The 57004-nt window shown below is 64.9% G+C and carries 54 protein-coding genes (2 of these 54 running past the window's edge); 25 read left to right on the forward strand and 29 right to left on the reverse strand.

Annotated features, from left to right (window positions below; genetic code table 11):
- The 5 genes from ACTXG5_RS26135 to ACTXG5_RS26155 all read right to left on the reverse strand — a co-directional run.
- On the reverse strand, nt 1–723 hold the 5' portion of the coding sequence (locus ACTXG5_RS26135) for an AAA family ATPase (protein WP_445164600.1). 240 nt of this gene lie to the left of the window's left edge; the window shows 723 of its 963 coding nt (coding positions 1–723); the start codon lies at nt 721–723; its stop codon lies off the left edge, out of view.
- 26 nt (nt 724–749) lie between these two features.
- A complete protein-coding gene (locus ACTXG5_RS26140) occupies nt 750–1232 on the reverse strand; it encodes a hypothetical protein (protein WP_445161542.1) in 483 nt (160 codons plus the stop codon).
- Nucleotides 1229–2161 (reverse strand): DUF4129 domain-containing protein, encoded by a 933-nt coding sequence (locus ACTXG5_RS26145; RefSeq protein ID WP_445161543.1) that lies wholly within the window; start codon nt 2159–2161, stop codon nt 1229–1231. Before ACTXG5_RS26145 ends, ACTXG5_RS26140 begins: the two co-directional genes overlap by 4 nt.
- 114 nt (nt 2162–2275) lie before the next feature.
- On the reverse strand, nt 2276–3145 hold the full coding sequence (locus tag ACTXG5_RS26150; RefSeq protein ID WP_445161544.1) for an SDR family NAD(P)-dependent oxidoreductase: 870 nt from the start codon (nt 3143–3145) through the stop codon (nt 2276–2278).
- On the reverse strand, nt 3142–3744 hold the full coding sequence (locus tag ACTXG5_RS26155) for a TetR/AcrR family transcriptional regulator (protein ID WP_445161545.1): 603 nt from the start codon (nt 3742–3744) through the stop codon (nt 3142–3144). Before ACTXG5_RS26155 ends, ACTXG5_RS26150 begins: the two co-directional genes overlap by 4 nt.
- Before the next feature lie 58 nt (nt 3745–3802).
- Between ACTXG5_RS26155 and ACTXG5_RS26160 the strand changes: the two genes are divergently transcribed.
- Both ACTXG5_RS26160 and ACTXG5_RS26165 read left to right on the forward strand, forming a co-directional pair.
- Nucleotides 3803–4936 carry a phosphotransferase family protein gene (locus tag ACTXG5_RS26160; RefSeq protein ID WP_445161546.1) on the forward strand — a complete coding sequence of 378 codons (1134 nt, stop codon included), beginning with the start codon at nt 3803–3805 and terminating at the stop codon, nt 4934–4936.
- The gene (locus ACTXG5_RS26165) at nt 4936–6051 is read left to right on the forward strand and encodes a hypothetical protein (RefSeq protein ID WP_445161547.1); all 1116 of its coding nucleotides are present in this window, start codon (nt 4936–4938) and stop codon (nt 6049–6051) included. The genes ACTXG5_RS26160 and ACTXG5_RS26165 overlap by 1 nt, the downstream gene beginning before the upstream one ends.
- On the opposite strand, the gene ACTXG5_RS26170 is transcribed toward ACTXG5_RS26165, so the two are convergent.
- A complete protein-coding gene (locus tag ACTXG5_RS26170; RefSeq protein WP_445161548.1) occupies nt 6034–7404 on the reverse strand; it encodes an LLM class flavin-dependent oxidoreductase in 1371 nt (456 codons plus the stop codon). The genes ACTXG5_RS26165 and ACTXG5_RS26170 overlap by 18 nt on opposite strands.
- Nucleotides 7405–7409: 5 nt before the next feature.
- Entirely contained in the window at nt 7410–8648 is a 1239-nt protein-coding gene (locus tag ACTXG5_RS26175; RefSeq protein ID WP_445164601.1) for an MFS transporter, read from the reverse strand.
- A 185-nt stretch (nt 8649–8833) separates the two neighbouring features.
- On the opposite strand from ACTXG5_RS26175, the gene ACTXG5_RS26180 reads away from it, so the two are divergent.
- Nucleotides 8834–10180, forward strand: a complete 1347-nt coding sequence (locus tag ACTXG5_RS26180; RefSeq protein ID WP_445161549.1) for a flavin monoamine oxidase family protein — start codon at nt 8834–8836, stop codon at nt 10178–10180.
- Here ACTXG5_RS26180 and ACTXG5_RS26185 read toward each other — a convergent pair.
- Nucleotides 10175–11134, reverse strand: coding sequence for an alpha/beta fold hydrolase (locus tag ACTXG5_RS26185; RefSeq protein WP_445161550.1), 960 nt, complete (start codon nt 11132–11134; stop codon nt 10175–10177). The genes ACTXG5_RS26180 and ACTXG5_RS26185 overlap by 6 nt on opposite strands.
- Before the next feature lie 217 nt (nt 11135–11351).
- On the opposite strand from ACTXG5_RS26185, the gene ACTXG5_RS26190 reads away from it, so the two are divergent.
- On the forward strand, nt 11352–12695 hold the full coding sequence (locus tag ACTXG5_RS26190; protein WP_445161551.1) for a flavin monoamine oxidase family protein: 1344 nt from the start codon (nt 11352–11354) through the stop codon (nt 12693–12695).
- A 2-nt stretch (nt 12696–12697) separates the two neighbouring features.
- Here ACTXG5_RS26190 and ACTXG5_RS26195 read toward each other — a convergent pair whose 3' ends face one another.
- Nucleotides 12698–13564 (reverse strand): helix-turn-helix domain-containing protein, encoded by an 867-nt coding sequence (locus ACTXG5_RS26195; RefSeq protein WP_445161552.1) that lies wholly within the window; start codon nt 13562–13564, stop codon nt 12698–12700.
- Between the two features lie 114 nt (nt 13565–13678).
- Here ACTXG5_RS26195 and ACTXG5_RS26200 point away from each other — a divergent pair, with 114 nt between their 5' ends.
- The 3 genes from ACTXG5_RS26200 to ACTXG5_RS26210 are packed head-to-tail and all read left to right on the forward strand — an operon-like array spanning nt 13679 to nt 15192.
- Nucleotides 13679–14131 carry a hypothetical protein gene (locus tag ACTXG5_RS26200; RefSeq protein WP_445161553.1) on the forward strand — a complete coding sequence of 151 codons (453 nt, stop codon included), beginning with the start codon at nt 13679–13681 and terminating at the stop codon, nt 14129–14131.
- Complete coding sequence (locus ACTXG5_RS26205) at nt 14115–14819, forward strand: TetR/AcrR family transcriptional regulator (RefSeq protein WP_445161554.1); 705 nt, start codon at nt 14115–14117, stop codon at nt 14817–14819. The genes ACTXG5_RS26200 and ACTXG5_RS26205 overlap by 17 nt, the downstream gene beginning before the upstream one ends.
- Before the next feature lie 25 nt (nt 14820–14844).
- Entirely contained in the window at nt 14845–15192 is a 348-nt protein-coding gene (locus tag ACTXG5_RS26210) for a hypothetical protein (protein WP_445161555.1), read from the forward strand.
- 28 nt (nt 15193–15220) lie between these two features.
- On the opposite strand, the gene ACTXG5_RS26215 is transcribed toward ACTXG5_RS26210, so the two are convergent.
- Complete coding sequence (locus ACTXG5_RS26215) at nt 15221–15655, reverse strand: SRPBCC family protein (protein ID WP_445161556.1); 435 nt, start codon at nt 15653–15655, stop codon at nt 15221–15223.
- A 364-nt stretch (nt 15656–16019) separates the two neighbouring features.
- Between ACTXG5_RS26215 and ACTXG5_RS26220 the strand changes: the two genes are divergently transcribed.
- The 7 genes from ACTXG5_RS26220 (at nt 16020) to ACTXG5_RS26250 (ending at nt 21226) form a co-directional block, all read left to right on the forward strand.
- Nucleotides 16020–16418 carry a heme-binding protein gene (locus ACTXG5_RS26220; protein WP_445161557.1) on the forward strand — a complete coding sequence of 133 codons (399 nt, stop codon included), beginning with the start codon at nt 16020–16022 and terminating at the stop codon, nt 16416–16418.
- 129 nt (nt 16419–16547) lie between these two features.
- Nucleotides 16548–17597, forward strand: a complete 1050-nt coding sequence (locus ACTXG5_RS26225) for a DNA topoisomerase IB (RefSeq protein ID WP_445161558.1) — start codon at nt 16548–16550, stop codon at nt 17595–17597.
- Between the two features lie 88 nt (nt 17598–17685).
- Nucleotides 17686–17943 carry a DUF7218 family protein gene (locus ACTXG5_RS26230; RefSeq protein ID WP_445164602.1) on the forward strand — a complete coding sequence of 86 codons (258 nt, stop codon included), beginning with the start codon at nt 17686–17688 and terminating at the stop codon, nt 17941–17943.
- A 217-nt stretch (nt 17944–18160) separates the two neighbouring features.
- Entirely contained in the window at nt 18161–18883 is a 723-nt protein-coding gene (locus tag ACTXG5_RS26235; RefSeq protein WP_445161559.1) for a glycosyltransferase, read from the forward strand.
- Nucleotides 18880–19836 (forward strand): acyl-CoA dehydrogenase, encoded by a 957-nt coding sequence (locus ACTXG5_RS26240; RefSeq protein WP_445161560.1) that lies wholly within the window; start codon nt 18880–18882, stop codon nt 19834–19836. Before ACTXG5_RS26235 ends, ACTXG5_RS26240 begins: the two co-directional genes overlap by 4 nt.
- Nucleotides 19833–20603: a PIG-L deacetylase family protein gene (locus ACTXG5_RS26245; RefSeq protein WP_445161561.1), complete on the forward strand. Its 771-nt coding sequence runs from the start codon at nt 19833–19835 to the stop codon at nt 20601–20603. Before ACTXG5_RS26240 ends, ACTXG5_RS26245 begins: the two co-directional genes overlap by 4 nt.
- Nucleotides 20600–21226, forward strand: coding sequence for an SAM-dependent methyltransferase (locus tag ACTXG5_RS26250; protein ID WP_445161562.1), 627 nt, complete (start codon nt 20600–20602; stop codon nt 21224–21226). Before ACTXG5_RS26245 ends, ACTXG5_RS26250 begins: the two co-directional genes overlap by 4 nt.
- Nucleotides 21227–21239: 13 nt before the next feature.
- Here ACTXG5_RS26250 and ACTXG5_RS26255 read toward each other — a convergent pair whose 3' ends face one another.
- The gene (locus tag ACTXG5_RS26255; protein ID WP_445161563.1) at nt 21240–21554 is read right to left on the reverse strand and encodes a DUF3349 domain-containing protein; all 315 of its coding nucleotides are present in this window, start codon (nt 21552–21554) and stop codon (nt 21240–21242) included.
- A gap of 201 nt (nt 21555–21755) precedes the next feature.
- Here ACTXG5_RS26255 and ACTXG5_RS26260 point away from each other — a divergent pair, with 201 nt between their 5' ends.
- Complete coding sequence (locus tag ACTXG5_RS26260) at nt 21756–22574, forward strand: SDR family oxidoreductase (protein ID WP_445161564.1); 819 nt, start codon at nt 21756–21758, stop codon at nt 22572–22574.
- A gap of 46 nt (nt 22575–22620) precedes the next feature.
- On the opposite strand, the gene ACTXG5_RS26265 is transcribed toward ACTXG5_RS26260, so the two are convergent.
- Together ACTXG5_RS26265 and ACTXG5_RS26270 are read right to left on the reverse strand one after the other, a co-directional pair.
- Nucleotides 22621–23847 carry a CaiB/BaiF CoA transferase family protein gene (locus tag ACTXG5_RS26265; RefSeq protein WP_445161565.1) on the reverse strand — a complete coding sequence of 409 codons (1227 nt, stop codon included), beginning with the start codon at nt 23845–23847 and terminating at the stop codon, nt 22621–22623.
- A 2-nt stretch (nt 23848–23849) separates the two neighbouring features.
- Nucleotides 23850–24683 carry an enoyl-CoA hydratase/isomerase family protein gene (locus tag ACTXG5_RS26270; RefSeq protein WP_445161566.1) on the reverse strand — a complete coding sequence of 278 codons (834 nt, stop codon included), beginning with the start codon at nt 24681–24683 and terminating at the stop codon, nt 23850–23852.
- Between the two features lie 105 nt (nt 24684–24788).
- Between ACTXG5_RS26270 and ACTXG5_RS26275 the strand changes: the two genes are divergently transcribed.
- The gene (locus ACTXG5_RS26275; RefSeq protein ID WP_445161567.1) at nt 24789–25379 is read left to right on the forward strand and encodes a TetR/AcrR family transcriptional regulator; all 591 of its coding nucleotides are present in this window, start codon (nt 24789–24791) and stop codon (nt 25377–25379) included.
- The gene (locus tag ACTXG5_RS26280; protein ID WP_445161568.1) at nt 25376–25843 is read left to right on the forward strand and encodes a lipocalin-like domain-containing protein; all 468 of its coding nucleotides are present in this window, start codon (nt 25376–25378) and stop codon (nt 25841–25843) included. The genes ACTXG5_RS26275 and ACTXG5_RS26280 overlap by 4 nt, the downstream gene beginning before the upstream one ends.
- Here ACTXG5_RS26280 and ACTXG5_RS26285 read toward each other — a convergent pair.
- The 3 genes from ACTXG5_RS26285 to ACTXG5_RS26295 all read right to left on the reverse strand — a co-directional run bounded on the left by ACTXG5_RS26285 (nt 25833) and on the right by ACTXG5_RS26295 (nt 31627).
- The gene (locus tag ACTXG5_RS26285; RefSeq protein ID WP_445161569.1) at nt 25833–27980 is read right to left on the reverse strand and encodes an ATP-binding protein; all 2148 of its coding nucleotides are present in this window, start codon (nt 27978–27980) and stop codon (nt 25833–25835) included. The two genes, ACTXG5_RS26280 and ACTXG5_RS26285, sit on opposite strands and share 11 nt — an antisense overlap.
- Entirely contained in the window at nt 27980–29773 is a 1794-nt protein-coding gene (locus ACTXG5_RS26290) for an NAD(P)-binding domain-containing protein (RefSeq protein ID WP_445161570.1), read from the reverse strand. The genes ACTXG5_RS26285 and ACTXG5_RS26290 overlap by 1 nt, the downstream gene beginning before the upstream one ends.
- Before the next feature lie 330 nt (nt 29774–30103).
- Entirely contained in the window at nt 30104–31627 is a 1524-nt protein-coding gene (locus ACTXG5_RS26295) for a GMC family oxidoreductase (RefSeq protein WP_445161571.1), read from the reverse strand.
- A 90-nt stretch (nt 31628–31717) separates the two neighbouring features.
- Between ACTXG5_RS26295 and ACTXG5_RS26300 the strand changes: the two genes are divergently transcribed.
- The 3 genes from ACTXG5_RS26300 (at nt 31718) to ACTXG5_RS26310 (ending at nt 35138) form a co-directional block, all read left to right on the forward strand.
- A complete protein-coding gene (locus ACTXG5_RS26300) occupies nt 31718–32473 on the forward strand; it encodes a TetR/AcrR family transcriptional regulator (protein ID WP_445161572.1) in 756 nt (251 codons plus the stop codon).
- 622 nt (nt 32474–33095) lie between these two features.
- The gene (locus ACTXG5_RS26305) at nt 33096–34142 is read left to right on the forward strand and encodes a sensor domain-containing protein (protein ID WP_445161573.1); all 1047 of its coding nucleotides are present in this window, start codon (nt 33096–33098) and stop codon (nt 34140–34142) included.
- Nucleotides 34143–34166: 24 nt separating this feature from the next.
- Nucleotides 34167–35138, forward strand: coding sequence for an aldo/keto reductase (locus ACTXG5_RS26310; protein WP_445161574.1), 972 nt, complete (start codon nt 34167–34169; stop codon nt 35136–35138).
- Here ACTXG5_RS26310 and ACTXG5_RS26315 read toward each other — a convergent pair.
- From ACTXG5_RS26315 to ACTXG5_RS26330, 4 genes are all read right to left on the reverse strand, one after another.
- Nucleotides 35124–35894, reverse strand: coding sequence for an SDR family oxidoreductase (locus ACTXG5_RS26315; RefSeq protein ID WP_445164603.1), 771 nt, complete (start codon nt 35892–35894; stop codon nt 35124–35126). The genes ACTXG5_RS26310 and ACTXG5_RS26315 overlap by 15 nt on opposite strands.
- 139 nt (nt 35895–36033) lie before the next feature.
- Entirely contained in the window at nt 36034–37836 is a 1803-nt protein-coding gene (locus ACTXG5_RS26320) for a diguanylate cyclase domain-containing protein (protein ID WP_445161575.1), read from the reverse strand.
- A gap of 124 nt (nt 37837–37960) precedes the next feature.
- Nucleotides 37961–40114 carry a glycogen debranching protein GlgX gene (glgX, locus tag ACTXG5_RS26325; RefSeq protein WP_445161576.1) on the reverse strand — a complete coding sequence of 718 codons (2154 nt, stop codon included), beginning with the start codon at nt 40112–40114 and terminating at the stop codon, nt 37961–37963.
- Between the two features lie 90 nt (nt 40115–40204).
- Nucleotides 40205–41386: a zinc-dependent alcohol dehydrogenase gene (locus ACTXG5_RS26330; RefSeq protein ID WP_445161577.1), complete on the reverse strand. Its 1182-nt coding sequence runs from the start codon at nt 41384–41386 to the stop codon at nt 40205–40207.
- A gap of 106 nt (nt 41387–41492) precedes the next feature.
- Between ACTXG5_RS26330 and ACTXG5_RS26335 the strand changes: the two genes are divergently transcribed.
- The 3 genes from ACTXG5_RS26335 to ACTXG5_RS26345 are packed head-to-tail and all read left to right on the forward strand — an operon-like array spanning nt 41493 to nt 44368.
- Entirely contained in the window at nt 41493–42632 is a 1140-nt protein-coding gene (locus ACTXG5_RS26335; RefSeq protein ID WP_445161578.1) for an NAD(P)/FAD-dependent oxidoreductase, read from the forward strand.
- A gap of 45 nt (nt 42633–42677) precedes the next feature.
- On the forward strand, nt 42678–43988 hold the full coding sequence (locus tag ACTXG5_RS26340) for an NAD(P)/FAD-dependent oxidoreductase (protein ID WP_445161579.1): 1311 nt from the start codon (nt 42678–42680) through the stop codon (nt 43986–43988).
- A gap of 41 nt (nt 43989–44029) precedes the next feature.
- A complete protein-coding gene (locus tag ACTXG5_RS26345; protein ID WP_445161580.1) occupies nt 44030–44368 on the forward strand; it encodes a hypothetical protein in 339 nt (112 codons plus the stop codon).
- A gap of 60 nt (nt 44369–44428) precedes the next feature.
- Here ACTXG5_RS26345 and ACTXG5_RS26350 read toward each other — a convergent pair whose 3' ends face one another.
- Nucleotides 44429–44761, reverse strand: a complete 333-nt coding sequence (locus ACTXG5_RS26350; protein WP_445161581.1) for a MerR family transcriptional regulator — start codon at nt 44759–44761, stop codon at nt 44429–44431.
- A gap of 140 nt (nt 44762–44901) precedes the next feature.
- Between ACTXG5_RS26350 and ACTXG5_RS26355 the strand changes: the two genes are divergently transcribed.
- Nucleotides 44902–45351, forward strand: a complete 450-nt coding sequence (locus tag ACTXG5_RS26355) for an Hsp20/alpha crystallin family protein (protein ID WP_445164604.1) — start codon at nt 44902–44904, stop codon at nt 45349–45351.
- A 238-nt stretch (nt 45352–45589) separates the two neighbouring features.
- Nucleotides 45590–46276 carry a PAS and ANTAR domain-containing protein gene (locus ACTXG5_RS26360; RefSeq protein ID WP_445161582.1) on the forward strand — a complete coding sequence of 229 codons (687 nt, stop codon included), beginning with the start codon at nt 45590–45592 and terminating at the stop codon, nt 46274–46276.
- 36 nt (nt 46277–46312) lie between these two features.
- On the opposite strand, the gene ACTXG5_RS26365 is transcribed toward ACTXG5_RS26360, so the two are convergent.
- The 8 genes from ACTXG5_RS26365 to ACTXG5_RS26400 form a co-directional block, all read right to left on the reverse strand.
- Nucleotides 46313–46537, reverse strand: a complete 225-nt coding sequence (locus ACTXG5_RS26365; protein ID WP_445161583.1) for a deoxyribodipyrimidine photolyase — start codon at nt 46535–46537, stop codon at nt 46313–46315.
- A gap of 158 nt (nt 46538–46695) precedes the next feature.
- Nucleotides 46696–47124: a pyridoxamine 5'-phosphate oxidase family protein gene (locus tag ACTXG5_RS26370; protein ID WP_445161584.1), complete on the reverse strand. Its 429-nt coding sequence runs from the start codon at nt 47122–47124 to the stop codon at nt 46696–46698.
- 73 nt (nt 47125–47197) lie between these two features.
- Nucleotides 47198–47659, reverse strand: a complete 462-nt coding sequence (locus ACTXG5_RS26375) for a tautomerase family protein (protein WP_445161585.1) — start codon at nt 47657–47659, stop codon at nt 47198–47200.
- A 22-nt stretch (nt 47660–47681) separates the two neighbouring features.
- A complete protein-coding gene (locus ACTXG5_RS26380; protein ID WP_445161586.1) occupies nt 47682–47819 on the reverse strand; it encodes an MFS transporter small subunit in 138 nt (45 codons plus the stop codon).
- Entirely contained in the window at nt 47816–49075 is a 1260-nt protein-coding gene (locus tag ACTXG5_RS26385; protein ID WP_445161587.1) for an OFA family MFS transporter, read from the reverse strand. The genes ACTXG5_RS26380 and ACTXG5_RS26385 overlap by 4 nt, the downstream gene beginning before the upstream one ends.
- Before the next feature lie 339 nt (nt 49076–49414).
- Nucleotides 49415–50077 (reverse strand): class I SAM-dependent methyltransferase, encoded by a 663-nt coding sequence (locus ACTXG5_RS26390; protein ID WP_445161588.1) that lies wholly within the window; start codon nt 50075–50077, stop codon nt 49415–49417.
- 80 nt (nt 50078–50157) lie between these two features.
- Nucleotides 50158–51201 (reverse strand): alpha/beta fold hydrolase, encoded by a 1044-nt coding sequence (locus ACTXG5_RS26395; protein ID WP_445161589.1) that lies wholly within the window; start codon nt 51199–51201, stop codon nt 50158–50160.
- Nucleotides 51202–51251: 50 nt separating this feature from the next.
- A protein-coding gene (locus ACTXG5_RS26400; protein WP_445161590.1) for an amino acid adenylation domain-containing protein crosses the window boundary here: on the reverse strand, nt 51252–57004 show its 3' portion. Its footprint extends 3121 nt past the window's final position; 5753 of the gene's 8874 nt are visible here — the last part of the coding sequence; its start codon lies beyond the right edge, outside the window; it ends in the stop codon at nt 51252–51254.

Genomic DNA, 57004 nt, shown 5'->3' on the forward strand with positions numbered 1-57004 from the left:
AACCTGTGGATGGCGCCGGGTGGCAGTGGCCAGCGACACCACGTAGTGCAGAACGTCCTCGTGCACCGTCACCTGCTCGACCGATTCGCGCATTGCCAGCAGATCATGGGCGTCCACAACCTGATTGACCGTCGGCTCGGCCGAACCGCGTTCGAGGCGCCGGCGCAGCATCGAGGTCTCGTCGATCTCGGACAGGTACCGCAATTCCAGCCGCATCGCGAATCGGTCCAGCTGCGCCTCCGGTAACGGGTAGGTGCCCTCGTACTCGATCGGGTTGTCGGTCGCCAAAACGATGAATGGCGTGGGCAGTTTGTGGGTTTCGCCGTCGATGCTGACCTGGCCTTCGGCCATCGCCTCGAGCAGCGCCGCCTGGGTCTTGGGCGGAGTGCGGTTGATTTCGTCGGCGAGCAGCAGGTTGGTGAAGACGGGCCCGGCCCGGAACGCGAAGTGGCCCGACTGCATGTCGTAGATCGTCGAACCGAGCAGGTCGGCCGGCAGTAGGTCCGGCGTGAACTGCACCCGGGTGAATCGCAGGCCCAACGCGGCGGCGAAGGATCTCGCGATCAGTGTCTTACCCAGTCCGGGGAGATCTTCGATGAGTACGTGGCCGCGCGCCAGCACCGCAGTCAGGATGAGGGTCAGCGCGGAGCGCTTTCCCACCACCACGCGTTCGATTTCGTCGAGCACCGCCTCGCAGTGTTCGGTCGTCTTACCAGCCGGCATAGCCGCTGGCATCGTGGCGCCCCCTGTCATACCTGCTCCAACCTCCGGAGGATCTCTTCGAACACCGCCCGGCCGGGACCGGGTTGGCGATCACCAGTGCGCGTGACGTTGTTGGGATTGACCCATTCCCACAGTTCGGCGCCGAACAACATCCGGCCGGTCGACTGAAATGCCACCGGGTCCTTGAGTTGTCTTTGGCCGGTGGCGATTTCGTACCGGCGCGCGAGCATCGGACGCAAATGCCGATCCCAATCCGCCCGGGTGGACCCAGACCACCGGATCGTCGTCTCCGTGGTGGCTAGCCAGCGGCGTAGCGAATCCCCGATATCATCGGGGTCCGAGTCGGCCGCGGGATCGCTCGCGTGTCCCAGGAGCCGACGGAAGTCGAGCAGAACCAGAGCCAGGGCAACACCGGACGCCACCAACACGAACCGGCGATCGTGCACGACCAGCACTAGTAGCTCTGCCCCAACGATGAAGCAAACGCCCAGGGATATCAGCCTTTTCATACCAGGCTCCGAAGCTCGGCGAGAACCAGCCGAAGCACGTCTACTGCCACGTCGCGATGTCCCTCATTCATCACATGTGGACTGAACCGCGCTTCCTCGAACAGGCGCACCAACTGCACAGCGTTATCAATATGCAGCGCACGGAGTTCGACGGCGCGGGCCAACACCTCGGTCGGAGTGTCGAACGCCTGGGGAGCAGCTCCGGGAACATTCGCGAGCTCACGTTCCATCGCGGCATAGCACGCGATGATCGCCTCGCGCGGTTCACGACTCAGGTCCGCCATTTCGGCCAGCCCGAGTTCGGCTGCTCGCACCAGGGATTCCGAATGCCGCGTCGGCGGCCGATATCCGGTGTCGTCATCGGCGAGGGTGTGCAGGGTCGCGGCGCGGAAACGTCGCCGCGACATGATGACCGTGCCCACGACGATGAGCAGCAGCATCGGCACGGTGGCGGCCAACAGAATTCCCAGCATGTCGCCGCTGCCGTTGTGCGGAGGCCGGTGTTGTGGCGGCGCCGCTCCGTGCGAACTCGCGCCGGTATCCGCTGTGTGCTCGACGGGAGCGACACCGAAAGGCAGCGATAATCGGGACAGCAGCAGCACAATCAACAGCCACGCGGCGATCACCGCGAAGCCGATCAACACCACGCGCCAGCTCGGTCGCCCCCTGCCGGTCCCGAGCATTTCGGAGAGATCCGCCGTCTTCGGCGCCACCGCACGTGGATCCCGTAACCGCGCGATGACCGCAACCGCCAGCAATGCGAGCGCCGCACTGAGGGCGACGACGACGAATAGCAGCGCCGCCCGACCGCTGCCCGACTCCGCGTGCACCGCGCGATCGCGAACCGGCAGATATCCGCGCAGGGCAGCGGCAACGACGATCAACAGCACGATGAGCGCAACGACGCGCCCCGTCGGCTTATCGGGCATTTGGCACACCACTCGCCGGTTTTCCTGTTGCCGTTGCGGCACAGGCTCGACTCATACTTGCATGTCAGGTGCCCATTCCGCCAGGAAGAGACGCTCCGACCGCAGCGAGAACCGCTAGGCAGGAGTAAAGGGCCGGAAGCTGCCGTCGAGAACCTCGTGGTGACCGATCGTGCGTCCGGTCACGGTGGCGGGGTCCACCAGCGCCAACTGCACTGCCGCCCGAGCGAATTCATCTTCCGACGCGGTGTCATCGAACGCTGTTGCGTAGTAGGACAGGCCGGGCGTCATGATCGGCTTCGACGGTGACAGTGCGTTGACGGCGATGTTGTGATCGGCCAGATCGAACGCCGCACACTGGGTGAGATGCTCGAGCGCTGCCTTGGATCCGCCATAGCCGGGCAGGACGCCGCCGCTTCGCTCGGGGTAGGGTCCGTCGCCGGGCAGCCGCGACGCCACCGAGGTGATGTTGATGATCGAGCCGCCGCCGGCTTCGATCATGTCCGGGGACACCAGCTGCATCAACTCGTAGGCCGCGAACACCACGATGTCGAAGTGGCGGCGAAATGCGCCCAAGGGCGTACTGACGAACCCCGGCCAGCCGGGTTTGGCGGCCCCGGCGGGCCGGGCGGGCTTTGCGCGCGGCTCGGCACCAGCCACCGGCGGCCGGCCCGGCGCGGTGAAGGCCGCATTGTTGACCAGAACGGTGATGGGGCCCAACGCGTCTCGGGCCTCACCCACCAACCGGGCGACATCGTCTCGGTCGGTCAGGTCGGCCCGGACCGCAACCGCGCGCCCGCCCGCCGCCTCGATAGCGGCGACGGTCTCACCGATGGTTCCCGGCAGCCGGTCATCCCACACTTGCTCGGTGCGCCCGACCACCGCCACGGCCGCGCCCTCGGCGGCAAGCGCCAGCGCGATCGCCCGGCCCAGGCCGCGGCTGCCGCCGGTGACAACCGCGACCCGCCCCGAAAGGCGCTGCGTCATCGCGTCACCCCATGCACGACGATCGCGGTGGTCTGATCCACCCAAGCGTCATCCAGCTTGTCGTCCGGGCGCAGCAGCATCCGGAGCATCGTCGCTCCCCCAATCAACTCGATCAATCGGTCCGGGTCCACATCGGGATGCGCTTCACCTCGATCGACGGCCTCGCGCAGCCGCACCCGTACCGCGGTGAACAGGTCGCTGAAGCGCGACATCACCCTTGCGTTGAGTTCGGGATCGGCCGTCATATCGGCCACCAGTCCGGTCAACGCGGCCCGCACCACCGGGGTGGTGAACACATCGCGCGTCGCCTCGATCATCATCCGCAGATCGGCGGAAAAGTCGCCGGCCGGGGCTTCCAGCGCGCTGGGCGCGGTCGGAAACGCCGCTTCGTGCACCAATTCCGCCTTGCTCGACCATCGGCGATACAGCGCCGATTTCGTGGTGCCGGCCCGCTCGGCAACGGCGGCCAGGGTGAGGTTCGAATAGCCGATTTCCACCAGCAGTTCCGCGGTCGCCGAAAGGATGGCAGAGTCAATGCGCGGATCCCTGGGGCGCCCAGCACCTGGGGCCTTGTCAAGGTCGGACGGGTCTGCTTTCATAACGCTACCTACCGTATCGTAATTGCCGCGCATAAGTCTCAAAGAATGGGGGCACCTCGTGGCCAATGAACCCGTGCTCGATAACGTCGACCGACTGCAGCGCTCCAGCCGCGATGTGACGACGTTGCCGGCGGTGCTGTCGAAATGGCTGTCCACCGTCCTCCCCGCCGGCGCGACGCCAGATGTCACCGTCGAAAGCGGCGTGGACTCGACGGGCATGTCCTCAGAGACCATCATCCTGACCGCGCGTTGGCGCGACGGCGGACAGTCGATCGAGCAGAAGCTGGTGACGCGGGTCGCGCCCAGCGCCGAGGATGTGCAGGTCTTCCCCACCTATCGGCTTGATCACCAATTCGAAGTGATACGCAAGGTCGGCGAAATCACCGACGTTCCCGTTCCGTCGGTGCGCTGGCTCGAGCCCAGCGGGGACGTCCTGGGCACACCCTTCTTCGTGATGGACTACGTCGACGGTGTGGTACCGCCCGATGTCATGCCCTATACGTTCGGCGACAACTGGTTCGCCGATGCACCCGTCGAGCGGCAGCGCGAGCTTCAGGACGCCACCGTCGGGGTGTTGGCGAAGCTGCATTCAATTCCCGATGCGCAGAGCACGTTTGGATACCTGTCCGACGGCCACGGCGATACCGCGCTGCGCCGGCACTACAACTGGGTACGGAGTTGGTACGACTTCGCCGTACCGGACATCGGCCAATCACCGCTGCTGGAACGAACATTTGAGTGGCTGGAAGACAACTGGCCGACGGAGGTGGCCGCGCGCGAACCGGTGCTGCTGTGGGGTGACGCTCGCGTGGGCAACGTCTTATACCGCGACTTCCAGCCGGTGGCGGTCCTGGACTGGGAGATGGTGACCCTTGGTCCGCGCGAGCTCGATGTCGCATGGATGATCTACGCGCACATGGTGTTTCAGGAGCTCACCGGCCTTGCAGGGCTTCCCGGGCTGCCCGAGGTGATGCGCGAGGACGACGTCCGCGCCACCTACGAGCGACTCACCGGCGCCGAAGTTGGCGACCTGCGCTGGTTCTATGTGTACTCGGGTGTGATGTGGGCCTGCGTGTTCATGCGCACGGGTGCACGGCGCGTGCACTTCGGAGAAACCGAAAAGCCCGACGACGTCGAGTCGCTGTTCTACCACGCCGGATTGATGAAACGCCTTATCGGAGAGGATCAGTAATGCTCGGACCGCTCGACGAGTTCCCGGTACATCAGATTCCCCAGCCGATCGCATGGCCCGGCTCCTCGGACCGCAACTTTTACGATCGGTCCTACTTCAACGCCCACGACCGTACCGGAAACATCTTTTTGATCAGCGGTATTGGCTACTACCCCAACCTCGGCGTGAAGGACGCGTTCGTGCTCATCAGGCGCGGGGATACCCAGACCGCGGTGCACGTTTCGGACGCCATCGATCAAGACCGGCTCAACCAGCACGTCAACGGCTACCGCCTCGAGGTCATCGAACCACTGCACAAGCTTCGGGTAGTTCTCGACGAAACCGAAGGCATTGCAGCCGATCTCACCTGGCAGGGGCTGTTCGACGTCGTCCAGGAACAGCCGCACATCCTTCGGTCCGGCAACCGTGTCACGCTGAACGCGCAGCGGTTCGCCCAGCTCGGTACCTGGAGCGGCCACCTCGTCGTCGACGGCGAAGAAATCGTGGTCGACCCCAACACCTGGCTCGGCAGCCGCGACCGGTCGTGGGGCATCCGGCCGATCGGTGAGACCGAGCCGGCCGGACGGCCGGCCGATCCGCCCTTTGAGGGCATGTGGTGGCTATACGTGCCAATGGCTTTCGACGATTTCGCCATCGTGTTGATCATCCAGGAGGAGCCCGACGGGTTTCGCTCGCTCAACGACTGCACCCGGATCTGGCGCGACGGCCGGGTCGAGCAGCTGGGCTGGCCACGGGTCAAAATCCACTACCGTTCCGGTACCCGCATTCCAACCGCCGCCACGATCGACGCCACCACTCCTGACGGCACGCCCATCCACTTCGACGTCGAGTCCAAACTCCCGGTACCCATCCACGTCGGCGGCGGCTACGGCGGCGACGTGGACTGGGTGCACGGCGTGTGGAAAGGCGAGAAGTTCGCCGAACGCCTGACGTACAACATGACGGACCCGGCGGTCATCGGACGATCCGGCTTCGGGGTGATCGACCATGTCGGCCGCGCGGTCTGCCGCGAGGGCGACAAGGAGCCGGTCGAGGGCTGGGGCCTCTACGAGCATGGGGCGCTGGGCCGCCACGACCCTTCCGGGTTCGCCGACTGGTTAACGGTTGCGCCGTAGTCGATTTCGGTAACTCGCCCCGGGATGATCGTTGGGCAATAGCGGCCCGGAGCCACCCAGCCGTTCACGCAACGTGGACCGCGGGACGTGTTCTGGCACCCGTCCGCGGCGACGCAGTTCGGGCACAACCAGTCTCGCGAAGTCCACGAAGGTGCCCGGGGTCGTCACGTAGGCGAGGTTGAAGCCGTCGACATCGGCTTCGTCGACCCAGCGCTCGAGTTCGTCGGCGACCTCGGTGGCCGAACCCACCAGCACCGGGCCGCGACCGCCGATACCGATCTCTTCGGCCAGTTCCCGCGCCGTCCAGGTCCGCTCGTCGGTGGTGAAGGAGGCAAGCGCGGACCGGTTGGCGTCGGTCTCGCTGTAGCGCAGTGGATCATCGTCACCAAGCTCGGCCAGGTCCACCCCAGTCCAGCCGCCGAAGAGAGCCAACGCACCTGTGGTGCTGACGAACTGGCGGTATTCGGCCAGCTTGGCGACGGCCTGCTCGTGGGTTTCCGCGACGATGGGAGTGACCATCGTGAACACCTTGATAGAGCGAGGGTCTCGGCCCAACTCGGCAGCGGCCTCCCGCAGCGCCCGGACCGGGCCGCGCACGATCTGCGGAGTCGGGCCGGAGATGAACGCAGCCTCGGCGTTGGCGGCGGCGAATCTGACACCCCGCGGCGAAGCGCCGGCCTGGAACAGTACCGGCGTGCGCTGCGGCGACGGTTCGCATAAATGTGGCCCCGGGACGGAGAAATACCGGCCCTTGTGTTCGATGTCGTGCACCTTCGCCGGGTCGGTGAAGACGCCGCGCTCGGCGTCGCGCACGACAGCACCGGATTCCCACGACGCTTCCCAGAGCTTGTAGCAGACCTCGAGATACTCGTCGGCGATCTCGTAGCGCTGGTCGTGCGGGATCTGGGCGTCCAGGCCGAGGTTACGTGCGGCACTGTCCAGGTAGGAGGTGACGATGTTCCACGCCACCCGTCCGCCGGTGAGGTGATCCAGCGTCGACAGCCTGCGCGCCAGCGCATAAGGCTGCTCGTAGGTCAGCGACAGGGTGCTCCCGAAGCCGAGGGTCTCGGTCACCGCAGCCATCGCCGAAACGGCCGCGGTCGGGTCGTTGACCGGGAACTGGGCAGCGTCGAGGACTGCGGCGTCGCGAGAGGCGCCGTACACGTCGTAGACGCCGAGCACGTCGGCGAGGAACAGCGCATCGAAGCCGCCCGCTTCCAGGATTCGGGCCAATTCCGTCCAATAGCCGAGTTCGCGATACCGATAACCCTGATCCTCAGGGTGACGCCACAGCCCCGCCGACTGGTGCCCGACGCAGGCCATGTCGAAGGCATTGAGATAGATCCTGCTCATCGCACTCATTCGATCTGATCGGCATATGTTTCCCGTGCCGCGTAGGCCGCGGCGACTGTGATTGCAGTCAGCACCGCGAAGTACCCCACGATCAACCACGGCCTACCGCCACCGGCGACCAGCAGAGCCGCCGCGATCAACGGCGCGAACCCGCCCGACAGCACGGCTCCAATCTGATAACCCAGCGACGACCCACTGTAACGCACCCGGGTGTCGAAGAGCTCCGCGAACCAGGCGGCCTGCGGACCATACATCGCGTCGTGAACAACGTTGACGCCGAACACAATCGCGAGCATCACCGCAATCGCCGACCCGCTTGCCGCGGCCACGAAGAACAACACCAGAGCCACGACCCCGGCCAGCGCGCCGAACATATACGGTGGCCGTCGGCCGAACCGATCGGACAGCAGCGCCCAGCCCGGGGTGCTGACCAATCCGACGGCAGACGATATCAGCACCGCGATCAAACCGACCCCACTACCCTTGCCAAACGAATCTTGCAGGTAAGTAAGCGAATACGTGGTCAGCAACACAAACAAAGCTATCTGCGACATTCGTAACCCGGTGGTAATCAACACATTACGTGGCCGGCTGCGCAGCACCTCCAGTACCGGCAGGCGCACCAGCTCATCGCGTTGCTTGAGGCGGCCGAAAACCGCGGCGTCGGTCAGCCGCAGCCGGATGAACAGCCCGATCGCCACCAGAATGGCACTCAACAGGAAGGGAATTCGCCATCCGAACGACAGGAACGCGGCATCACCGCAAGCCTTGCGGGTCAGATAAAACACCGACGTCGCCAGCAACATACCGGCGGGAGACCCGAGCTGGGTGAAGCTGCCGAACAGCCCCCGGCGGCCGGGGGGTGCATGCTCTACCGATAACACCGCCGCGCCGCCCCACTCGGCGCCCACGGCCAGCCCTTGCAGCACACGCAGCGCCGCCAGCAGCGCCGGTGCGAGCAGCCCCTCCTCGGCGTAGGTGGGCAGCAGCCCGATCGCGGTCGTGACAAGGCCCATCGTCAGCAAGGCGACCACCAAAACGGCCTTGCGCCCCAACCGGTCCCCGAAGTGGCCCGACACCACGGCACCGATTGGCCGGGCCCCGAACCCTGCCGCGTAGGTGGCAAAGGACGCCAATGTCCCGGCCGTCGACGAAATATGAGGAAAGAACAGCGGTTTGAATACGAGCGCCGACGCCGTGGCGTACAGATAGAAGTCGTACCACTCGTTTGTGGTGCCGACCATGGCGCCCAGAGCTACGGTTCGTAGTTGTGTTCTGGTGTCGGCAGTAGCGGTCGGCTCAGTGATGATCACGCGATCGCAGATTAGCCACGGCGTCGACGTCGACATACGGTTGCCATCGCCGTGATGCGAACGTCTGCGCGGACCACCCTACCGCTGGCGCGTGACAATGCGGTTCACTATAGGGCGTGACGACGCCGTCCTGGACTGTCGATGTGGTGGTGGTCGGTGCTGGCTTTGCCGGCCTTGCGGCGGCACGAGAGCTGACGACACAGGGTCTCGACGTGGTCGTTTTCGAGGGCCGGGATCGGGTCGGCGGGCGTTCGTTTACCGGCAGCGTCGCAGGATTGCCGGTGGATATGGGCGGCGCATTCGTCGGCCCCACCCAAGACGCCGTGCTGGCGCTGGCAGCCGAGCTTGCGATCCCGACCACGCCTGCCCACCACGACGGCAAGAACGTCATCCACTGGCGTGACAGGACGCGCTCATACCTCGGCACCATCCCCAAACTTTCGTTGACGGTGTTGCTCGACATCGGCCGGCTGCGTTGGCAATTCGAAAGAATTGCCCGCGACATTCCGGTGGACGCACCGTGGCAGGCGCGCCGCGCCCACCAGCTTGACGGCCTGTCGTTCGGAGAGTGGCTGCGCTCGGTACGCGCCACCGCCTCGTCTCGCGACCTGATGGCCATCATGGCCCGGGTGACCTGGGGATGCGAACTCGACGACGTGTCGATGCTGCACGCCGCGCGCTACGTACGCGCCGCAGGCGGCCTGGACCGGCTGCTCGACGTCGAGAATGGCGCCCAGCAGGACCATTTCCCCGGCGGAACACAGCAGATCGCCCAGGCGGCGGCGGACGAACTAGGCACCCGCGTCGTGCTGAACGCGCCGGTCCGCCGCATCGAGCGGCACGGTTCGGGCGTCACGGTCACGTCCGATCTTGGCCGGGCGGACGCCGGGTTCGTCATCGTCGCGATCCCGCCGGCCCATCGTGCGTCCGTCGAGTTCACTCCCCCGCTGCCCACTGAGTACCAACAGCTGGCCGCGCAATGGCCGCAAGGCCGGCTCAGCAAGGCCTTCGCCGCGTATTCGACGCCGTTCTGGCGCGCCAACGGATTCTCGGGGCAAGCGCTCTCCGACCGGGGGCCGGTGTTCATCACCTTCGACGTCAGCCCGCAGGCCGACGGGCCGGGCATCCTGATGGGCTTTGTCGACGCCCGGGCGTTCGACTCGCTGCCCACCGACCAACGCCGCCGTGACGCGTTGCGCTGCTTCGCGTCGCTGTTCGGCGACGAGGCGCTCACACCGCTTGATTATGTGGATCATCGTTGGGGCACAGAGGATTTCGCTCCGGGCGGCCCGACCGCGGCAGTACCACCGAAGTCCTGGACGCGGTTCGGGCCGTGGCTACATGAACCGGTCGGGCCGATTCACTGGGCCGGGACCGAGACCGCAGACGAATGGACCGGGTTCCTCGACGGCGCCATCAGGTCCGGCCGGCGAGCGGCCGCCGAGGTCACCGCCCGGCTATGAGCTGATCTGCGCGACCCGCAGGGTGACGGATTCGGCCAGTAAACGCAGCTGGCGGCTGACCTCATGGGGGTGTTCCAGCATCGAGCAGTGACCGCCGGGCAACTCGACAAGGTCGACGACGTTGGGCGCGGTCCGGGCGATCTCGCGGGACTGGCTGATCGGCGTCAGCCGATCGCGTTCGCTGCCGATGACCAGGGTCGGCACCGTCAACCCGGACAGGTCGAGATACTGCGAGCCCAGCGATTCGACGAGCATCCTCGCGCAACCCCCGCGCCCGGCCGGGGATGTCTGGGCGAACAACTCATGGACGAGTTTCGCGGCACTCGGGTCGGCGTCTTTTCCGACCGCCAGCATCGCGACAAAAGAACGACTGGCGAGCAGCGCCGCCGCCGGAATCGGGAACCCACCGAACACGTTGATCAGGCCGCGCGCGGCCTGCACTCGAGCCGGCGACAACTGGCCCGGCACCGGAAACAGTTTCACCTGGCGCACTAGGTCGCCGGTGGTCGTGTTGATCAGCGCGACGGCATCAACGCGCCGGTGGACTTTATGGCGGTAGCGCGCCGACCACGCGGCGATCGCGATGCCACCCATCGAGTGCCCGGCCAGCACGGCGCGCTCATGCGGTGCCACCGTTGCCTCCAACACGCAATCCAGGTCGGACGCAAGGTGTTTGAGGCTATAGCCGCAGCGCCGCGGAACTCCGCTTCGGCCGTGGCCGCGGTGGTCGAATGCGATCACCCGGTAATCGGTGGCCAGGTCGGCGATCTGGTACGCCCACGCCCGTATCGCGCAGGTGATGCCGTGCGTCAACACAATCGGATAGCCGTCGGGCGGCCCGAAGACTTCCGCGTGCAACGGGATGCCGTCGACCGCGCGGACGGTCAGAGTGCGGCTCGGCGGTAATACGTCGGGCAGTCGGGCAGCCACACGAGTCGATCGCCGAGCACTCATCGCCGCTCCCCCCTCGAACACGGCCACGCCGCCGCACTCCGGATGCCGAGATCTTATCCCCGCGCCTGTGTCCAACTAGGCAATTCGGCCAAACCCGCGCGCCGAATAGCAGCACACAATTTGCCGGTACGACCAAACCGCCACCCCGCCCCGGTTACCGTGTGAGAGGCTAACTGTCATGTCCCCGATGTCCCGTCGGGCGGTGCTCACAGCAACGATGAGCACGGTCACTGGTGGGCTGGTGGCCGCCTGCACCCCGGGCCACCATTCGGCGCCTCCACCGCCGCCCCCGGAGATCAAAGCGGACACCAAGTCGGTCCTCATCGTCGGCGCCGGCATGGCTGGCCTGGCTGCTGCGCGCAGTCTCGTCGACGCGGGATGGCCGGTGCGCCTGATCGAAGCCCGCGATCGTATCGGCGGCCGCGTCTATACCAACCGCGATTGGGGCGTGCCGATCGAGATGGGCGCGTCGTGGATCCACGGCACGGCCAACGATCCGATGATGGAACTGGCCCGCAAGGCGCAGGCCCAGGTCATCCCGACCGACTATTACGGGTGGGCCAAGCTCGCGGTGGATCCCCACCTCTCGCCCATGGACTACGACCCCGACGCGTGGCGCACGTTCGTTGAGCGGGCTTGTGACCGTGTCAACGGCGGGAGTCTCGGCGCGGCCGTCGACGCCGCGGCCAAACGCGAAGAGCTTTCCTCCTCGGACCGCGCCCAGCTGGCGTTCTTCGTCGCCACCGAGATCGAGGACGAATACGCGGCCGGAGCAGACCAGCTCTCCGCCACGACATTTGACACCGGCGACTACGCCGAGGGCGACCAGGCCGTCATCACGAACGGCTACGACGCCCTGCCGAAGCTGCTCGCCGACGGACTTCAGGTCGTCTACAAGACGCCGGTCACCGCGATCGCGCGACGCGACGACTCCGTCGTCGTGCACGCCGGAAACCAATCGTTCGAAGGGCCCGCCGCGATCGTCACCGTGCCCCTCGGGGTGCTCAAAGCCGGTTCGATAGCCTTCGACCCGCCACTGCCCGAGGGACATACCCGCGCAGTGAACGCGCTGGGATTCGGCGTGCTGTCCAAAAGTTTCTTCCGATTCAACCGGCGAACGTGGAAGACAGACAACGCCTTCTATCTATTCCTGGGCACCGACCCGGGCGCGTGGGCGCAGTGGTTCAGCCTGTCGAGCGCCGCCGGGCCGATCGTGGTGGCATTCAATGCCGGCGACCGCGGCAGGTCGGTGGAGTCGTCGTCGGCCGCCGATGTGACGGCCCGGGCCCTGCCGATCGCTCACCAGCTTTTTGGCGGCGACATCTCGCCGGTGGAGGTCCGGACATCGAATTGGAGCACCGACCCGTATGCGCGGGGCAGCTACTCATTCCACGCGCCCGGTTCCGGGCTCGACGACCGCCGTCGCCTGCAGGAACCGATCAGCGACCGGCTTTACCTGGCGGGCGAGGCGGTCGATGTCAAGAATCCGTCCACCGTGATCGGCGCCGTGCTCAGCGGCCGGAACGCCGCCGACCAACTGATGCACCGCTTGAAAGGCTAGCGTCAGCGCGAAATATCAAGAGGTTCAGTAGTTTTCCAGCTGGCGAGTAAGCGCAATGCTTCGTCAGATCGTGAATGCGGTTCGGCGGTATGGCCAATCAAGGACAGCCCGGCCACGCTGGTGATGTCGAAAACGTGGTAAGTCAGCGACATCTCACCGACTTCGGAATGCCGGAATCGCTTGACACCGTGGTGATGCGCTTTGACGTTGTGGGCCGCCCAGCTGGTGCGGAATTGTTCGCTGCGGGTTGCTAGCTCATCGATAAGGCGGCCAACAGCCGGTGAGTCAGGCGAGCGTGCCGCTTCGGCCCGCAGCAGCGCAACGACATCCTCAGCTTCGCGGGCCCACTCGGGAAAGAACTGCTCGGCAGCGGCATCGAAGAATATGAACCGGGCCAGATTCGGCGTCGCCTTCGCTTGAGCGAAGACGGGCGCATACAGCGCACGCCCGAGCGCATTGGCAGCCACGAGATCGAGGTGGCCGTTGATCACGATCGCCGGCGCGGTGAGCATGCTGTCCAGCAATGCCTGCACACCATCGGGGATGGCAGGTCCCGTGCGGCGCGGCAATCGGGTTCGATCGACCTTGCCGGTGACGGCACGGACAAGATCGAACAAGTGCGCTTCCTCCGCTTCACCGAGTTGCAGTGCTCGAGCGACAGCACGCAGGACATCGTCGGACACGCCGGCCACGTGTCCCCGCTCGATCTGCGTGTAGTACTCGATGCTCACGCCGGCCAGGCCCGCGACCTCTTCGCGCCGCAGTCCGGGCACCCGCCGTCGCCCGCCTGGCGGCAGCCCGACCTGCTCGGGGGTGATTCTCGCCCGCCGGGTCATCAAGAAGTCCTTGATGTCCTTGGCAATGTCCATCTCCCCCGAATACCCCGATAGCGGGCAAACATCCGTTGGCGACGAACCGACCAGTGGTCTTGCATACCGACCACTGGTCGGTTATCGTCTGAACGTCCGAAAGTGGAGGTAGCAATGAGTCAGCCAGACCAATCGCAGATCCGTACCCGGATGTTCGCGCGCGCGTTTGGGCCGTTCTTTCTGATCGTGCCGTCCATCATCGCCGTGCGCGCGTCGTCGCAGATGCCGGTGCTGTTGCGTGAATTCAGCACTGATCCGATGTGGCAGTGGGAGCTGGGTGCGCTGCTGCTGATGTGGGGCAGCGTTATCATCGCCTTTCACCAGTATTGGCGAAGTGTCGCAGCAGTTTTGGTGTCGCTGCTGGGGTGGTTTCTCGCTATCCGCGGGATATTCATCCTGGCGATTCCCGACGTCTACGACTCTGCCGGCAAGTCCTTAGAGCAAAATGCTCTTCCGCTGGTGCGCGCCATTTTTGCCGGGCTGGCCTTGATCGGCCTGTACCTGACCTACGTGGGTTGGGTCGCCAAGCCCGCCGAGCAGGATCGGCCAGATGCCGCGGGTAGTTAAGCATCCCGACATTCGCCGCGCCGAGATTTTGGACCGCGCCGCGGCGCTCTTCGTTGCGCGCGGCTACGACAATGTCAGCCTCAACGATCTGATCGCGGATGCCGGCGTTTCCAAAGGCGCCTTCTACCATTGGTTTCCGTCGAAGGATGCGCTCATCACGACGCTGGCCGAACGCAGCGCCCGCGATCAACTCGCGGCCATCGAGGTGGCGACTGCCGGCTGCCACGGCAGCGCCCTGGATCGACTCAACGCGCTGTTGCAGGCTGGTTTTGAGGTGAAGATGCAGATGGGGACGCCCGAGCAGTTGGCGGCGATGGTCTCGCTGCTGCGACCCGAGAACGCGCACCTGTACGGGCGCATCATTGCGGCGAGCGAAGATCTGGCGCGCCCGCTGCTGACGCGGTTGATCGCCGATGGAGTGGCCGAGGGCGTCTTCCACACCTTCGACGCCGAAGGTGTCGCCGACATGATCCAGGGCCTTGCCGCACGCATCAATTCCAAAGTGGTTCAGCTCATCGATGCCACCGATGAGCCTGCCAGGCAGCGCGCCATCGATGTGTTGACCGACAGATTCCGGCTGCATGGGTTGGCCGTCGACCGGGTGCTCGGACTACCCGACGGGAGCATCACCGTGCTCAGCCGCGCACAGGTCGACATGATGGTCGCGGCCTTGCCGCGCGATTACTGAGGCGCGAATTGGGCATAGCTGTCACATGACGACATCGCAGTCAAACCGGCGCTCGACGGGCGACACCATCGCCACGATCATCATGTTCGCGCTCGCCGCGATCGCGGGCGCGCTTTCGGTTTCGTTTTCCTTCTTTTTCGTGATGGCCACCGATTCCTGCTCGCATAACTGCGACACGTCCGGGCTCGATTGGGCTTACGCCGTGACGTGGGGTGGTGTCGGGGTCGCGGCGATAATTGCCGTCGGCGGCATCATCTTCGCCGCGGCGCGCAAGCGGGTCATGTGGGTGTGGCCGACCGCGGCGCTGGTGCTGATCATCGTCGCGGTCGTCATTGGCGCACAGCTGGCCAACTCCGTCGTTCCGCATCATTGATGCGCGCGCTAAAGCGGTGAACTCGGTGCTACTTCTCGAGCGCCTTCGCGCACGCGTTGAGGATCGCGAGGAAACTCGAACGCAGCATCCGGCGACTGGCCGCCTCCAGCACTTTGCCGCCCGCCGCCGCCGGATGGGTGTAGTTGGTCAGCCAATCGACGTGCGTCTTATCGCCTGCCGCGGTAAAGGTCAGGGTGCCGCCCTCGTGATTGAACGGCGGGAAAGACTTGACGATCAGGTAGGTGTAGCTGTGTGGCGGGTCGTAGGCCGTGATTTCTTCCCGGAACCAGGTGCCGACCCCGATCACCTCGCGCACCGACCCCACGCCGGGGCCCGACGTGCCCTTGGCCCACTTCCCCTTCAGAGCCAGCGGAGCGGCGGCCAAATTGACCGGGTCGCCCAGCCAGTCGAAGACCTGTTCCACAGGTGCTGCGATCGTGCGTTCCAAGTGAATTTCGACCATCACATCTCCCGGCTGGCGGTAACGGCATCGACCTCAGGCCATGTTAGACGCCGGGCCTACCGGCGCAGCGGTGCGCTCGCGGGCAACGGCGGATATCTTTGCGGTGACATAGAAACGTCGCAATCGCAGCCAGCTACAGTCCTAAAGGGAGTTTGCTGGTACCTCCTTCAGCTAGTAACGATTTGATCACGGCTCGCGGGCGTTGACTGGACGGGCTGGTCGCCACGAGGCATAACCGCCGATTCGACTGTTAGCTGCACGCGCCGGCCAGGGGGTTCCCCTGTTTGTCTCAGCTACGTTGGATTTCGGGGAATCGGGAATCCCCGCGAATCAATTCGGATCGATCCGAAGGACAACACAGATCATGAATTTCAGCAGTATCGTCGCGCGTCGGCGAATCGCCGGCATCAGCGCCGGCTGCCTGCTCGGGGGAATGGCCATGAGTGTCGTCGCTGCGCCGTCAGCGGTCGCCGCACCCGACTGCAGCCCGGCAGGTGTCAACGCCACGGTTTCCTCGGCGCAGGGTGCGGCCGAGCAGTATCTCGCCGCTCACCCGGGCGCCAACCAGGTGGTAACGGCTGCCTACAGCCAGCCACGGCCCGAGGCCGCGTCCAACCTGCGCGGCTACTTCACCGCTCACCCGCAGGAGTACTACGACCTGCGCGGCATTCTTTCTCCGATCGGCGACACCGAGCGTCAGTGCAATGTGTCGGCGCTGCCAGGGAATCTGGAATCGGCCTACCACGAGTTCATGGCTGGCTAATTTCTGCCAGCAACGACCCGCCACAAAGTCGTGGCGGGTCGTTTTGTATTTGGCGGCAAACAACATCACCGGTGTAAATCGCCCCGTGGGCGGGTAATTCCCAGTCAGCCAACGGGACTGGAGGTGAACATGCGGCTGCGTCGAAGTGCCCTCAGCCAGCCTGGAATCGCCCGCAAACGCCGAGGCAAGGGTTTCGCCTATTACGGGCCGGACGGCGACGTGCTGGTCGACGAAGACACCCAGCAGCGGATCAAAGAACTGGTGATTCCACCGGCATGGAAGAAGGTGTGGATCTCGCCGCACCCGAATGGCCACATTCAGGCTGTCGGGACCGACGTGGCCGGACGTCGCCAGTATCTCTACCATGCCGCCTGGCAGCAGGAGCGCGCCGAGGAGAAGTTCGACCGCGTCCTGGAAATGTCCACACGATTACCGGAGTTCCGGGCCCACCTCGCTGCCGACCTCGCGCGCCGCGGCCTGACGCGGAAGCGGGTGCTGGCGTTGGCATTACGGCTGCTTGATCGCGGATACTTCCGCGCGGGCGGCGAACAGTACGCCGATGAACACGAGTCCTACGGAATGGCCACCCTGCTGTGTGAGCACGTAACGCTGCGCGGTGAGGCGGTCGAGTTCGACTTTCCCGCCAAGAGCGGGGTGCGGCGCACCGTGGAAATCGAAGACGCCGAGGTGATCCGTGCGGTGCGTGCGCTGATGCGCCGTCCCGACCGCGCGGAGCGATTGCTGTCGTGTCGCACCTCATCGGGCTGGGTGGACCTTCGCGCTGACGACCTCAACACCCGGTTCAAGGAGCTCGTCGGCGACGACTACACCGTGAAAGACCTGCGGACCTGGCACGGCACGGTGCTGGGCGCTGCGGCGTTCGTGGACGCGGACCCTCCCGTATCGCAGCGGGTCGTCAAACGCGTTGAGGCGGCTGTCATGCGGGAGGTCGCCGAGGAGCTGGGCAACACTCCGGCGGTGGCGCGCGGCTCTTACGTGGATCCACGTGTCGTTACCGGGTATGAGCAGGGACTCACCATCGCGGCAGCCGCGCAGCGCGCTGACCGTGCCCGTCGCCCCGACGCCGCCCAGGAAATACGGGAGAAAGCCACCCGCATGCTGATCCGACGAGTCGCCAAGCGCGACAGTGTATCGCCCGTCCTGGCGCAAAGCGCTTGATTCAGATTTCCGGCACGTGGGTTTCATCGCCCTTCGGCGGGGCATCCTCGCGAAACAGCGTCCTATCGAACACAGGAGGGTGAGCATCGTGCCGAACCCGTCGATCAAGAACGAAAAGATGTATCGCGAGCTGCGCAAGGAGGGCAACTCCGAGGAAAAGTCCGCGCGCATTTCCAACGCCGCCGCCGCGCGGGGTAAGTCGTCTGTCGCCCGCAAGGGTGGCAAGTCGGGTTCCTACACCGACTGGACAGTGCCAGAACTGAAGAAGCGCGCCAAAGAACTTGGCATATCGGGGTATTCGGGCCTGACGAAGGACAAGTTGGTCGCCAAACTGCGCAATCACTGAATCTGCAGCGGCATTCAGCCGACGAGGCCAAGCCGTTCACGGACCGCCCGAACGGCCAGATCAACATCGTGGCGGTGTTCGGGTGCGCCGTAGCCCACAACGCATAGCTACCGGCGAATGCGAAACGATAGGACTACCCGGCCGGCAGGGTGGTCAACCCGGACCGTTCGTCATTTGTCATCTGTTTAAGTGGCGGCGAAATGGGCAATCGCAATTTATGTCAGCGCCAGCACTCCGCATCTACGACCGGGCAGTTGTGGTGGTTCCTGCCCACAACGAAAAGGCAGAACTCCCCGCGTGTTTGCGTGCCCTGTTGACCGCGAGTCTGTGTGTACCGATTCCGGTCTCGATCGTGGTAGTGCTGGACGCCAGTGACGACGACAGCGCAGGGTTGGCCGGCCGGTACGGGCCCGACGTGCATTTCGTCAGCCTTGACGTTCGCAATGTCGGTGCCGCGCGCGCGGCCGGCTTCGGGTATGGGCGCTCGCTGTGCGCGGATGACGAATGCTGGTATGCCACCACCGATGCCGACAGTCGGGTGGACCCCGGCTGGCTGATCCACCAGCTGGAGCTCGGCACAGACATGGCGCTGGGCGTGGTCCGCATTACCAACTGGCGCCACCATTCCACCGAGGTCGTCGATCGCTATGTGCAGGCCTACCAAGCGGACCCGCCAGATGCGAACGGCCAGCACGGGCACATCCACGGCGCGAACATGGGGTTCAGCGCCCGGGCTTACTGGCGGGTCGGCGGCTTTCGTGCGCTGCCTTGTGGTGAGGATGTCGACCTGGTCGAGCGGTTCGAGGCCGCTGGCTATCGCATACACCGAGACACCGAATTGTCGGTCGTTACGTCGGCGCGAACCCGAGCCCGGGCCCCGCGCGGATTCGCGCATTACCTCCGGCAACTGGGGAGATCGGCGGCGGGTGATTGCGCGTGACTGCGGGGTTGGTAAAACACTGGCTGGATTCGGGACGACTCGAATTGCCACTGCCCGCGTCGGGGCGCACGAGGGAGCGCTGGCAACGTCTGTCGCTACTTGCCGAAGAAGACATCGTGGCCGCCCGGATCGCCGAGGCCCATGCTGACGCCGTCGCGATACTTCATGAGCTGGGCGGCAAACCGCCCGACGCCGGCCAGCTGTGGGGCGTATGGGCAGCCGAATCGGCTGACGCGGTGCTGCGGGCCACCGACGTCGGCGGGGGCGCCTTCACGCTGAGTGGCACCAAGGTGTGGTGCTCAGGGGCAGGGTTTTGCACGCACGCGCTGGTGACCGCCCGGCTCGACGACAAACGCCGGGGCCTGTTCGCGGTGACGCTGATCGACCCCGCCGTCAAAGCGTTACCCAGCACCTGGTGGAACGCCGGCATGGCCGGCAGCGACACTCGCCCGGTGCAATTCACCAACGCACACGCTGTCGCCGTCGGGGATCCGGGCGACTACCTTGATCGGCCGGGGTTCTGGCACGGAGCAATCGGTGTGGCCGCGTGCTGGCTCGGCGGCGCGCGTAGGGTGGCCGAGCCGCTATATCGCTGTGCCGGCAGCGAATCCGCTGACGCGTACTCGCTGGCGCACCTGGGCGCGGTGGACGCCGCGCTTGCCTCAGGTGACGCGATGCTGGACGCGGTGGCCGCCCAGATCGATGCCGATCCGTTCGACCGGGCCGATAGCGCTCAACTGCTGGCCCGGCGCATTCGCGCAATCGTGGAACACGCGGCCGACGAAGCCATCACCCGCACCGGCCGTGCGCTGGGACCTGGCCCGTTGTGCCAGGACGGTAGGCACGCCCAGCGGGTGGCCGACTTGAGCATCTACATACGACAAAGCCACGCCGAGCGGGATCTGGCCGAGCTCGGACGGCTGGCCGGGCACCAGGGGGTGAGGACAAAATGAGGACCGCAACGACAGGCAACTGCGCCAGGTTTGCGGCTCGGCCGCTGACCGGCAGCGGCACGCCGGCACCGGTATGGATGGCCGGCCTCCGCCAGCAACCCTTGCCCCTAGTGGATCTGAGCACGTGTCCAGGTCTGGTCGTCGTCGCGGCTCACCCCGATGACGAAACTCTCGGCCTGGGCGCGACTATCGCACAACTTGCCGCCTCTGGTGTCCCGGTCCAGGTGGTGTCGGTTAGTGACGGTGGCGCCGCCCAACCCGGTGCGACATCGTCAGGCAGGATTCGTTTGGAAACGACACGAAGGCACGAATTGCGGAGAGCAACAAGGATTTTGGGAGCTCCTGCGCCTATCTCGCTCGGATTGCCGGACGGGCAGCTGGCCGAGCACGAGGGCCTGGTCACCAGTTTGCTTGCACAGATCCTCGAGGGTATTGCGCCCCGTCCCTGGTGCGCCGCTACTTGGCGGGGCGACGGACACCCCGACCACGAGGCCGCTGGACGTGCCGCGGCGTCGGCGTGTGCACGCGCCGGCGCAGAACTGCTGGAATACCCAATTTGGATGTGGCACTGGGCCGCCCCCGCTGATTCGGCGGTGCCGTGGGACCGCGCCCACGCGGTGCCCCTGTCCGACTGGGCGCTTATCCGCAAACGCGATGCCGCGCAGTGCTTTCGCAGCCAGTTCGAGTCGCGACCCGACTCGCCACCCGTGCTGCCGCCGTTCGTGCTACCGCGTCTGATGGCGGTGGGAGAGGTGGTGTTCCGGTGAGCACGCGGCTGCCCGATACCTACTTCGACCAGATGTATGCCGACACTGACGACCCCTGGCAGCTGTCATCGCGGTGGTACGAACAGCGCAAGTACGCCATTACGTTGGCGCTATTGCCGAATCGCCGGTACCAGAACGCGTTTGAGCCCGGCTGTTCGATCGGGACTCTGACGGCATTGCTGGCCGAGCGTTGCGACCGCGTGACCGCTGTGGACGTGGCCGATGCCGCGGTGCGGGGCGCCGATACGCGGCTGCGGGAGGCTGGCTGCCGAGACCGGGTAACGCTGGCCAGGTCATCTCTGGACGCGGCATGGCCGGCCGGTCCCTTCGATCTGCTGGTGCTCAGCGAGGTCGCCTATTATCTGGAGGCGCACACGTTGGCCGAGGTGTTGGGCCGTGAATGCGCCCGGTTGCAGCCGGGCGCGAATGTGGTTGCCGCACATTGGCGCCACCCCGTGGCCGACTATCCGCTCACCGGTGACGCGGCCCACGCCATCATTGCGCGAACACCGGGACTGACATCGCTGGGGCGCTACCGGGACCGCGACGTTGTCGTTGAGGTGTTCGACACGGACGATGGCCGGTCCGTGGCGGCTCGAGAAGGAGTGCCCGGAGCGCAATAGCCCAAAAGTCAATTCACGCACCGCACGGTGGGTTATCCGAGGGAGTGTCCGGGTGCCCGATCACAGCAATTCGCTCCTGGACACGCTCGACGTCGTTCAGTGAGGGCATCTCGTGAGTGACCCGGGTGATTTCCACGCCAATGTCGACGTTGTCGATCGGCGAATGCCCACTCAGGATGAGTTCGCTTGCAATGTCAGTGATCTCGTCATCGGTGACTCGCCGCCGCAACAGGGCCAGCAGCGGGATGTGGCCGTTCGCGGGCATCCACGTGGAGTAGCCCGCCCGCAAAAAGGCGACGATGCTCGATACCCGATGGCTCAAGTACATCTCCCACCTCACTAACCCGGCGCACGCTCGCCTCAGTGATACTTCTGCCAGGTATAACCCGGCACGGCGATTTGAAACCAAGAGCTATTGACGCTCGCGTGAACCGGCCGCAAGTCGCAGGTTTGGACGGAGTTTTCCTGGGTACTGCATTTTTCCCTGGAAATTGCCTTTGTGCTCGGCGAGCGACCGAAAGCAGGTGCTGTGACGACCACTATCGCTGTCATTGGAGCGACCGGCACGGCCGGATCCCGTGTCACCACCAGGTTGAAGGGGCGGGATATCACGGTCGTCGAGATATCCCGCGCCCACGGTGTCGACCTCATCACCGGCGACGGCTTATCCGAGGCGCTAGCAGGGGTCGATGTCGTCATCGACGTGGCTAACCCGATATCCACCGATGATCACGTGGACGTCGCAGACCACCTCACCACCGCGTACCGCAACCTGGTGGGTGCTTGCGCCTCGCAGGGGGTCCAACGATTAGTGGTGTCTACCGTTGCCGGCATTGAGGACCCCGTGTTCGATGGGGTTCCGTGCTTCGTGGCCAAGCGCGCGGCCGAGGAGGTTGTGCTCGAGGGTCCGGTGCCGGCCGCAATCGTGAAATCCACGCAGTGGTGTGAATTCGCATCGAGCCCCGCCGCGGTGAACTTTGACGACGGCGAGGTGGTGGTGCAGGACTGGTTGATTCAGCCCATTGCTGCCGACACCGTCGCCGATGTTCTGGTCGAGGCGGCTCTGGGCCAAACGCGCGGGCCACGCACCATCACGGGTCCGCAAGCCATCCGCTTACCCGACCTGGTGTCGAAGCTGCTTGCCGCGCAGGGTGATGGCCGCCGCGTACGCGTCGCTGAACCCGCACTGGCCGCGTTCTCCCGGGGAGCACTGCTGGCGCCCGACCACGCGGTAGTCCTTGGCCCCGACGTCGATACCTGGCTGCAAACTTTCGCGTCCGATCGCGGCAACATGGCCGCGGCGGTAGGCGGCACCGAAGTCTTAACCGAACCAAGTCCAACGGCGTAATCCTGCTACCCGTCACCACTCACCAAACATGGCGCGTTCAGTACGCCTACGCAATAGCCTCACGTGCGGGTTCAATGAGCGCACTGGCTGTCCTTAGCGCATCGATCTCGTCGGCGGCCAGGCCGATCTCCTTGAGGATCTCGTCGTTGTGCTCGCCCTGGCGCGCAGGTACTTGGGTGGTCAGGGTGCCGTCGTGGCCGCTGAAGTGCCACGGTGGCGCGGGGATGGTGATGCTGCCACCGTGCCGGTCACTGACTTCGCGGGTGGTCACCCAGCCCTTAGCCCACTCCGTTTCGTTGAACTCGGTGACGTCGCGCAGTTGGCCGGTGGCGATTTTGGCCTCATCGAACTGTGCATCGACTGAATTCATGGAATCGAATGTGTAGATCCAGGACTGGACAATCGCGTGCAACGCCTCGAGATTTAGGCGGCGCAATTCGGGTGTGCGAAACCGCGGATCGTCGGCCAGGTCGGGGCGTCGCATCGCGTGCAGATAGAGCGGGAAGCCCAGGCTTCCCACCAGGCTCATCGGTGAAATGAACTGATGGCCTTCGGGGCTGGTGAAAAACGCGCAGTCGGTGGCGCCCAGGATCGGAGTCTCGGCCCCGAGATCGACATCGGACAGGTCGTAGTGCACGCGCTCATTGATCGATGTCAGCACCGCGGCCATCGCGACGTCAATGTATCGACCCGCACCGGTGATCCGGCGTTGCTGCAACGCAGCCAGTACGGCGATGGTGGCGTGCAGCCCCGCGTACACGTCGCCGTGCGAGAGCGAGTCCGTTCGGCGCGCCGCGCCGTCCACACCGAACTGCTGCAGCGTGTTGTGGGTGAATCCGACCTCGGCTTGCACGGTGGGCGCGTACGCCATCCTGGTGCGCCACGGACCGGTTTGGCCGTATCCGCTGATCGAGGCGTAGACGACCGCGGGGTTACGCGCGGCTACCGATTCATAGTCCAAGCCGAATGCGGCCAGCGCGCCGGGACGGAAGTTCTCGACGATGATGTCGGCTGTGTCGCATAGCTGTAGCACCACCTCGCGGGCCTCGGGCACGTTGAGGTCGATACTCAGATTGCGCTTGCCCGCGTTCTGTTGGGCGTAATAGCCGCTGATCTCATCCTGGCGCGGAAATGCCAAGCGAGTCATATCTCCTTGGGGTGGTTCAATTTTGATCACTTCGGCGCCGAGATCGAGCAGGTGCTTGGTGCAGTGCGGACCGGCGAGCACGCGGGTGAAATCGACGACCCGGACACCTTCGAGTGGAAGCGTCATCATTACCGCCCCTCAAAACGCGCGGCACCGGGACCGTTGGCCGCCAGCGAGGCCAGGCCGATCTTCAGATCCTCGGATTTCCAGATGTCCCTTTGTAGTTCACCCATCGCCTCGTCGGTTGCCTGAACTCCGTGCGACACGGTGTGCGAGACGATCGCCTTGGTGGATGCGTGGGCGACGGTTGGGCCGTTGGCGAGTTCGTGGGCAAGTGTTCTGGTGACCGCGGCGAGTTGTTCGTCGGGGACAACACGATTGATGACGTTCCAGCGCTCGAGCGTGCGTGCGTCGTAGCGGCGCCCCAGCAGCGCCATCTCCTTGGCACGCGCCGCGCCGGCGCGTTCGGTGACCCGTTGAATGCCGCCCATCAAGGGATTCAGCCCGATCGCGGCTTCGACGCTGCCGATCTTGGCCGACTCGCTCGCCACAATCAGATCGCAGGCCAGCGCCAGCTCCAGGCCGCCCCCGAGGCACACTCCGTGCACGGCGGCGACGATCGGAATCGGCAGCGTGTCGAACCCACGCAGCAGTTCGACGAGATCGAGGCCGGGGGCCTCACCACTCTCGGCACTATCGAACAACGAGACGTCGGCGCCGGCGCAAAAATTGCGCAGGCTGCTGCGCAGTAGCACGGCGCGGGCATGCTGCTCGGCCGCCCAGCGGACCCCCTCGATCAGGCCGTCGAACAGGGCGGTATTCAAAAAGTTGTGCGGGGCGTGCTGCATCGTCAACACGGCGACGTGGCCGTCCATCTCGCGGGCCACCGCCGGTGAGTTCCGGTCCGGGGCACCCGCCGGTGGTATCGCGCCCATCGGCTGATCCAGGGTCTGTTCGGTCACGAGACATCCTCTCGTCTAGTTACTATGTCGCTCGTAATACCTACATTATAGCCCAGGCTAGATCAATTAATCTCGTTCCGTCAAGAACTATGTATGATGGACAACATGCCTAGGCGTAGCGATAGCAAAGACCGAATGATCGCCGCGGCTCGCCGGCTATTCCGCGCGCACGGGTATTCCGGCACCGCACTGTCAGATGTCGTGACCGAAAGCTCGGCACCGCGCGGGTCGCTGTACTTCCACTTCCCCGGGGGCAAGGAAGAACTCGCCACTGAAGTAGCGCTCATGCACGCCGCCGATGGCATCGCCCACCTCAACCGGGCCGCAGGCAACACCACCACCGCCGCCGAACTGATCGCGGCCTTCCTCGGGCGTCCGCGCGACGAGCTCATTGCCAGCGACTACCGCGAAGGCTGCGCTGTTGCCCCGATCGTCATCGAATCGACCCCGGGCTCAGTGGCGCTCACCGACACCACCCGTCGCGGCTTCCAGGACCTCATCTCCACCCTGGCCGCTCGTCTCGCCGAGAAAGACATTCCCGAAGATCGCGCCGGGCAGCTCGCTATCAACGCCGTCAGCGCGATGGAAGGTGCGCTGATTCTCGGCCGAGTGCTGCGCAGCCCCGAGCCATTCGATGCGGCGATCGCCGAACTGACCACCAGCGCCGAAGCCGCAGAAACGACAATAGCCCGATGACCGCAATAACCCTAAATGAGCTGCGCACCAACCTGATTGGCGCTTGGACGCTCCAGTCCTACGAAAGCAGCAGCATTGACGGCTCCGATGTGACCTACCCGCTGGGTATCGATGCCCGCGGCATCATCATGTACACCCCGGACGGCTACATGTCGGCCCAGCTCATGCGCGCAGACCGCACGCCCCTCGACCGCAACGATCCGCACCTGGCCCACGACAATGAACTCGCCGCGGCGGCCGGAGGTTACCTCAGCTACGCCGGCCCGTTCACCGTCGTCGACGAAGGCCTGATCGCTCACCACGTCGAAGTCAGCCTGCTGCCCAACTGGATTGGTGGAATCCAATACCGCAAGGCACGTCTACGAGACTCCTGCCTAGAATTGCGCCCGGCCGAACCGATCCTGATCCACGGCGAGCCCCGGGACGCCAAGCTGGTCTGGCGCCGTACCCGCATTAATCCGTAGCCCAGCCATAGAGCTCCCTGCTCCAAAGTTGGTCGCAGATCTCTTTGAGCGCGCGGCTCAGATGCCGACGGAAGGTGCTCAGCGGCAGGCCGAGCCGTTGCGCGGCGACTTCTTGGGTGGGCACCCCATGGAAAAAGGTAGTTACCGCGGCGCGGTGTTGCTGCTCAGTTCGCGGGTCGCGCGCCAGTGTCCCAACCGCGTCGTTGAGTGTTTCGCGCAGTGACGTGACAGGTTCGCCATCCCGATTGGCAGCAATCCTACTGCGAGTCAGAGGATTTGAGGCAAACCGATCGGGCCGGTGCCAGGAGTCCAGCGCGTTGCGCACAGCGGCGTCGAACTCCTCCCGCGAGAGCACGACCAGATCTGTATCAGGACTGGCGGTCTGCGCCTGCGGACCGAACAGCTCTTGTTCGACGTGCCGATCCAGCCAGGTCGTGACCGGTACGGCGCGCCAGTCGTGACCGTATAGCCAGTACGAGCTATCCCCGACGATTGGCTCCGCAGGGATCAAATGCTGGTCCAGATAGTCCATCTGTGCTTGAAAGAATTTTGGATCCGCGAGAACGAGGTAGGACCAGGCGAGGCGTGTCGATCGCAACCATTCGGCGAGGATTCGGGCCTGCACCAGATCGGCGACCGGCGAGGGCCGGTGATAAGCGGCTGGGTACACCATGAAGCGGGCCAGTGCGAGATGCTCTCCAGATCTGACGGGTCCCGCGCTCCGGCTGTGATGCCAGGCCGCGGCCACCACTGGATCTGCTGCGTTCTCGTCGTCCGTCGCTGCACTCAGCCGCAGCCAGGCCATGAATGCAATGGGTTCATCGCTGCCGAGGCGCCGATAGACGCGAAAGGCAGTCGGTTGTCGGGACAGCCAGAAGTCCACGATCCGCGCCGACTCCACGCCCTCCGCCTCGACGGCCAGAGCGAATACGGCATCGCGGTCGCCAGGGCGCAGATCGGTATCCTCGATGTTTTCCTGGCGCTGCCAGGTGACGAAGTCGGGCATCACACCGCCATGGCGGTGCAGGAAACTGATTCCTCTCATCGCGTCCTGGGTGGCATGACCCTGCCCGGTATTCGCGCACTCCAGCAGATAATTGCGGATCGCACGATGCATGGCCTCGTACCCCCGTGGATCCCGCCACCGCAGGTCCGCGTCGAGCGCCTCGCGCGCCACGTCGTGTGGAAACACTCCGCGGGCTCCGGCTTCGATGAACGGCTGTTGACGGAGCCAATCGAACACCGCTTCCGCATCGTGGTCCGGACCGAGGACTGCCCGCAGCAACTCCTCAGTGGTGTCGTAAGCGTGTGCACAAATCTCCATGGCCTGCCGGTGCACTGCCGAAGGCACCGCACCCACCAACTCCGAGAGCAGTGTCCGGATAACGTCTGGCCCTGGCGTCCAGCTCCGCGCAGCCGATATCTCCACCTCTGCCACTTTCGCCGCCAGCGACAACGCCAGCGGATGCCCACCGGCGAAATCGATGATCCGCGAATGCAATTCGATCGGTACCCGTCGGGCATCCAATAGCGCGCCGGCGTCGGCCGGCGACAGGTTGCGAAGGGCCACGACCCGTAACAGCTCGCTCCATCCGAGCCCAGCCTGCCAGCCCGACTTGGGCGAGTGGCGGCTCGCCACGACCACCAGAGCGTCCTGCGGGAGCTGCGGCACGAAGTCGTGCCGCAGCCACTCCTCGAGGCCATCACACCGTTCGAAGTTATCGACCATCACCACCACTCGCCGCACGTCGGCGGCGCCCGAAGCGGCTGCGGCGAAGGAACCGGATGTTGCATCGATCGCTCGGCCATCGACTCGCACCACCGGCCGGTCCACCGCCTGTGCATCCTCGGCGAATCGCTCAAGGAGGGCCGACTTGCCGATGCCGCCAGGCCCGTGCACCCATAGCACGGTGAATGTGGGGTCTGCCGGATCTGTCACTAACGACGAGCGAAACAACGTCTGTTCGGCGGTCCGACCCACGAACTCTCGCGCCCGCGCGGCGCGGATACGTGCCTCCAACGTGCGGTCGTTTCCCTTGTCGTGCAACGATATGGCCCCCGGATTTTCGGGTGCGCCACCGGAGGCCCGCCGCCCATTGCGGCACAGCCGCGCGTTCGGGTGCTGCAGTTCCCCCATCAGCTGGCCCGCGTGGGCGTCGGCAGCGGGGTGAAGATGAAGTCGGCGGCGTCGACTTGGCGGGTGCGCTGCCAGAACTCGAAGATCGTCAGCGGCCAGTTCTGCGTTGACCGGCCCGTACTGTTCTTGTACCAGGAGCTGACCGTGGAGAACCCCCAAGCCCGCAGACTGCTGGCCTCATCAATGCGACGCTGGTAGGCCGCCAAGACCGATTCCCGTATTTCCAACGACGACTCGCCGCTCTCCAACAGCAGCCTGACCGCATCCACGACGTAACGGACCGCGCATTCGGACATGAAGAACACCGAAACGCCGTGCACCACAATGCCGGTATTGGGGCCGTACAGGGTGAAGAAGTTCGGGAATCCTGGCACGCACGCGCCAAGGTAGGCACTGGCGTTGTCTCCGGACCACCGACCCCGCAGATCCCTGCCATCGCGGCCTTCAATACGCATCGGCGAGAGAAATTCTGCCGCCCGGTACCCGGTCGCGTAAATCAGAACGTCAAGGTCGTGGAGTTCGTCCCCCACACATTGCAGCCCCGAGGGTGAGGCTTCCTTGATGGGTTCACGGATCAGGTGAACATTTGGCCGGCTGAGGGTGGAGAGCCACGTACCGTCGTCCGCGATCCAGCGCTTCGCGCCAAACGGTCCGCCGGGAGCAGACGCCGAGGCAAGCTCCGGATCGGCCTCGGTCTGCACGTCGATCCACTGTTGCAGCAGCGCGCGGAACTGATCGTTGGCAGCCGATACCGCGCGTTCCGTCGGCGGGTAGTCCGGATCGACGGTGACGGCGTTGAGGTTGCCCTCAACTGTCGCGAGGACCTCGGTCGCCCTGTACCAGGTGCGGTAGTGGGGCAGGTTGTCGAGCAACCATTGCTCATCGTCGCCAACGGCCGCACGCAGATTCGGAGTGGGTACCAGCCATGGCATGGTCCGGGCGAACACCGACACTTCGGCCGCCGAGCGCGCGATCTCCGGCACCAACTGAACCGCACTTGCGCCGCTGCCAATCACGCCCACCCGCTTCCCCGCCAGATCCAACGAGTGGTCCCAGCGACAAGAGTGGAAGGCATCGCCCGTGAACGTCTCGATCCCCGGAATGTCGGGAATATGCGGCTGATTGAGTTGGCCCACGGCACTGACCTGAACGTCGGCAACGACCTCGCGAATACGCTCGCCGCTGCGCACCTGCAGCACCCATTTCGCACGCGAGGAATCCCACCGACTGGAGACCACCTCGGAATCGAACTCGATGTCGACATAGAGATCGTTTTCGCGCGCAAAGGCTTTCAGATACTCCAGGACAGCGGGCTGCGTGCTGAAATAATCGTCCCAACGCCTTGGATAAGCGCTGTACTGATATGCCTGGCTGGTGAGGTCGACACGGCAGCCTGGGTAGGTGTTTTCGTACCAGGTGCCGCCGACATCAGCATTCTTCTCCAGCACGACGACCGCGACACCCGCCTGCCGCAGCCGGTGCGCCAACTGCAGGCCACTTTCCCCCGCACCGATCACCGCCACCTGAAAATCGCGATCAGCCCCCACCTCGGTTTGCCGCCACCGCGGCTTGCCAGGGTCACTTTCTGGCGAGAAGGAGAGCGCGTCGGCCAGCAGCGCAACATACGGCGCGAACTCTGGCCCCATCGACCAGACGACAGCTCGCGCTAACAGGTCGTAGCCGGGTTCCCTACGCTCCCAATCGCCGGTCCGCGCAAGCGCCGCGCGGCAGGCCTCAAGAATCTCCGCGCGGCACTCCGTCGAATAGCCGCCCCCAGGTACCCCCATCATCATGTTCGGCCGCCCTCGTCACGCAGGAGCCCGAGGTCCCCGGTCAGGTGTGCGGTGCACATCAACAGCGCCACCGGATTTGCGGCATCGAAGCGAGGCCATGTCTCTCTCGCAAGAAGTTCCGTCTGTGTGGGGTTCGGCACGACTCATTTCTCCTTAGCGTTCAGCGGGACCATCCGGCCGTGAGGATGTCCCGCGGTCAGTGATGGATACTGGTCAACCGCGATCCTGACCCGACAGACTGCTCAGGTACCAGGTCATTTCGCGCTCAATTGATGACCATTTCCGTTGGCGCACTATCCTTCCCATCGAGGTCGAGGCGGATAGTCGGTTTCAGCCACGGCCGATCAGTTCTGCAGCGCGTTCGGCGATCGCGTAGACGGTGGCGTTGGTGTTGTTCGACGGGATCGAGGGCATCACGGACGCATCCGCGACCCGCAGGCCGTCGATCCCCCGCACCCGCAACGTGCTGTCGACCACCGACAACTCACAGTTACCCATCGCACAGGTCCCCACCGGGTGGTAGTAGGAGATGAAACTGGCCTTCACATACGCGCGCAGGGCCTCTTCCTCCGTGACGTCTGGCCCCGGCGCCACCTCTTCGCGGCACCAGGCAACGAGGGCGCTGGCCTGACCGATTTCGCGGGCAAGCCGCAGACCGGCGATCATCGTGCGCATGTCCCGGTCGTCGCCGAAATAGTTCGGGTCGATGCGCGGGGCGGTGCTGTTGTCCGGCGACGACAATCGGACCGTGCCGCGGCTGACCGGTTGCATGAGCGAGACCCCGACCGTGTAGCCGTTGTCGACGGGGAGGTCGACGCCGGCCATTTCAGCTACAGCATCGACGAACACCAGCTGCAAATCGGGTGCGGCACCGGCCCATTCACTGCGCATCACTCCGATGACTTCGGCGTGGTTGTTGAGGGCGGCCGGGACCGGCATCGCCGCGCGGTAGACCAAGACGGCAGTGGGGTGATCGTGCAGATTCGCGCCGACACCGGGAAGATCCATCACCACATCGACGCCGACTTCGCGGAGATGGGTCGACGGACCGATGCCGGACTGCATCAGCAACTGCGGCGATCCAATCGCACCGGCGGCGAGCACGACCTCCCGCGCGCCGGCGACTACCAGTTCCCCACTGCCCGTACGGTATTCAACCCCGGTGGCGCGCCCATCCTCGATCAACACGCGGTGAACCATGGCCTCGGCCACGAAATCCAGATTTGGGCGTTGCAACGCGGGCGCGAGATACGCGTCTGCGGCACTCTGCCGATGGCCATTGACGATGTTGAGGTCGACCGACCCGAAACCGACCTCGAGGCCACCCGTCACATCGTCCACTCGCTCGTATCCAGTCTGGACGGCGGCGGCCAAACAGGCGGACTGCAGCTCGTGCAGCGGGTTAGCCGGCGCCACGACCAGCGGGCCGTCGACACCCCGCAGTTCGGGGTCCCCGCCCGCCGCGGTTTCGCTTCGCTTGAAGTACGGCAAGAGATCGTCGAAGCCCCAACCGGTGGCCCCGGCCTTCTCCCAGTCGTCGTAACTGGAGCGATGCCCCCGCGCCATCAGCATCGCGTTGATCGCCGACGATCCGCCTATACCCCGGCCGCGGGGAATCGCCACCGCAGTGCCGGTCGCGGATTGCACGGTTGTCGTATCTCCCCAGCTGGACTCGCCTACGAGAAGAGCGGGCCATGCCGGCGGAATCGCACTCAGCGGCTGCGGTGTTGCGCTGCCCGCCTCGAGCAATAGCACCCGGGCGTTGGTGTCCTCTGACAGTCGAGCGGCCATGACGCAGCCGGCACTGCCGGCGCCGACGACGACGAAGTCGTAGGTCGGGGATGACGATGACATCACTTTCTCCTGTTCTGCCGAACGACCACGACGGGTCGTGTTTCCAGTGATATATATCAGCGATACTAAGTGGTGAAGGGCTTAATATCAATGAGTGTTATCGTTGATACCGTGATGACCGCGACGGATCGAAGCGATCACGTTCCGACTTCGGTGAAGGTGCTGCGGGCGGCCGCTGCTTTGTTGGACTCTGGCGGCGTCGACGCGGTCTCAACGCGTGCCGTGGCCGCCGCTGCCGGTGTCCAGGCGCCCGTCATCTACCGCGAATTCGGCGACAAAGAGGGGCTGCTAGACGCGCTCACGGCGTTTGTGCTGGAGAACTACATGCGGGATAAGCGGGCCGCCGCTTCCAGCGACCCAGTGCAGGACCTGCGCCATTTGTGGGACCTTCACATCGCGTTCGGCCTGACTCAGCCGGAATGTTATGTACTCGCCTACGGAGAGGTGCGCGCCGGCAAGATGCGCTCGGCGGCGAAGGAGTCATTCGAGATCCTGCGAGGACCAATTTCGCGATTGGGGCATCAGGGCAGGCTGCGGATGAGCGTCGACAGCGCCACCCAGCTTGCCTTTGCCGCGGGAGTGGGATTCGCGTTGTCGCAGATCGGTCTCCCGCCCGACGAGCGGGACCCCGAGCTCTCGCTGATCGCCCGCGAACACGCGTTGTGCGGGTTCGTGAACGACACGGTTGCGCCCGGCACCACCATGCCGGCGCTCACCGGACGCGCTGTTGCTCTGCGCGATGCGCTGCGGGACGACCCCGGGGCCGCGCTCACCCGCGGCGAACGCGTTCTCATGGCGGAATGGCTCAATCGGTTGGCCGACCAGAGCATCGCGACGGAATACTGAAACACGGCGCCGAATACTCTAAACCGGAAGGGCCACAGCGGAATCGGAACTCACGGGACCGAGTTAGCTGGAACATCCGCGGTCGAACCGGGCAGTGATTGAGCACGAAACGATCTGGGAACTGAGCACCTGACGATCGCATGATTGCCGCCATGACCAAACACTCGTCGACCGCTGCGTGACCGACCCACCATTACCAAACCTCCACCGCGGCCATGGCTTTCGCTCGTGGGCTGCGCAGTACCCAAGGAGCACGCATATGCCTCGCACTTACCACAGCGACCACGTGATCGCCGATTTTCCCATCACACTGGGTGACGTCCCGTTGAGGGGTTCTGGCGAACTGACACGCCTAGTCGCGCACGTGTTGGTGACTTTGCTACTGGCCGTTTGCGTCGGCGCCCTCGGCGGCCTGATGTTTGTCGGGACGCCGTCCGCACCGGCGGAGGGCGGCGCGCCGCGGATCCCTCCATGGCTTGGCCAACCGCAACCAATCTTGCCGGGAATTTGCCGTAGATGGCCGGCACGATCGGGCACCGGAGCGGAAACAGTGAGGTTTAATCCGACGCAGGCCCTCGTGAACTAGGCTGGTCGCAGGAGCCCGGACTAAGGAGGGCACTCGGTGAGCTACCCTCAGGATCCGTTCGGGCACAGTCCCTTTAGTCCCGAGCCCTTTAGTTACGATCCACTTGGCCGCGTCCCATACGCCGAACCGCCGGCAGGGCCGCCGCCGGGACCGCCGGGCTTCATGCCGCCGCCCCCACCGCCGCACCGCCCGCCCGTCAACACCTTCGCGACCTTGTCGCTGGTGTTCGCGTTCGTGTTCGCCCCCGTCGGTGCGGTTCTCGGACATCTGGGCCTTTCGCAAATCCGCCGCACCGGTGAGCTCGGCCGTGATCGCGCGCTGATGGGATTGTCCCTGTCGTATGCGTTCATCGTGCTCACCGTCGTCGCGCTGACCGGATGGGCCACGCTCACCACCCTGGAAGTCACTCGGTCCAACCAGGCCACGGCGCCCGCGACCACCGGCGCCCCCGTCACCACCAGCGAGTCACCGCCGCCGCCCAAGGTGGCGCCGGACGACGTCATCAAGCTGCTGCCCAAACTGGACGCCCTGAGAGGCCTCACCAACGACCAGAACCTCGAGGCCGGCCAAACCTTTGATCGGCCAAGTAAAAGCGACACGGACGCGACGATCGATCGCACACAGTGCTGGGGAAGCGTGATGCCCGGGGCCCCGGAGGCGTACGACCTCACCACCATGTTGCGGTACCGCGCAGAGGCGTTTTCCGACACCCAAACCTTGCTGAAATCGATCCAGGTGATTCAGGCGGCCATGGCATTCCGCGATTCGCCGACCGCCCAAGCACAAGTGACGAACCTGGTCGACGGATGGCGCCAATGTGGCGGTGTACCCGTGACACTGACCGCCCCCGGCGGGCCGACGTACACCTTGTCGCTGAGCCCTCCCGCCGATGCCGGCAACGGCATCACCACGATGGATCTGGCACCCAAGGGCCTGAAGGTGCGTTTTGTTCGGGCGGCGGCGGCCAAAGCCAACGTCGTGGTCGACCTGTACGTCGTCAGCCTCGGCACGACCGATGCCAGCGGCCCCCGGCAGACGGCCGTGAGCATCGCCAACTACATCCTCAACAAGATCCCCGACTGAGCGTCTCCCCAGTACGGTGGGCACATGAAATATCTCGATGTCGACGGAGTGGGACAGGTCAGCCGGATCGGCTTGGGCACCTGGCAGTTCGGCTCACGCGAGTGGGGCTACGGGGATGAGTACGCCGCAGGCGCCGCCCGTGACATCGTGCAGCGTGCTCGGGCGAAGGGGGTGACGCTGTTCGATACCGCCGAGGTGTACGGGCTGGGCAAAAGCGAGCGGATCCTCGGCGAGGCGCTCGGCGACGAGCGTGCCGAAGTCGCGGTGGCCAGCAAGATCATGCCGGTCGCGCCGTTTCCCGCGGTGGTCAAGCAGCGCGAGCGCGCGAGCGCGCGCCGACTTCAGCTGGACCGCATCCCGCTGTACCAGATCCACCAGTCCAACCCGCTGGTCCCCGATTCGGTGATCATGCCGGGAATGCGTGATCTCCTCGACAGCGGCAAGATCGGTGCTGCCGGCGTCTCGAACTATTCGTTGGAACGTTGGCAGAAAGCCGACGCCGCGCTGGGTCGTCCGGTCATCAGCAATCAAGTCCATTTTTCGCTTGCGTTTCCGAATGCGCTCAAGAATATGGTGCCGTTTGCCGAGCGGGAGAATCGCATCGTGATCGCCTACAGCCCACTGGAACAGGGGTTGCTGGGCGGCAAGTATGGCGTCGACAATCGTCCCGGCGGCGTCCGCGCGATCAATTCACTGTTCGGTACCGAGAATCTTCGCCGTCTCGAGCCATTGCTGCAGCTGCTGCGGGACGTGGCGAAGGAAGTCGACGCCCAGCCGGCGCAGGTGGCATTGGCCTGGCTGATCAGCTACCCGGGAGTGGTCGCCATTCCCGGCGCGTCCAGCGTCGAACAGCTCGAGTTCAACGTGGCCGCGGCCGACATCGAGCTGCCCGCGGCATCGCGTGACGCACTCACCGAGGCGGCGCTGGCGTTCCGGCCGGTGTCACCGGTTCGCTTCCTCACCGACCTGGCGCGAGAGAAGCTAGGGCGTCGCTGACGCGGGGGCTAGTGCCGGGGTGCCGGCAGGGGCGCCCCTGGCGATGACGATCGGCATCGAGGTCGATGAGTTAGTGCTCAGGATCGTGTGCACCACTGCGATCAGGTCCTCGATGGGCATCAACCTGCCGGGCATGCAGCGATCCGACACCCACACCGGGACCGCCTGCATGGCCAGTTCCATATCCCAACCGGCGTTCATGCCGGTTGCTGCCTCGCCCTCGCCGCCGGCGCACTCCCCCACGATGAGGTTAGTGAAGCCGACGTCGGGGTGTTCGGCACGCCACGCGTCGACCAGTCGCTCGAGGGCGGCCTTGCTGACGCCGTAGGCACCCAGACCCTGCCAGGACGGCCCGTAGGGACCCGCGTCGGAGGACAGGTAGACCGCCTTGCCCGCGGACGCGGTCAAGTGCGGTATCGCGGCCGACGTCACCAGCGCCGCGCCGATGACATTGGTGTCGAAGACGCGCCGCCAGGTTGCGGCATCGGTGTCGACCAGGCGGACCAGCGGGCTGATGGCGGGCGTGAAGACCACGTTGTCGATGCCGCCGAGAGCCTCCGCGGCTTCGTCGATGGCCGATCGACACGAGGCCTCGTCGGTGATATCGCACTCGACGGCTACCGCACCGGGCCCGGCCTCCTTCGCGGCGGTCTCGAGGCGCTCACGTCGGCGGGCCAGCAGCGCGACCTGATCGCCGCGCTGTGCAAGGCCGATCGCAATACAGCGCCCAAGGCCACTCGACGCGCCAACCACCACTGTCCGTGACATATTCGCCCTCTCCTGTAACGAGCCCGCTGCAGGCACAGCGTATCGACCAAGGATCCGACAGCTAACGGCTGGGCAGATCAGAGTTCAATAAACTCGCGAAAGATAGTGTGCGCCTTGGCAAGCACGATCACGCTTGACGTGACCACCGCGCTGTCTGTCGTGACGGCTCGGCGGGAATCCTGACGACGGGGTTCCTCTCGCCAGACTTGGCCTGGTACATCGCCCCGTCCGCACGGGCCGTGATCGAGGAAACGGCCTCGCCGGGCAGGGCAACGGTGGCGCCGATGCTCAGCGTCGCGCAGATGGCAGTTTCGTCGGATACCTGGATCGGTTCGGCGGCATGGCGGCGAATCGTCTCGGCGATCCGGGCGACCTCGTCGATGCTTTGGATGCTGGGCAGAAGGACAAGTATCTCGTCGCCTCCCGTCCGGCCGACCGTGTCCCCTCGACGGACGCTTTCGCAGATCCGTGCCGCCAGGGTTACCAGCACGAAGTCACCGGTGCCATGTCCCCACGTGTCATTGATGTCTTTGAAGTCGTCGACATCGCAGAACAGCACGCCGACGTAGGTTCCGGTAGGTCGCGGCTGTTCCAGCGCGGACTCGAGGCGGCTGATGGCCTCGGCCCGGTTCGCCAGCCCGGTGAGGGTATCGAAGCGAGCCAATCGATCCAGCCGCTGCTCCGCCTCGACTTGATCGTCGATGATGCGCAGCGCCGCGATCAGTCCATCGGTGTTGCCCTCGGCGTCGACGTAGGGTTTCGCGTGGCCGTCGACCCAGTGGGATTCACCGTCGGCAGAGCGGACCCGGAACCGTTCGATGACCGCTTCGCCCCGGGCGACCCTTTGCAGTGCGGATGCGACCGTGTCGAGGTCGTCGGGATGGATGTGGTGGCTGAAGCCTGGGCCGATCCATTGCTGAGGTGGACCCCCCAACGCGGCCTCGACGGACGGCGAGATCCACGCGACCTCGGCGCCGCGAAGGTGAACGATGATGTCCACGGCGTTGTCCGCGAGAAGGCGATAGCGCATCTCGGCGTCAGCTCGTTGCTTGCTGACTGCCTCCTTCTCGATCAGCAGTCTCTGCTCGCGCTGGCTCAAGTAGAAAGTGACCGCCCCGACGATTGCCGTGCCCAAAACGATCGACAGGGTCCACCCCGCATGCTCGCCAAGATCGAGCCCCAGGAGGATCGCCCTCGACAGCGCCACGACGACCGGAAACGCAGCCAGGATGCCGGCCAACCGAACCAGCGAGCGCCGATCGGGTCGAGCGAGTAGCCAGGACAGCGGAAACCGGTCCGGGCGTGCCAGCGATGCCGCAAAGACCAGCAGCAGCAAAGCCAAGGCCGTCGAGATCGCCTGCCCGGTGGAAGACGAGACGCCCACGAGCGCCACGGCGTCGAACAGATAGGCCGCGACGGTGACAAGAGGGACCGCCGCGCCGCCCACCAGGCACACGGGCCAGGCCACCAGGGTCCGGCGATCCAGTCGTATCAGCGCAACCGTGGCCGCCACGAGCAGGATTGACGACGCCGTCTGTGGGCTCGGACGCCCCGGCCACGACGATTGCCGCAGGCGCACCGCTTCCCCAAACAGCGCCTGATCCAGCCCGAAGGAGCTGGCGGTCGCGTACTCCGCGAAGATGACGACCGCGAAAACGATCACGGCGATCGCCAGGCCACGCCCGGCCCACGCACGTCCGCGCGACGGATGCCCGGATTGCGCCAGGGTGGACGCCCCCAGCGCACCCAGACACAGCGAAGTCCACGGGGTCATCACCGGCCAACTCGGATAGACACGCGTCAGCAGCTCGATACCCGTCATCCAGCCCGTCCACGTCAGGACAGCAACGGCAAGCACGACCAGCGCGACAATCCGCCCATATAGCGACAGCGTCGCTTCCAAACGCATGGTGGGGCGGGGTCCATCCATTGGCTGCCCCTCCCCCGGGTGACGTCTGACCCCATTGTCAACGACGCCGCCGGGCAATTCGGCGGCATCAATCAAGATACTGCGCGAAAAAGCCGGCCGATGGCACCGGATCGGCGCAAAGCGGTCAAGCCTCGTCAGCAGATAGGGCTTGCAGCACCACCGCGCTGTGCGCGTCGACGGTCAGCTTCGCGGCCGCGGCCAGCTGCTCGTCCGGCGTCGTGTCTTTAGACCCGGTGTATACGACGGTGCGCCAACTAGTGCCGAATTCCACTGGGGGAAGGGTGAATTCGAGCGGCTCGTGATGGGCGTTGAAGCACAGCACGAACGAATCGTCAAGCACCCGCTGACCCCGCGCATCGCGGTCGGGGATGCCCTGACCGTTGAGGAACACCGCGACGGATTTCGAAAAACCGGCACCCCAGTCCTCTTCGGTCATCTCCGAGCCGTCGGGGGCGAACCAGGTGATGTCGGGCAGGCCGCCCTGGCCGCGCCGGCCCACCGGCTTGCCGTTGAAGAAGCGACGCCTGCGGAACACCGGGTGCTCGGCGCGCAGTGCTGACACCGTGTGGGTGAACTCCAGCAGATCGGCATCGGCAGCGGCCCAGTCGATCCAGGTGAGTTCGTTGTCCTGGCAGTAGCCGTTGTTGTTGCCGCTCTGGGTACGACCGAGCTCGTCGCCGTGACAGATCATCGGCACACCCTGCGACAGCAGCAGTGTGGTCATGAAGTTGCGCTGCTGACGAGCGCGCAGCTCGTTAATGCCCGCATCCTCGGTGGGACCCTCCTCGCCGCAATTCCACGATCGGTTGTGGCTTTCGCCGTCGTTATTTTCTTCGCCGTTGGCGTCGTTGTGTTTCTCGTTGTAGGACACCAGGTCTCGCAGCGTGAATCCGTCGTGGGCAGTGACGAAGTTGATCGAGGCAACCGGTCGGCGCCCGGTGTGCTCGTAGAGGTCGGCCGATCCGGACAATCGGTAGGCGAATTCATCGAGCGTGGCGGGCTCGCCCCGCCAGAAGTCGCGGACGGTGTCGCGGTACTTTCCGTTCCACTCCGTCCATTGCGGCGGGAAATTACCCACCTGGTAGCCGCCCGGTCCGACGTCCCACGGTTCGGCGATGAGCTTGACCTGGCTGACGGTCGGATCCTGCTGCACGAGTTCGAAGAACGTCGACAGCCGGTCCACGTCATAGAACTCGCGGGCCAGGGTCGACGCCAGATCGAACCGGAAGCCGTCGACGTGCATCTCGGTCACCCAATAACGCAACGAATCCATGATCAGCTGCAAAGCGTGCGGGTGGCCGGCGTTGAGGCTGTTGCCGGTGCCCGTGTAGTCCATGTAGTAGCGCTTGTCGTCGTCCACGAGCCGGTAGTACGCGGCGTTGTCGATGCCGCGCATCGACAAGGTCGGGCCCAGATGGTTGCCCTCGGCGGTGTGGTTGTAGACGACATCGAGGATGACCTCGATGCCCGCCTCGTGCAGGTCGCGGACCATCGCCTTGAATTCCTGCACCTGCCCGCCCGGCGACGTGGCGCTGGAGTACTTCGTGTCCGGCGCAAAGAACCCCATTGTGTTGTAGCCCCAGTAGTTGCTCAGGCCTTTTTCTCTCAAGGTTGAGTCGTTGGCGAAATGATGCACCGGCATCAGCTCGATCGCAGTAGCGCCAACGTTTTTGAGGTGTTCGATGATGACCGGATGTGCCACCGCGGCGTAGGTCCCGCGTATCTGTTCCGGGATATCCGGATGGGTCTGGGTCAGACCCTTGACATGTGCCTCATAGATCACCATGTCGGCATATTCGCGGTTCGGCGGGCGGTCGTATCCCCAGTCGAAGAACGGGCTGACGACCACCGACTTGGGCATGCTGGCCGCGGAGTCCTCGTCGTTGCGGCTGTCCGGGTCACCGAACGTGTAGCCGAACAGCGTTTGATTCCAGTCGAATGTGCCGTCAATGGCCTTGGAATACGGGTCCAGGAGCAGCTTGTTCGCGTTGCACCGGAGCCCGGCTTCGGGCTCATACGGGCCGTGTACGCGGTAGCCGTAGCGCTGGCCGGGTTCGATCGTCGGCAGATAGCCATGCCAGATAAATGAATCAACCTCAGGCAGTGTGACCCGTGTCTCGGTGCCGTCGTCGTCGAATAGACACAACTCGACCCGCTCAGCTACCTCACTGAATACCGCGAAGTTTGTGCCCGCGCCGTCGTAGGTCCCGCCCAGCGGGTAGGCCTTTCCCGGCCACACTTCGCCAGTGGGCGTGGGAGCAGGGGCTGCGTTTGTCATGGCGCACTTGATACCCGAGCAAAGCGGCGGTCAAACAATTGTGCGAAAAGCCCTGACGGACTTGCTATTCCGGGGCTCAGCCGGGGCCGGTCATGGCTTGAGCATGACCTTTACGGCTCCGTCCTGCTTCTTCTGGAAGATTTCGTAGCCGTGCGGCGCCTCCTCGAGTGGCAACACGTGTGTGGCGAAGTCGTCAACGCCGAGCGGATCGTCGTCGGTCAGCAGCGGCATGATGTCGTCGACCCATCTCTTGACGTTGGCCTGGCCCATCCGCAGGGTCACTTGCTTGTCGAAGAGCGTGAGCATCGGCAGCGGATCGGCCATCCCCCCGTAAACCCCGATCAGCGAGATCGTCCCGCCGCGCCGCACAATGTCGATGGCGGAGTGCAGCGCACTGAGCCGGTCCACGCCGGCTGTCTGCAGCAGGCGCTTGGCGACGGCATCCGGCAGTACCGCGGTGGCTTGCTGAGCGAACCGAGCAGCCGGGGAACCGTGCGCCTCCATGCCCACCGCATCGATCACTGAGTCTGGGCCACGGCCATCGGTCAAGTCCCGGATCGCATCACCAAGAGAAGAGTCGAGATGCCCCATATCGATAGTGTGGATACCGCGCTGGGCGACGCGGGCCAGCCGCTCGGGTACCAGGTCGACGGCGATGACCCGGTAGCCCAGATGATCTGCGATGCGCGCGGCCATATCCCCGATCGGACCCAACCCGAGTACGGTGACCGTGCCTCCGTCGGGAATGTCGGCGTAGGCCACCGCTTGCCAGGCGGTCGGTAGCACATCGGACAGGTAGACAAACCGCGAATCCGGTGGTCCTACAGGGACTTTGATGTGAGTGAATTGGGCCTGCGGAACGCGCAGCAGCTCGGCTTGGCCGCCGGGGATTTCGCCATAGAGTTCCGAATAGCCGAAAAGCGCTGCCCCCATGCCTTGTTCACGCACCTGGGTGGTCTCACATTGCGTGAAGAGCTGTTTGCCGCACATGTGACAGCTGCCGCACGAAATCTGAAACGGGATTACCACACGGTCCCCGACCCGGAGATCGCCCGTTTCCGGCCCGGTCTCGCGGACGATGCCCATCGGTTCGTGGCCGAGGATGTCACCCGGTTTCATGAACGCCCCGAGAATCTCGTAGAGATGCAGGTCGGACCCACAGATGTTCGTCGAGGTGACTTCGATAATGGCGTCGGTGGGCTGTTCGATCTTCGGGTCGGGTACCGACTCCACCCGCACGTCGCGTTTGCCTTGCCAGGTGACAGCTCTCATCGTCACTCCTGCCTGAATGGTTGCTCCCGTGGCTGGTACCCGTCTGGCGCCCGCCGAAACTGCGGGTGCGCGGGTTGAGTCTGTCCAGCGCGGGTACCACGCTCTGGTGACCGAGTCGGGAGTGATCGTCGTGGGCAGCGGACCAGCCGGGGTGGCCGCGGCGGAGTCGTTTCGCGAACACGACAGCCGCCTACCGGTGCGGATCTTCACCGCCGACATCGACCTGCCCTACGCCAGGCCGCCGTTGAGCAAGGAGTATCTGCGCGGCCAGACCGATGACGTCGAGCTGCATTCCGCCCAATGGTTTGCCGACCGGGAGATCGAACTCAATCGCGGCGCGGCCGTCGAACGATTGGACCTCGGCGAACGCGCCCTCTATGCCGGCGATGAGCGCCATTCGTTCGACACGCTGATCTTGACCTGCGGTGCGGCACCGGTAGCTCCGCCGATTCCGGGCGGGCAACGCGCACTGCTACTGCGGTCCTTGGCCGAGGCCACCGCGCTGCGCAACGCCGCGGACACCGCCGATTCAGCGGTGGTGATCGGCTCGGGCTTCATCGGCTGCGAGGCAGCCGCATCGTTGGCACTACGCGGTGTGCCGGTGACTTTGGTTGCCCCCGAACAGCTTCCACAAGAGAAGCGGCTCGGAAGCCAGGCCGCCGCACGCCTGCGCGATCTGGTAACCGATGCGGGAGCTCGCCACGTCGGCGGGGTGGAGGTTGAGGAAATCACCGACGCCGGGGTGCGGCTGGACAACGGTGTCACCATCGACTGCGATCTCGTGCTCGCCGCGACGGGCGTCAAGCCACAGAGCCGCATCGCGGCCGAGGCGGGTTTGCAGATTCAGGACTCCCGCATCGTCGTCGGCTCCGATATGGCCACCTCGACGCCCGACGTCTACGCGGCGGGTGACGTCGCGCTGGCGCGGCATGAGATCGCGGGTCGCCACTTGGCCGTCGAACACTGGCAGGATGCGACCGACCAGGGCGCGATCGCCGGGGCCTGCGCGGCGGGTCAGGACATGAAATGGGATGGAGTGCCAGGGTTTTGGACAACCATCGGTGAGGCGACGCTGAAGTATCACGCCTGGGGGGATGGCTTCGAACGCTGCCGGATGCTCAACCGTCCCGACGGCTTCACGGTCTGGTACGAGTCGGGGAACGCGGTTGTCGGCGTGCTCAGCTACAACGCAGACGACGACTACGACCTCGGCGAGCGGTTCATCGCCGAACGCCGCGGTCGGTGAGCGGCCGCTTGAGCGGAAGTCTTACGAATACCTACACTCGGATTGATGAGCTCAATCGTGATCGTCGGCAGCGGCTTCACCGGATTCACCTGCGCCCACCGGCTGGCCCGTATCCTCCGCCGACGGCACGTGGCTGCTGACATCACCATCGTTTCCCCGGTCGATTACATGCTCTACACACCTTTGCTGCCAGACGTTGCCGGCGGGTTGGTCGACGCTCGCTTTGTCGCGGTGCCTCTGGCCAATGCGCTCAAAGGCGTGCGCGCGGTGCGCGGCCGCGTGGACGACGTGGACTTCGCTGAGCAAACCCTGACATATCGCGATCCCGAAGAACGCCGCCACCACATGTCCTGGGATCGCCTGGTGCTGACCCCCGGTTCGGTCACGCGATTGTTCGACGTGCCAGGACTGGCGACACACGCGCGTGGCTTGAAAACCACTGCCGAGGCCCTTTACCTGCGAGACCACTTCGTCGAACAGCTCGAGCTGGCCGATATCGACGACGACCCCGCGGTGGCGGCGGCGCGGCGCACCGTCGTGGTGGTCGGCGCGTCTTATTCAGGTACCGAGCTGGTCGCACAGCTGCGAGCGCTGGCCGACGCGGCCGCGAAGCAAATGGGCTTCGACCCCGCCGAGGTGAAGTTCCTGTTGCTCGACACGGCCGATCAGGTCATGCCCGAGGTGGGCAAGAAGCTCGGTGACGCGGCACTGAAAGTGTTGCGCCGCCGCGGCATCGACGTCCGGCTCGGCACGACGCTCAAGGAGGCGCATGCCGATCATGTTGTGCTCAGCGATGATTCGCGCATCGACACGCACACGATCGCCTGGGTGACGGGCGTAACCGGCGCGCCGCTGATCGAACAGCTGGGTCTGCCCACCGAAAAGGGTCGGCTCAAAGTGCAGCCCGATCTTCAAGTACCGGGCCACCTGGGCGTTTTCGCGGCAGGCGACGCGGCCGCGGTGCCCGACCTGACTCAGCCCGGAAAGATCACGCCGCCCACCGCCCAACACGCGACCCGACAGGGCAAAGTGCTGGCGCGCAACGTGGCCGCCAGTCTCGGCTACGGCACGAGCAAGCAATACAAGCATCGCAATCTCGGTCTGGTCGTCGACCTGGGTCCGGGGTATGCGGTCGCCAATCCCCTCAACGTGCATCTGTCGGGGCTGCCTGCGAAGTTCGTCACGCGCGCCTACCACCTGTACGCGATTCCGCGCCCGGTCAACCGGTGGGCCGTGTCGTTGGCCTACCTCACCGATCTGCTGTTCAACCGATCCGTGGTATCGATCGGGCTGTCTTCGCAGGAGGACGCGCAATTCACGGCCAGCGAAGGCATCCCGATGCCAAAGATCAGCTGACAACCCGTTTAATCCGCCGTCGTGTCGGGCAATCGGCCAACGTGGATAGCGACGACGACAACATGCCGGACCAGTCCGAAAGCCTGGACTCCGACGAGGTTCGCAACGATGACGGCGATGAGGTGGTGGATCCGCCCGACCGGTGGATTGATGCCGACGACCACGAGTCGCTCGACGAGAAACTCAAGGCGGAGATTTCGGACGATGTGCCCGACGACGAGCCGTCGCGGCAGACACACGACTCCGACGAGGGCGGCGCACTCGTTGTCGTCAGCGACGACGACCTGGACCACCTAGACCCGACCCATTACGGGCGGGACCGCGGCCAGATCGATGGGACTCCGGAGGACGGCGAGTCCTTCTTCAACATCGAGAAGTGACTGCGCCGCTGGTTCGAAATTCACTGCGCTGCAAGACAACGAAAGTCGGTGCCGAGCAGATCACTCCTTCGCGGCATTGCGCAAGCTGCGGTTCGTGGAGCGCAGATCGGTGTTCGCCTCGGACAGTTCCGCGTTGTCATCCTCGAGGCTGAGGATGCGCGCGATCCCGGCCAGGTTGACCCCAGCGTCAACCAGCGCGCTGATCCGCCGCAGCCGGGCCAGGTCATCGGCACTGTAGCGCCGGGTCCCGCCCTCGCTTCGAGTCGGCGCGAGAAGGCCGTTGCGCTCGTAGAGGCGCAACGACTGCACGGCGACGCCGGAAAGCTCGGCGGCGACAGAGATGCTGTACACGCCATGATCCGGCTCCGGTCCACCGCCTGCGGCATCGGCCATCGAGCGCCTCCTCACTTGCTCGCGCAGAAAACCTGTCTATCACACTTGCACTAACGTTACTATGGTGCTATACAAAATCTATGCCTCAAGGCATAGGTAATTCGTACGATGGCAACAGATTGGAGTGAGAGATGGCTGCAATGCTGATGCGTACCGATCCCTTTCGTGAGCTGGACCGTTTCGCCCAGCAAGTGCTGGGCACGGCCGCCCGCCCGGCTGTGATGCCGATGGACGCCTGGCGCGAGGGCGAAGAATTCGTCGTCGAGTTCGACCTGCCCGGGATCGACGCCGATTCGCTGGACATCGACATCGAACGCAATGTGGTGACCGTGCGAGCCGAGCGTCCGGGCGTCGACCCCAACCGGGAGATGCTGGCCACCGAACGGCCGCGTGGAGTGTTCAGCAGACAGCTGGTGCTCGGTGAAAACCTCGACACCGACAGGATCGACGCTTCCTACACCGAAGGCGTCCTGCGCCTTCGCATCCCGGTGGCCGAGAAAGCCAAGCCACGCAAGATCACCGTCGGCCGCGGTGACGGACACGCGGCCATCAACGACCACACCACAAAACGGGAGGTGATCAACGCCTGATCGACCGGAGAGCGGAGGCGGCGGCCGCAGTCGTCACCCAACGGCCGCCGCCCGCCGCGAATAAGAGACCAGCGCCGAGCGTTGTGTCATGATCTGAAATCGTCCTCAGCGTTGAACAGTCAGCGCCCCCAAAGCCGATGCCGTTCTCGTATTCCCCCATCCGTTCGGGTCTCGATGGTGTGGGCGTGACGGCGGCCGGTGGCGTCCGGTGAAGTGAACCCGAGGAGACGAAGCCACGATGAATTGGAACATCAACGGCCAATCGGCCGATGTCGAACAAGCCTTGGCCGGCGGCGCGCCGCAGCGGACCGGCTGGTTCCGGTTCTATTTCGCCGACCAGCGGTGGGAGTGGTCCGAACAGGTCCAACGGATGCACGGGTACGAGCCCGGCGGCGTCACCCCGACCACCGAGCTGGTGCTGTCACACAAGCATCCGGACGACCGTGGACAGGTCGCGGCCACCATCGATCAAATCCTCAATACGGGCCAGGCGTTCAGCACCCGCCATCGGATCATCGACACCGGCGGACAGGTCCGCCACGTCGTCGTGGTCGGTGATCAACTGCACGACGACCAGGGTGCCGTGGTCGGAACGCACGGGTTCTACGTCGACGTCTCCCCGCTGCCCGATCAGGAACGCGAAGACCTCGTCACGGCGAAGTTGGCCGAGATCGCCGAGCAGCGGGCCAGTATCGAGCAGGCCAAAGGGATGTTGATGGTGATCTATGGCATCGGCGAGAGTGCCGCCTTTGACCTGCTCAAATGGCTATCTCAAGAGGCCAACGTGAAGCTGCGGCTGCTGGCCGAACAGATATGCGAAGACTTCCGCAGCGCGGGTCCAGGCCTCACCTCGCAAGCGGAATTCGACCATCTCCTGCTCACCACACGCGAGCGCGTCAACGCAGCCGGCGCGCAGGCCTCGTAAGAGGGCAGGGATTTATAGATAAAGGCCTCGAGCGCATTACTTCTTGCTGGGAATGACGATCACAACGATCAACGTGAGGATGGAAAAGAAGAGTCCAAGAATCCCCCATCCCAGCGGATTGCGGCCCTTCATCGCAGCAATGAGGCCACAGACGATCGCGGCGATCACGCTTCCGATGAAGACGAAAATTCCCTTAATTCCACGGAGAATGAACCCCGCCGCTAGTGGATCCGAACTCGCCAGAATCACTGAGTGCAACATGTCAGGCCCTTTCTCGGTGAAAAGTTATGACGGAATACCCTCGCGGGGCCGCGTCAAACCGTAATTCGGGTGACCTGCAGGCAGTCTCGTCGACCTATGGCTCCAAAAATGGCGCGTCCATAGACACGCAACCTTTTGCCGATTGTCTCTTATCGCGCTTAGACATCACCGGAGAAATCGGCAGTGATCCAGCGGTCGGGGCGGATGGCGAACAGCACGGTCTGCTGGCTATCCATGCCCTGGACGAATGCGCGTCCGGCTTCCTCACCGAGGTAACGGATCGCGATGGCTTCCCGCACGTCCAGCGGGGTAGGCGTGGTGGTCTCGACGACCGTGCCCTCGACGACCACGTATTGATACGGCGGCTCCTCGAGCTGGACCACCAGCGTCACCGCCCCGGCCCGCTCGATGAGCTTGGCCTTACGAGACGACGAGCCGGTGTTGACCAGGATGTTTCCCCCGGGGGCATAGCCGTACCAGATCGGGACACTGGACGGTGGACGACCATCCTCGGCAGCAACGGACAACACCCCGACATGCTTGGCCGCCAGGAACTCCTGACGTTCGGCTTCGCTGAAAGCTTTCATGCTGTGCGCAACATGCCGCCGCCGCCGGCCTATTCCCTAGGCGCGGCGTCGCGGTGCGTCCGCCCGGGCAGCCTCAGCTGCCCGCGATCCAGGCTTGTTCCTGACCGGGCTCGGGCAGGACGCGCCCGCCTTCGACGGCGAAACTGGCTGGGCTGCTTTCGAAAACCACCAGAACCCGCTCGGCGGGGACACTAGCCAACCGGGTTACGGCGGAGGCGATTTCGGTGGCAAGTCGGGTGACCTCAGCCTTCGGGTGGCCCTCGCGTATCCAGCCGCTAATCAGGACCGGGCTGGCTGGTACACCGTCGGTGTAGACGTCATCGGCGTCCAATTCGTGAAAAACCACGTTGACATAGGTGCTGGGCACGTGATTGATCTCGGAGTGGATGGTCGCAATCTCACGTGCGAGCGCCGCCTTGATCGGACCGGGCAGCGTTGATTCTGTCGTCGTGCAGGTATAGATCGGCATGATTGCTTGATCGTCGGCCCAATGGGCGCTGTTGTCGATGTTCTCGCCGACAACGCTGCACCGCATCGGATGTAACCGGCAACAAGCGTCAATGCAAGAACAGCGCCGGAATCTTGGCGACCAGCTCGTAGAGGCCATAGGCGAATGGCACTCCTACCCATACCCAGCTGACCGTTCCCAGCAGCTTGCCACGAGGTGGTGTCGCCTTGATCGTTCGATCGGTCATCGTCCGCCCTCACTGGAAACCACGCTGGCCGGCTTTCGCGTATCCGCCGCTGCGGCAAGGAAGTTAGGCGGCTGTGGAGTGCGAATCAGCTCGTTGCAGACCAAGCCGATCAGCAACAGGATCACCATGATCACGAACGACCATCGATATCGCTCCGGCCCCACCACATGGGCGGCAATGCGGTTGTCGGCAATCGCGTTGACGATGACCGGTCCGAGGACGCCCGCGGTCGACCAGGCCGTCAGCAACCTGCCGTGGATGGCCCCGACTTCGAGGTAGCCGAACAGGTCACGCAGATAGGCCGGCGCTGTCGCAAACCCCGCACCATAGAACGACAACAGCAGGATGCACACCACGAGAAACAGTGGCTTGCTGGCGTTTTGCGCGACGATCAAGACGACGTAGAGCACCGCTCCGAGACCGAGATAGAGCCGGTACATGTTCTTGCGGCCGGCCGCATCCGAAGCTGTGGACCAGAGTAGGCGTCCCGCCGAGTTTGCCAACGACAGCATCGCGACGAATCCCGCCGCGGCCGCTGTCAACGCCGCGGGAGGAGCCGCGTGTGGGAAGTAATCCCGGTAGATGGGTGCCGCCCGTTCCAGGATGCCAATTCCCGCAGTGACGTTGAAGCACAGCACTATCCACAACAGCCAGAACTGGGGCGTCTTGATCGCCTCATTGGCGGTGCGATCAGGTCCCGCGGCATGCGGCAACCTCGACGCGGCGACTCTGACGACGGGTGGTTCCCATCCCGGCGGTGGCAGGCGGATCAGGAGCACTCCCACCGTCATGAAGACGGCGTACACCACCCCCATGATCAGGAAGGTGGCGGCCAGCCCGTGCCGGTCGGTGCCAAACCATTTCATCAACTGCGAAGCCCACGGCGAGGCGATCAGCGCGCCCCCACCAAACCCCATGATGGCGAAGCCGGTCGCCATGCCCGGTCGGTCGGGGAACCACTTCATTAAGGTGGAAACCGGTGAGATGTAACCGATTCCGAGGCCGATACCGCCGATAACTCCATAGCCGACGATGATCAGCCACATCTGACCGATCTCGGCAGCAACGGCAGCGACGAGCAAACCACCGCAAAAGCACAAGGTCGCCACGACCATCGCCCAGCGGGGACCTCGCCTTTCGACCGTCGTGCCGAAGACAGCCGCCGACATGCCCAGCGTGACGATGCCCAAGGTGAACGGAACGGCGCTCAAAAGCCCTGAAGCCCCGAGGGTTTCATGCAGGGGAAGCTTGAACACGCTCCAGGAGTAAACGCTCCCGATCGCTAGATGTATCGAGAGCGCAGCGGGGGGAACAAGCCATCTACTCCGCCCCGGGCTAGCGATGATTCGATCGCGCGACAGCACGCCAGCAGACAGCATTGTCCTCTTTTCACAGCGGGCCCCTCGTGCATCAGAACGCTCGGCAGTCTCTCGTCAGTGACCAATTGGCAAGCACGACAACAAGATATGGAAGCGATATCACTCATGCTTTACGGAGCAACAGCCGACAATTGTCGGCAAGTTCACCCTGACTGTAACGAGCCAGCTCGCGCCGCGAAGTCCAGGAATGGCGGTGAAAACACGTGTAGTCATAGATTACCGAGTCGCCCGCCCCACGATCAGCGGGCGCACGATACGGGGCATGCCGCGCCACACGTCGTCGTCGGCTGTGACAGCAAAGCCGCAGGCGCGCATCAACTCCCCGGTCGGGCGGTTGCAGCAACACCCGCCGGCGAAGCCGCGCCACGGGCGGAACAGGTAGTCCTGCCACGCCGCAAGGAATCGCGAACTCGACCGCACGTGTTCGATGAACAACAACTGTCCACCCGGGCGCAGCACGCGGGCGATCTCGCCGAGGGCGCGTTCGGGATCCTCCACGGTGCACAGGACGAGCGTCGAAACGACGGTGTCCACGGATTCATCGGTCAGCGGTAGGCACTCCGCGGGCGCGTCGACGATCCGCGCCGGCTGGGCATGCCGCCGCAGGCGACGCGCGAGCCTTCGGCGCATGGCCGGCTCGGGCTCCATGAGTACGAGATCATCGATGCCGTCGTCGGGATAGTGCGCGATGTTCAGCCCGGTCCCCGCACCGAGCTCGACGACGCGCCCCCGAGCGCCGCTAACGAGCGTGCGCCGCCGGCGGCGCATGCCCGCGAGCTCGCCGAGCCACACAAACGGGTCGTACACCAGGGCCATAATCCGCAGCCACGCCGCGGATGGCGGGCGCACTCGTTGCTCGGTGTCGGCGATTTCGGTCATGGCGCAAACGTAGAAGCAGCTGTCGGCTGCGCGCATCGCCCAGGGCGGCCATCTTTCGTGGATGGCCCGTTTCGGCTATGTCACAGGAGTCCGAGGCGTGCGGCCTCGGCGACGGCGGCCGTCCGGGAGGTTCGACCGAGTTTGCGGCGAATGTTCGCGACGTGGCGGTGAACGGTATGCGGGCTCAGCACAAGTTGCTCGGCGATCTCGCTATCGTGCAGACCGCGCGCGATGCAGGCGAGAATCTCACGCTCACGGACCGAGAGCAGGACCGGCTGCGGCTCGCGCGAATCCCGCGGCGGTGACTGCGCCGGTGCCAGTGCCTCTCGGCATGCGCGCGCGACGGAATCCACGTCGCCGTGCCAGGGGAAGTGCGCGCTGCCGGGCAGCGAGATCAATGCAGCATCTGGGATCGCGGCCGCGACCTCACGCCCGAGCCGGTACGGCACCGCCCGGTCATCACGCCGATGCACGACCAGCGTCGGGGAGCGGACCTCAGGAAGATGCGCGCGCACGTCGAGCCGATAGACGAGGCCCAACAACGCGGCGGCGGCCTCGGCGGTCGCCGCCTCCCGCTGTAGCCGGGCGAAGCGTTCGTGCTCCGTGGATTCGGCAGCACCGAGGAACATGTGACTGAGCAGGCGGGAGCCGAGTCCCCAATGTGCGCGGACCGCCGCGATGATCGCGTCGCCCACTCCCGGGGCCGTAATCGCTGACCCGTCAGCGTACGACCCGTATAACACCAACCGCTCGACGCGCTCGGGATACGTTGCGGCGAAGGCGATTGCGGTGCAGCTTCCACAGGAGCCGCCCAACAGTGATACGCGCTCGAGCTCGAGCTCGTCGAGGAGCGCGCGCAGCAACGCGACTTCCGCGTCCAGGGTCAGATCCGCATCGCGCACCGTGCGGTCCGACATGCCGACGCCGAGCCGGTCGTAGCGGATCAACGTGTATGTATCGGCGACGCCTTCCCAGAACCGCCGGAAGCCGGCACTCTCCCAGTCGAGTTCGAGATGGCTCACCCACCACGCCGGAGCGACCAGCGGTGGCCCCTCCCCGCGTACCTCGTACGCCACGCGGCGGGCGCCAACGCGGAGGAACCGGATCTCGGACTTTGCCAGCATCGCCCTGAGCCTACGACGGTTCCCTTGACCAGGGAAAGGACGGCGAGACGCTACAGCAATCCGAGCAGCTGCAGGTCGGTGACGTACTTGATGATCATCGGCGCGGAGACGTGTGGGATATCGTTGTCGGGCCCGAGTTTGGCCTCTTGCACCGCGGCACGGAATCGGTCGGTCGACGCGGAGGACCCGCGCGTCGGCATTACGGGTCGCACATACTGGGGGCCGGCCGACTGCAAGATCTGCAGCACGCTGTTCTGTCGCTGTCGACCGGGCAGGCCACGCAGCCCGGTCTCAAACCGCTGCAACCACTCGTCGAAATCGTTGATGCGCTCGATGGGATAGCCGGCCTCGATCAGCCAGTCGACGTACGTGTCGAGCCCGATGTCGTCATCGTGAGGGTTCATCACGTGATAGGTCTCAAACCCGTCGAGCACCTGGGCTCCGAGCGTGGCGATCGACTCGGCGACGAATTCGACAGGCAGTCCATCGAAGTGCGCCCGTTGCCGGTTGCCGTCGGCGTCGCGCTGGTAGAACGAGCCGGGTGCGATGCCGGTGGCCACCAGGCTCAGCACCATCCGCGTGACCAAGTCCGAGACGTTGAGCTGGCAAGCATATGTGGTGTCGGCCAGGATCATGCCGCTGCGGAACACCAAAACCGGCAGCCCGACCAGCTCGTGAGCTTCGCGTAGCAACACCTCACCGGCCCACTTGCTGTTGGCGTAGCCGGTGACGGAACTGGCGTCGTTGATACGCGTCGGGCTGATGACCCGGATGTCGGCATCCTCGGTGAACGCCGACCGCTCAACCGGGTCGCCCACATTAGCCGTCGACACATACGTGTAGGGCTTGAGTTTCGTGGTCAGCGCTAACCGGATCAGCTCGGCGGTGCCCCCAACGTTGGGCCCGAACAGTTCCCTGTAGGGCAGCACTCCGTTGACCAAAGCGGCCGAATCAACAATCAGATCAACGGTTCCGGCCAGGTCCTGCCACGTCTGCTTGTCGAGGCCCAGGCTGGGCTGGGCCTTATCCCCGGCGATGACCCGCAGATGATCGGCGGCCAATTCCTGAAAGTGCGCCAGCAGTTGCGGATCTCCACTATCGAAGATCGTCTCCAGACGATGCATAGCATCCTCATCGGACTTTCCGCGCAAGAGACAGATCAGCGTGCCGTCGATAAGTTCAAGCTGCTCAAGCCATTCCAGCACCAGATAACGCCCGAGGAAGCCGGTCGCGCCGGTCAACAAGACCGTGTGCACCGCGGCACTCGGGCCCGGCAGCGCCGCGGCCGCCGAAAGCGTTGGGGTGTCGAGGAACTTGTCCAAGGTGAGATCGGCGGCGTGGATCTCGGTGGGCTCGGCACCATGCACGGCCACAAAGCGCGGATCGACGGCGTGGCGGTCCACCTGTTGACTCAGAGCGCTCACCGACGGCGAGTCGAAGAGGATGCGGACGGTCAGATGGGTGTCGAGGGCGTTGTTGATCGCGGCGATCAGACGCATGGCCGAGATGCTGTCTCCGCCGAGGTCGAAGAAGGAGTCGTCAACCCCGACCCGCTCGAGGCCGAGGATCTGAGCGTAGATGCCGGCCAGGGTTTCGTCGGTGGCGTTGGACGGGGCGCGGTAGTCGGTTTCACGGTATTGCGGGACCGGCAGCGCGCGGGTGTCGAGTTTGCCGTTGACCGTCAACGGCAACGCGTCGACCGCCACGACCGCGGCCGGCACCATATAGGCCGGCAACCGCTTGGCCAGGACGGCACGTGCGCCGGCGACATCGACCGCTCTGGGCACCGCTTCGGTGACGTAACCGACCAGGCGCTTGTCACCCGGGCGGTCCTCACGCACAATCACCACCGCCTGGTCGACCCCATCCAAACCGCCTAGCGCTGCTTGGATTTCACCGAGCTCGATGCGATACCCGCGGATCTTGACCTGCTCATCCGCCCGACCGAAATACTGCAACTGCCCATCAGCACGCCACGACACCAAATCCCCGGTGCGATACATCCGCACCCCAGAAGCGAACGGACAGGCCACAAACCGCGATGCCGTCAACGACGCCCGGCGTACATACCCGACCCCGAGCCCGCGGCCGGCGACATACAACTCACCGACCACTCCGGGCGGCACCGGACGTAACCACGCGTCGAGCACAAACAACGCCGCCCCGGGCACCGGCGCACCAATCGGCGGTGTCCCCGACCCAGCAGTCAACGGGGCACTGACCGTCACGCACAGCGTGGTCTCCGTCGGCCCGTACGCGTTGGTCATCACCCGCCCCGGTGCCCACCGGTCCACCAACTCCGCCGAGCACGCCTCGGCGGCCACCACCAACGCCGCTGACTCCAAGCCTTCCAGCGAAAGCGCCGACACCGCAGACGGTGTCTGATGCAACACACTGACATGTTCGTCAATCAGCAAGGCCTGGAAGTCTTCCGGGACAGCGGCCACCGACTCAGGCACGGTCACCAGCCGAGACCCGTGCAACAACGCACCCCAGATCTCTTCCACCGACGCGTCAAACGCATACGAATACCACTGCGACCACACCTCCCCCGGCCCTGACGGCAAACCCACATGCAACGATCCCAACAACTGAGTCACATTGTGATGACTGGTCGCCACTCCCTTAGGGACACCCGTGGTTCCCGACGTGTACACGATGTGGGCGATGTCCTCGGGCGCCGGCGCGGGCAACATGGTGCACGGCTGAATTTTTGCCATTGGATCATTGACATCGACGACCGACACCCCGTACGCGTCCAACCGCGAAGCCAACCCCGCGGTCGTGACCGCGGCGACCGGGCGGGCATCGCCGATCATGAACTCAATCCGCGCATCCGGTACCACCGGATCCATCGGCAGATAGGCCGCCCCGCTTTTGAGTACGGCCAATATCGCCACGATCGCCTCCGCCGACCGCGCGGACAACACCGCCACACATTCACCAGGACCCGCGCCCCGACCAATCAATAAGTGCGCCAGCCTATTAGCGTCCTCGTCTAACTCTCGATAGGTCATCGACCGGCCGGCACAACTGACGGCTATCGCCTCGGGAGAACGAGCAACTTGAGCAGCGAACAGGTCCGGAATCGACGCCCCAACCACCGGCCGCCTCAACACCGCCCGATTACCCAACACATCCAAACGAGCTCGCTCGGCCGCGTCGAGCACATCCACCGACGACAACCGGCGCGACCCATCGCCCACCATCGCCGCCAGCACCCGCTGCAACCTATCGATAAGCACTCCAACGCTTTCAGCGGCGAACAGATCGGAGTCGTATTCGACGCGCAGCCCCATCTCGATGCCGGGCGTGGCTTGCAGGGTCAGTGGGTAGTGGGTGGATTCAGTGCTGGTGAACTCCACGATGGCCAGCTCGTCGATACTCACCGACGACGCGGCGTCGACCGGGTAATTCTCGTAGACGAACAGGGTGTCGAACAGCTGGTCGTGACCGGTGATGCGGTGGATCTCGGTCAGTGCCACGTGCTGATGCTCCAGCGTGTGGTGGTGGGCGCTGTGCAGTTGATCGAGCAGTTCGGCGGTGGTGATCAATGCGGTGGCTCGGGCCCGGACCGGCACCGTGTTGATCAGCAGGCCCACAATCGATTCCGCACCAGCCACTTCTACGGGGCGACCTGAGACCGTCGCACCGAACGCGACATCGTGCTGGCCGGTCAGCCACATCAGCAGCTGCGCCCAGCCGGCCTGCAACACGGTATTGAGGGTGGTGTGATGCGCGCGGGCGAGTTGCGCCAATGCCTGCGTGGTCTGTTTCGGCAGCCGGAACGATGCCGCGCCGCGCTGCCCCAGCTCCCGCGCATGCTGCGAGCCGACCAACGTGGGCGTGTCAAAGCCGGATAACACCTCTCGCCAGGCCGCCTCAGCAGCATCGGCGTCTCGATCTGCCAGCCAGCTGACAAACCTGCGAAACGGTACTGGCGCGGGCAGCTGCTGCCCGCCATAGCTGGCGAAGATCTCCTGCAGCACAATCGGCAACGACCAGCCATCGAGCACGATGTGGTGGTTGGTGAGCACGAACCGGTATTGGTCTGGTGCGATGCGGATCAACGCCGCCCGAAAGACCGGCGGGTGGGCCAGGTCGCAGACCGCGGCGCGTTCCTCGGCATACAACCGCCGCACCTGCTCACCGACATTGGAGTCCGCACCATCAAGGTCGACATATCGCCATGCGGGGGCGGGGTCGGCGGGGATGATTTGCACCGGTAGGTCAAACTGTGGGCAGAAACGCGCCGCCAGGTTGGGATGGCGGGTGACGACGGTGTGCACCGCCTCGCACAGCCGAACCTGATCAAGCCGGCCGGTCATAGTGATAACCAGCTGTGGCGCATACGGATCGGCATTGCTGCTCTGCGCGATGGTGGTGTGGAAGAACAGTCCCTGCTGCAGCGGGGTCAACGGCAACACGTCAGCGATGCGATGGTGCTGCTCAAGCTCGCCGATCTGCTGCTGGGTGAGGTGGGCGGGAAGGAGGTCGGATGGGGTCAATCCGCCTCCACCGTGGCGCGCGTGCGCGCAGATACCGGCAAGGGCCTGAAACCATAACTGGCTCAGCAGTTTTACCTGGGCCCGATCCAGCACGGAGGGCGCCCACGTCCAGTCGGCGTGCAGGTGCGGGCCGTCCTCGGTGTCGAGGGTTCCAGCGTTAAGTGTCACGGCATGGGACAGCTTCATCGGCACCGCCGTCGCCGCGGCGATGGCCGACAACGCGTCGGTACTGGGTCGCCACAGATCCTCGGTCAGATCGGCCAGACCACCCAGACGTCCCAGGTAGTTGAACCCGATCGCCGGATCTGACCCGCGCAGGTCCGCCTCGACGTTGAGATACCGCAACAGCCCATAAGTCAGACCATCGGGTAGGGCGCGCAGCTGTTCTTTGGCGTCTTTGATCACCGCACCGAGCGCAGCCTCACCGGCGATCACCTGAGCCCAGTCCAACACGCCGACGCTTAACGCCACGGGGTACTTGACGGTAAACCAGCCCACCGTGCGCGACAAGTCGACGTGGGCGTCCAGCTGCTCGTAGCGCCCATGGCCTTCCACATCGATACCGATCGGCGCACCGCCGGCTCCCAGAAACTCGGCGAACGCCAGCCCGAAGGCAATCAGCAGAATGTCTTGCACGCCAGTGTGAAACGCCGCGGGCACCTCGCCGAGCAGCATTCGGGTCGTCTCGGCATCCAGCGACAGCGACAACTTCCCCGCGCCAGCATAGGTATCCACGTCGGGTTGCACCCTCGGCAACGCCGCCGGAGTCGCCGCGACTTTCCGCCAAACCTCGGCGTGCTCCATGACGTCGGGGTGGCGCGCGTACTCATCGAGCAGCGACGACCAACGGGCAAACGATGTGCCGCCCGCCGGCAACGCGACCGGCTGCCCGCCGCGGTGCTGTGCCCAGGCAACGTTGAGGTCTTCCAACAAGATTCGCCACGACACCCCGTCGACAGCCAGGTGGTGAATGATCAATGCCAGCTGGCTGGTCGAGGTAATCCACAGCGCGCTCATCATTACCCCGGCACCCGGATTCAGCCGCGACCGCGCCTCGACCAGCGCCTCATCAGACAACCCCTCTGCGATGTGCAGGCAGTCTTGCCCGCGCACCGAGCCCGGCTCGGGCGCCCACAGTGACCAGTCCCCAGGCCCATCGTCGTCGACATGTAGGCGCAGCATGGCATGTCGGTCCAGCAGGGCCTGCAGCACAACGCTGACGTCGGCATCGGTTACGCCCGAAGGGGCTTGGACGATCATCGTCTGGTTGAACTGGTCGACCGGGCCCTCCACGT

It is taken from the genome of Mycobacterium sp. Dal123C01 (genome assembly GCF_052566995.1).

Bases quoted from the DNA above. Each gene is read 5' to 3' on its own strand.
- ACTXG5_RS26140 (WP_445161542.1), bottom strand. From the start codon at position 1,232: ATGAAAAGGCTGATATCCCTGGGCGTTTGCTTCATCGTTGGGGCAGAG.
- ACTXG5_RS26145 (WP_445161543.1), bottom strand. From the start codon at position 2,161: ATGCCCGATAAGCCGACGGGGCGCGTCGTTGCGCTCATCGTGCTGTTG.
- ACTXG5_RS26150 (WP_445161544.1), bottom strand. From the start codon at position 3,145: ATGACGCAGCGCCTTTCGGGGCGGGTCGCGGTTGTCACCGGCGGCAGC.
- ACTXG5_RS26155 (WP_445161545.1), bottom strand. From the start codon at position 3,744: ATGAAAGCAGACCCGTCCGACCTTGACAAGGCCCCAGGTGCTGGGCGC.
- ACTXG5_RS26165 (WP_445161547.1), top strand. From the start codon at position 4,936: ATGCTCGGACCGCTCGACGAGTTCCCGGTACATCAGATTCCCCAGCCG.
- ACTXG5_RS26170 (WP_445161548.1), bottom strand. From the start codon at position 7,404: ATGAGCAGGATCTATCTCAATGCCTTCGACATGGCCTGCGTCGGGCAC.
- ACTXG5_RS26175 (WP_445164601.1), bottom strand. From the start codon at position 8,648: ATGGTCGGCACCACAAACGAGTGGTACGACTTCTATCTGTACGCCACG.
- ACTXG5_RS26185 (WP_445161550.1), bottom strand. From the start codon at position 11,134: ATGAGTGCTCGGCGATCGACTCGTGTGGCTGCCCGACTGCCCGACGTA.
- ACTXG5_RS26190 (WP_445161551.1), top strand. From the start codon at position 11,352: ATGAGCACGGTCACTGGTGGGCTGGTGGCCGCCTGCACCCCGGGCCAC.
- ACTXG5_RS26195 (WP_445161552.1), bottom strand. From the start codon at position 13,564: ATGGACATTGCCAAGGACATCAAGGACTTCTTGATGACCCGGCGGGCG.
- ACTXG5_RS26200 (WP_445161553.1), top strand. From the start codon at position 13,679: ATGAGTCAGCCAGACCAATCGCAGATCCGTACCCGGATGTTCGCGCGC.
- ACTXG5_RS26205 (WP_445161554.1), top strand. From the start codon at position 14,115: ATGCCGCGGGTAGTTAAGCATCCCGACATTCGCCGCGCCGAGATTTTG.
- ACTXG5_RS26210 (WP_445161555.1), top strand. From the start codon at position 14,845: ATGACGACATCGCAGTCAAACCGGCGCTCGACGGGCGACACCATCGCC.
- ACTXG5_RS26215 (WP_445161556.1), bottom strand. From the start codon at position 15,655: ATGGTCGAAATTCACTTGGAACGCACGATCGCAGCACCTGTGGAACAG.
- ACTXG5_RS26220 (WP_445161557.1), top strand. From the start codon at position 16,020: ATGAATTTCAGCAGTATCGTCGCGCGTCGGCGAATCGCCGGCATCAGC.
- ACTXG5_RS26225 (WP_445161558.1), top strand. From the start codon at position 16,548: ATGCGGCTGCGTCGAAGTGCCCTCAGCCAGCCTGGAATCGCCCGCAAA.
- ACTXG5_RS26235 (WP_445161559.1), top strand. From the start codon at position 18,161: ATGTCAGCGCCAGCACTCCGCATCTACGACCGGGCAGTTGTGGTGGTT.
- ACTXG5_RS26245 (WP_445161561.1), top strand. From the start codon at position 19,833: ATGAGGACCGCAACGACAGGCAACTGCGCCAGGTTTGCGGCTCGGCCG.
- ACTXG5_RS26255 (WP_445161563.1), bottom strand. From the start codon at position 21,554: ATGTACTTGAGCCATCGGGTATCGAGCATCGTCGCCTTTTTGCGGGCG.
- ACTXG5_RS26265 (WP_445161565.1), bottom strand. From the start codon at position 23,847: ATGACGCTTCCACTCGAAGGTGTCCGGGTCGTCGATTTCACCCGCGTG.
- ACTXG5_RS26275 (WP_445161567.1), top strand. From the start codon at position 24,789: ATGCCTAGGCGTAGCGATAGCAAAGACCGAATGATCGCCGCGGCTCGC.
- ACTXG5_RS26280 (WP_445161568.1), top strand. From the start codon at position 25,376: ATGACCGCAATAACCCTAAATGAGCTGCGCACCAACCTGATTGGCGCT.
- ACTXG5_RS26285 (WP_445161569.1), bottom strand. From the start codon at position 27,980: ATGGGGGAACTGCAGCACCCGAACGCGCGGCTGTGCCGCAATGGGCGG.
- ACTXG5_RS26290 (WP_445161570.1), bottom strand. From the start codon at position 29,773: ATGATGATGGGGGTACCTGGGGGCGGCTATTCGACGGAGTGCCGCGCG.
- ACTXG5_RS26295 (WP_445161571.1), bottom strand. From the start codon at position 31,627: ATGTCATCGTCATCCCCGACCTACGACTTCGTCGTCGTCGGCGCCGGC.
- ACTXG5_RS26300 (WP_445161572.1), top strand. From the start codon at position 31,718: ATGAGTGTTATCGTTGATACCGTGATGACCGCGACGGATCGAAGCGAT.
- ACTXG5_RS26310 (WP_445161574.1), top strand. From the start codon at position 34,167: ATGAAATATCTCGATGTCGACGGAGTGGGACAGGTCAGCCGGATCGGC.
- ACTXG5_RS26320 (WP_445161575.1), bottom strand. From the start codon at position 37,836: ATGGATGGACCCCGCCCCACCATGCGTTTGGAAGCGACGCTGTCGCTA.
- glgX (WP_445161576.1), bottom strand. From the start codon at position 40,114: ATGACAAACGCAGCCCCTGCTCCCACGCCCACTGGCGAAGTGTGGCCG.
- ACTXG5_RS26330 (WP_445161577.1), bottom strand. From the start codon at position 41,386: ATGAGAGCTGTCACCTGGCAAGGCAAACGCGACGTGCGGGTGGAGTCG.
- ACTXG5_RS26340 (WP_445161579.1), top strand. From the start codon at position 42,678: ATGAGCTCAATCGTGATCGTCGGCAGCGGCTTCACCGGATTCACCTGC.
- ACTXG5_RS26350 (WP_445161581.1), bottom strand. From the start codon at position 44,761: ATGGCCGATGCCGCAGGCGGTGGACCGGAGCCGGATCATGGCGTGTAC.
- ACTXG5_RS26355 (WP_445164604.1), top strand. From the start codon at position 44,902: ATGCTGATGCGTACCGATCCCTTTCGTGAGCTGGACCGTTTCGCCCAG.
- ACTXG5_RS26360 (WP_445161582.1), top strand. From the start codon at position 45,590: ATGAATTGGAACATCAACGGCCAATCGGCCGATGTCGAACAAGCCTTG.
- ACTXG5_RS26365 (WP_445161583.1), bottom strand. From the start codon at position 46,537: ATGTTGCACTCAGTGATTCTGGCGAGTTCGGATCCACTAGCGGCGGGG.
- ACTXG5_RS26370 (WP_445161584.1), bottom strand. From the start codon at position 47,124: ATGAAAGCTTTCAGCGAAGCCGAACGTCAGGAGTTCCTGGCGGCCAAG.
- ACTXG5_RS26375 (WP_445161585.1), bottom strand. From the start codon at position 47,659: ATGCGGTGCAGCGTTGTCGGCGAGAACATCGACAACAGCGCCCATTGG.
- ACTXG5_RS26380 (WP_445161586.1), bottom strand. From the start codon at position 47,819: ATGACCGATCGAACGATCAAGGCGACACCACCTCGTGGCAAGCTGCTG.
- ACTXG5_RS26390 (WP_445161588.1), bottom strand. From the start codon at position 50,077: ATGACCGAAATCGCCGACACCGAGCAACGAGTGCGCCCGCCATCCGCG.
- ACTXG5_RS26395 (WP_445161589.1), bottom strand. From the start codon at position 51,201: ATGCTGGCAAAGTCCGAGATCCGGTTCCTCCGCGTTGGCGCCCGCCGC.